The organism is Streptomyces sp. NPDC037126 (assembly GCF_055605965.1).
In genome coordinates, this window is record NZ_JBVJTD010000026.1 from 1 (window position 1) to 57,671 (window position 57,671).

Here is a 57,671-nt window from a genome sequence, read left to right on the forward strand (position 1 = left end):
CACCCGATACGAAAAGACCGCCACCTCCTACGAAGCAGCGGTCACTCTCGCGTCGTTCCTGCTCTGGGCAAGATCCGTTTGAAGACGGACCCTAGTACGAGGCCCAGGGGCTGCTGGCCAGTGGTCGCACCCCCGGCGGGCACCGGGACTTCCCGGAGACGGCCGTCGACCGGGTCATCCGGATCCAGGAGCTGTACGCGGCGGGGCTGCACAGCGAGAGGATCCGCCGGTTGCTGCCCTGCATGCGCGACCAGGACGGCGGGCCCTCCACGATCGCCACTCCGCGTCTGGTGCGGGACCTCACCGCCGAACGCGACCGGATCGACCGGATGATCGCCGATCTGGTGCGCTCCCGGGAGACCTTGGACGAGGTGATCCGCACGGCCCGGGGCACCTGACGGCCGAACGCCACCCCCGTTGAGAAGGCGCCTGGCCCCGTGCTCAGGGAGAGCCGGGTGCGGACAGCGTGCTCAGGGCGGCGGCGTGGCCGAAGGCGAGCTGCGGTATGACCTCGTGGCCGGCGGCGGAGGGGGGTTCGATGCCGTCGGGGCCGCCGAGGTAGCCGGTGGTGGCGGTGGCGGTGGAGTTGTTGTCGGAGAAGAGCACGATCGTCCAGTTGCGGGGGCCGTCCTCCCACTGCTCGGCCCAGTCGCCGGTCGGCGTCACGACCCTGGAGCCGACGCGTCCGCCGGATTCGAGCAGCTTGCGGAAGCCCGGTTCGGCCTCGGTCGGGGGGTCGGGAAGCCAGCCGCCGATGGTGGTCACCGAGTGGTAGAAGCGCAGCCGCCTGCGGCCGCCGCCGTCGGCGAGCCAGGCCGCCTCGGTGCCGCGGCGCTTGTCGAACGCTCCTTTCGGGAGGCCGGTGAGGGAGGTGTCCAGGTCCCAGAACTCGGCGAAACGGGCGTGGAAGTCCGTGTCGGCCCCGGGACCGGCGCCCCAGGTGGGCGCGGGGTACTTGTCGGGCAGTTTCGTCCCGTGGGTCAGGAGCGTGGTGGCGACGATGCCGCCGCTGCTGAAGGCGGCGATCACGATACGGCCGACGCGGGGCGGCCGGGGCGGCTTGACGGGCATGTCCTGGGGGAAGACCTGCGTGGTCGAGAGGTGCGTGGACAGCTCCAGCAGGAAGCGCCGCCAGCCGCTGGTGGATGCGAACGGGCCGAGGTCGCCGCCGGCCGCGATCGGCATGACCAGGACGGCCTGCCTGCCCGCGGCCAGGAGCTGGGCTGCCAGGTAGTGCTGGCGGAAGAGATGACGGTAGGCCAGGTCGGCGTACGGCTGAAACGGGAGGTCGGTGGCGTCGATCAACACGCCGTAGGGGTAGTCGGCGTCGGTGAAGGGCGCTTTGGCCGTGGTCGGCGCGAACCAGAGGACGAAGTCGGTCTCGTCCGGCAGGCCCTTCCCCGCGAGCCGGGGAAAGGGTGCCCAGACGGCGGCCAGGAAGCGGCGGCGCTCGGCGAAGGCGCGGGCATCGGGATCTCCCCACTCCACCCACAGGAAGCGCCCCGAGGTCCCCGGGTCGACGTCTTTGAGGACTGCGCGGAACCGGTCGAAGGCCCGGCCCCGGGGGCCCCCGAGCAGGTGTGGCTCCGGGAGGCGGATGTGCTGGACGCCGGTGAGCGCCCGTCGTCGCGGCTGGGGTTCGCCACGGGGTGGCAGGTCGCCCAGCCAGCCGCGTGGGCGGACACCTGTGACGGCGCGGGTCCTGCGGTTCCGGGCGGCGTTGAGCAGTTCGCCGTCTGAGACGGTGGCGGGCGGAGCGCCGCTGATCCGGATGAAGGTGGCGGTCAGGTCGACGATGCTCAGGCCGGAGACGGCCGTGCACGCGCCGTTGTTCCACTGCCACGGGTCGGGGTAGGTCTGCGGTGCCAGGCTCACCGACACCGGGGCGAAGCCGGTGGCGGTGAGCGTCAGTTCGATCCGGCCGAAGCCGCCCCCGTCGGTCGGGATGCCGTCCCGAGGTGTCGTGACGTCCGCGTCGACGACCCACCCCCTGAGCATCTCGAAGTGCGGCGGCGGCAGTTGCGGCGCCTTCTCGTCCGGGGTGAAGGCGGCTTTCACCGAGGTGACGTTCACCGGAGCGCCGAGCACGTCCCGGCCCTTGACGACGATCTGCCAGCCCATGCGCCGGGCCGCCCTACGCCTGCGCGGGAAGTTGCCGGCCGGTCCGGGGGTCGTACTGGACCTGTACGGCGACGATCTGGTCGGTGGGCAGGACCTCGGTCCACTGGTCGAAGATCTGGTAGGGCAGCAGGGCGGGCCGGAAGCCGCCGTCGAGCGGGTCGAAGCCGTGCTCGAAGACCGTCTCGGTCGCGAGGGTGTTGGCGATGTCGCTGTTGCTCGCCTGCAGTTCCTCGGCCAGCAGGGTCAGGACCTGGCCGAGCGTCCTGCCCTGGTACTCGGGTGGGTCTCCCGGCTGGAAGGGGTACGGCTGGTCCAGTCCCGTCTCGCCCTCGACCTGGGCCTGGGCGAGCCAGGCCAGGGCGTCGAGTTCATGGCCCGGCCGGACCGGCAGCACCGCCTTGGCCCAGGCGGCGTTGAGGAACTCGTTGCGGCGTTCGTCGCCGTCCAGCTGGATCAGCCAGCCCAGCGAACTGCCCATCGGCGCGGGCCGGGTGTCCTCGGTGATCAGGTAGTCGACCCGCCACTCGGGCGTGGAGTGGTGCCGGGCGTCCCAGGCGTTGTCGGTGTCGGTGTTGCTGTACCAGCTCGCGACGGTCTGGCCCGCGAGCGGGTGCGCCGGGTCGGTGGCCGCCGAGGGATCGGGCGCCGGAGGTACGGGATAGCGCCCCAGGGAGGACTCGCCGGGGGTGGTCGCGGTGTCGGGGTCGGTGCCCGTGGGCAGCGGGCGCCAGTACTCCGGCACGGCGAAGTAGAGCATCTCGTCCACGTCGAAGATCTGCCGGATCAGCTCGGAGTCCAGGTGGGCGTCACTGGTCAGCTCCAGCCGGCGCACCAGCTTGCCGTACACCGTCTGCCGCTCCTCGGCGCGCAGGTCGTCCGAAGGGCGCGGTCCGATTCCGGCGGCCAGCTTGAGCCGCTCACGTACGGCGTCGCCGTAGGCCTGCCGGCGCAGCGCGGTCAGCTGGTTCTGGTAGGCGGCCTGGGCCTGGGCGTTGACCTGGTCGATGGCGGCCTTGGCCTCAGCGGTCGGCTCGTAGACCATGACCGCGTCGAAGGGCATGGAGTGCTGGCCGCCCCAGTTCGCGTACGTCAGGCGCAGGGCGAGCTTGTTGGCCACGGGGTCGGGGTTGGTGCCCAGGTCGGGCGAGTCGGTGAGGTAGCGGACCTGCGCGCCGTGGAAGTCCAGGGCGCCGATGCGGCTCAGCCGGAAGCCGTCGGGGGGCGGCGGCAGCGGGTAGTCGAATCTGAACTGGACGATGTCGTTGGCGCCGACGTCCGGCCGGAAGATGCCGTGGTCCTGGTTCTCGTCGGAGGTCTGGTAGGTGTCGTTCGCGTCGTGGTCGGCGCCTTGGTAGAGGACGAAGGGAACCGACAGGTGGTACGTCTCCTGCCGCGCCGCCGGGTAGGGGACGACGTCCGGCTTCTGGACCGAGGTCAGGTCCGGCGGCGGGATGACGTGGACGAGATCGCCCAGCCCCAGCTCACGACCCGGGTCCTCCAGGAACACCTGCCAGCTCAGCCGGGTGCCGATGTGCTGAAGCTGGACCCCGACCTTGCGCATCTTGCGGCGCAGTTCGTAGTTGACCAGCTGGCTGGTGGTGTTCTGCACGACGTAGCGACGGCTGGTGGTGTCGGTGGTCTCGGTCACCGTCTTGAAGGTGGTCTTGAAGTTCCGCTTGATCTCGCTGGTGACCTTGGAGGTCTGGGTGCGGGAGCGCTTGTGCGTGGTCTCCGCCGAGGTCTTGCGCGTGCTCTGCGTACTGAAGCTGGCGCTGGCCTCGGCGTGGTACACCCCCAGGCTGCCGCCGCCGCTTGCGGTGACACCGAGTTTGGTGTCGTTGGCGTTCTCCTCCTTGACGGCGTCGGCCACGTCGTCCTGCTGGGTGAGGCTCTCCTCCACCTTGCGGGACTCCTCCTGCGACTGCTCGGCGGTCCGCTCCACCAGGGTCCGCCGGGTGCTGCTCTCGACGACCTCGACCGTGCCGCCGGGGCTGATCCAGATGTGCCCGGCCGGAGCGCCCAGGAAGGTGTCGAACTCGAAGAAGTACTCCCGGAACAGATTCACCAGCCCGACCGGTGAGAGCAACCCGGCGGCGGACGGGAGCAGTTCCCCGGGCGCGGCGTCCAGCACCGGCCGGACCTGGGCGCTGCTACGGCCGAGCCAGCCGGCCAGCGGCTGGTACACCCCGAACAGCTCGGTGGCGTACGGCAGTGTGCCGGCGAAGTCCGTCACGGGGCGGCCGTTGGTCACCGGCGGGCCGGTGCCGGGCGGAGGTGCGGTGATGGTCTGGACGATGTTGGCCGGGACGGCCGGCGACGGGCCGACGGCGAAGGTCAGGGCTGTCCAGGAGCTGGCGGCGGCCGAGCGCCGGACGAGCATCGCCTCGCAGGTGCCCCGTACGTCGGGGCCGACGAACGCCACGTTCTGCGGGCCGGGTTGGGCGATGACGCGACCCGCGTACTGGCGGCTGGCGTCCGCGTCCGCCTGCAGGAACATGTCCGCCAGCTCCGGGACGCCGGGGAACAGCCGGGGGTCCTTGAGGTCGAGTTCCGAGGGCAGGGCCAGCGCGAGGCGTTCGCCCAGAGGCAGTTCCAGCGGGGTGCCCGGCTGGACGGTGTACGACCAGACGGCGTACCCCTGTCCCAGGCCGGGTGCGGTGATGGGCTTCGTCCCTGTGAAGACAACCGTGAGTGTCATGTCGGCCCCCGAACCGGAGAGAAATCCCGTTGCTCCAAGGGTGACAGCCAAAGCCGCACTAAACCACGGGCATATGCCGAAACCACCTGAACAGGTTGATTTCTCGGCACGGGCGGTTCAGGACGGGAAGGCCGCGAGTCTGGCAGATGCCTGCGGCACGGTGGCCGGGCCCGCGCGGCCCGGCCACCGGTGTGGTGCGCAGGGCCGTGTCTACGGAGCCATCTCGTACGCTCCGGACAACGCCTCGACCCGCTGCCAGACCCGCTCCGTTCGCGCCTCGTCGACGACCGGCCGCCGGATCGAATCCAGCGCCCAGTCCTGCTGCTGCTCCGTCGCCGAGTCCTTGCCGTGCAGTTCGACGGCGTGCGCGGAGAAGTCCCGTACGAGGACGGCGAAGAGTTCGTCGAGCACGTCCTGGTCGAGTCCGGTCAGGGCGGCCTGCTCCAGGACGAGCTGACCGTGCACGACGAGGGCGAAGAGCTGACCGACCGCGAGGACGAGGTCGAGGTCGCGGCTCTGCTCCGCGTCGGGGGCGGCCGTGGCGACGAACGCGCAGAGCGCGTCGGCCTGTTCGCGCAGGCGGGCCACGTTGGGCAGGTGCGCGAACGCGTCGAAGGCGGGTCGCCAGTCGTGGAAGCGCACCGAGCCGAGGCCGCGGGCCGGTCCCTGCCGGAACAGGAAGTCGTCGTCGGCCGCGTCGAGTCGGGTCGGCACGGCGGGATACTCGGCCGGGTCGAGGAGGTGGCTGCGCATGAACTTCAGGATCAGCGCCAGGTTGACGTGGACCGTGCCCTCCAGCTTCGGCAGACCGCGGATCTCCACGGCCGCCTGGCCGAAGTAGTTGTCCTTCTCGAAGCCCTTGGCGGCGATCACGTCCCACATCAGGTCGATGACCTTCTCGCCCTCGGTGGTCACCTTCATCTTCGTCATCGGGTTGAAGAGCAGGTAACGGCGGTCGTCCGGCCCGGCGGAGCGGAAGTAGTCGACGGCGCGGTCGCTGAACAGCTTCATGCCGACGAGCCTGACGTACGCGTCGGTCAGCTCCCGCCGCACGTGCGGGAAGGCGGTGACGGGGCGGCCGTAGAGGAGGCGGTTGTGGGCGTGGGTGACGGCCTCGTACATCGCGTGTTCGCAGATGCCGATCGAGGCGGTGCACAGGTTGAACTTGCCGACGTTGACGGTGTTGAGGGCGGCGTCGAAAGCGGCACGGCCGGTGTGCAGAACGTCGTCGGCCGTTACGGGATAGTCCTCCAGGCGGAACTCGCTGACGAACTTCGAGGAGTCGACGACGTTCTTGACCAGGTGGTACGACGGGTGACGGCTGTCGGCGGCGAAGAACACATAGCCGTCGGGGCCCTCGACGTCGGTACGGCGGCCGAAGACGGAGACGAGGCCGGCGGCGTTGCCGTTGCCTATGTAGTACTTGGAGCCGGTGGCGCGGAAGCCTCCGTCACCGTCGGGCTCCAGGAGCATGTCGGTGGAGTAGATGTCGGCGCCGTGGGCCTTCTCGGACAGGCCGAAGGCGAACACCTCTCCCTGGGCGAGGAGTTCCGCGGCGCGGGAGCGGGCGGCGGAGTTGTCGCTCTGCCAGACCGGGCCGAGGCCGAGGATCGTGACCTGCCAGGCGTACCAGTAGTCCAGGCCGTAGAAACCGAGGATCTCGTTGAGCGCGGCGATCCGGGCGGTGTCCCACCGCTTGTCCGCCTCCCCCTCCCCCGCCGCGGAAGACGGCGTGAGGAAGGTGGCGAACAGGCTCTCCTTCGCCGCGAAGGCGAGGAAGTCGCCGAGCCACGCGCGCGTCCGGTAGTCCTCGGTCAGGCGCCGCTTCCCGCGCTCCTCGAACCAGTCGACGGTGGCACGCAGCAAGCGGCGCGTCTCGGGATCGAAGTGCGCGGGATCGTAGGTGCGCGGGTTGAACAAGAGCTGGTCAGCCATGGTGAGGACGCCTTTCGGCTGGTGGACGGGTGGGAATGGGGACTCTGACGGCTGGACCGCAGGGTCGGGGGACCTGCTGAGGGTGCGGCGGCGATCAGCGGCCCGGACCGAACCGGGCCAGCGTGGCGAGGACGTCGTCGAGCCAGTCGATCATCATCCGCTCGTATGCGATGCCGCCGCGCAGTACGACGTGCTGGAGCTCCCGCTCCGCGTCGAGCGGTGTCGCCGGACGGGCCGCGGACGCCTCCGGTCCCGTGAAGTCCCGTGCCTCTCCGGCCAGATAGTGCGCCAGCCGGTCCCGGTGCGCCTGCCGGTGCCGCTCCACCTCGCGGATCAGAGCGGCCGGGTCGTCGAAGGCGGCGCCCCGGATCTTGACGGCCAGGTCGTGGCGGACACTCTCCGGTTCGATCGGATCGTGCAGCCAGGACGACAGCGCGGCCCGGCCGAGGTCGGCGACGCTGTACTCCCTCTTGTCCGGCCGGCCCTGCTGCGGGACGTCCCGGGCGTCGATCCAGCCGTCGGTCTCCATGCGCTTGAGCACGCGATAGATCTGCTGGTGGGTCGCGGTCCAGAAGTAGCCGATGGACCGCTCGAAGCGCCGGGCCAGCTCATAGCCGGACCCCGGCTTCTCCAGAAGCGACACCAGGATCGCGTGTTCGAGCGCCATGACGTCGATCTTTATATGCAACTCGTTGCATAGCAAGCCTCGCCCGCCCAGATGCGACGCGGCTCACCCCGACCCGGACAGCCTCGGCCATCGGGCCCCGGGACGCGGCCGGCACGAGTTCCCTGCCGGCCCATGACTCCCCTGGCGGCTCAACGTTCCGTCGTGCAGCAGCCGTCTCCGCCGGCGGTGTCCGAGAGCGTGCCGAGCCGGCAGAAGCAGGAGGCCTCGACCGGCACGTCCGCCATCGCGACGGCGATCTTCAGCTGCCCCCGCCTTGCCCAGCCGGACCAGACACTCGTGCAGCCCGTGCAGCGGATAGCGGGCCCGCAACGCGCCGACCAGTGCGCGTTCGACGGCCGTGGCGCCGGCTCCCGCCTTCTCGTGGGCGAGTTCCACGGCGGCGTGGGCGCGTTCGACGGTGCGTCCGAGGTCCTGCTCGTCGAAGAACTCCCACGGCTTGTTGTAGTGGGGGCCGAGTGCGTACGCGATGCCCCAGTACGCCATGGCGCAGCCGGGATCGGCCGCCGCGGCGGCTTCGAAGCAGGATACGGCTTCCTCGTGGTTGAAGGCGTACGTCCATACGAGTCCGCGGTCGAACCAGAGTTGTGCCTCGGACGAGGAGGTCGTCACGGGGCGGCTGTACGTGCCGAGGTCGTAATAGTCCGTCCTTCGCCCCTCACCGCCCGACCGCCTGGGCGACGGGAACCGTTCGCGCCCATTGCGCAAAGCACGCACAGCAGCGTAGTGGGTCGAGTCATGACTTGGGTGGTTGGCGACGATCTCGGAACGGCGGGTGTTCGGGGGTCTGCGGCACAGAGGTAGGCGCTACGACGTCGGTGTCTGCGCAGCGCCCGTAGCGCCGAGGACAATGCCCTCGGCGCCTTCGAGTCGGTTCCGCACGCCCGTGGGGGTGGGCCCGATCGTTTTCGAGACCCACCCCGGTGACGTCTCAGACGCCGACGGGTCTGCCCGGCCCGGGAACGTTGCGGAAGCGGAACGGCTCCGGTTCGCGGCCGGCCTGGACGAACCAGCACTCGCCGGTGCCGTCACCGGTGAGGATCCGCAGCACGGTGTCGGCGACGGTCGCGGCCGGGATGACCGGCAGACCCTGCTCGGAGAGCATGTCGCGCAGCGGGTCGATGATCCGCGATTCGGCGAACCCCGGGCAGACCGCGTTGAAGCGCACGTTCTCCGACGCCAGAGCCGGCCCCAGGGAGCGTGCGAGCCCCACGACCGCGTGCTTGTTGGCCCCGTACAGCGGATCGAGCGGCACGGCCGCCAGGCCCGCGAGGGACGCGGTCGCCACGATCGATCCTCCGCCGCGGGCCCGCAGCGCGGGCAGCACCGCGTGGGTGCCGAAGACCACGCCGTCGAGGTTGGCCCCCATCGCCCGGCGGTAGCGCGCGGGGTCGAAGTCCTCGCCGACGCCGCATCCCGTCGCCACGCCCGCGTTGAGCAGCGCGATGTCGACTCCGCCGTACGTTTCCTGGGTGAACTCCACCAACGCTCGGTTGGCGTCGAGGTCGGAGACGTCGCAGGCACGGAAGTGACCGCCGACCATGTCGGCCACTTCCCGGCCGCCCCGCGCGTCGAGGTCCGCGACGACCACACGCGCCCCCGCCGCCGCGAGTGCCACAGCCGTGGCCCGGCCCAGCCCCCCGGCGCCACCGGTGACGATCGCCACCTTTCCCCGGAGTGCGGCCGTGTCTGTCCGTTCCTCGCGCGGCAAGGCGGTGGTCACGCCAGCTCCAGCACGAGCTTGCCGACGTTCTCGCCGCGGAAGAGCATCTGCAAGGTCTCGGGGAAGTCGTCCACCGTGCCCCTCACCACATGTTCCTTCACCTTGATGCGGCCGGCGCCGATCCAGGCGCCGATCTCCTGCGCCGCCTCCGCGTAGCGCTTGGCGTAGTCGAAGACGACGAAGCCCTCCATCCGGGCACGGCGCACCAGCAGCGAGAGGTAGTTCGAGGGGCCCTTGACCGGCGTGGCGTTGTTGTACTGACTGATCGCACCGCAGACCACGACGCGCGCGTGCATCGCCAGCCGGGTCAGCGCGGCGTCGAGGATGTCCCCGCCGACGTTGTCGAAGTAGACGTCGATACCGTCGGGGGCGTGCTCGCGCAGTGCCTTCCTCACGTCGTCGGCCCGGTAGTCGATCGCCGCGTCGAACCCGAGTTCACCGGTGAGCAGCGCGCACTTCTCCGGCCCTCCGGCGATGCCGACGACCCGGCAGCCCTTGGCCTTCGCGATCTGGCCCGCGATGCTGCCGACCGCGCCGGCGGCCCCGGACACCACGACCGTCTCGCCGTCCTTCAGCGCCCCGACGTCCAGCAGACCGAAGTACGCGGTCATACCGGGCATGCCCAGCGCTCCCAGGTACGTCGAGGGCGGCGCCAGCGAAGTGTCGATCTTCATCGCGCCCCGGCCGTCGGAGACCACATATTCCTGAACGCCGAACGTGCCGACCACGTGATCACCCGGCTGGAAGCCGGGGTGGTCGGATGCGGTGACCTCGACGACCGATCCGGCTCGCATCACTTCCCCGATGCCCACCGGCGGCAGGTAGGAGGGCCGGTCGTCCAGCCAGCCGCGCATGGCGGGGTCGAGGGAGATGACGCGTGTCCGGCCCACGAACCGGCCCGGGCCCGGTTCCTCGAGGGGCTCGCAACTGTGCTGCCAGTCTTCGGGTTTCACTTCGCCCACGGGGCGGGCGGCCAGACGGATCTGCCGGTTGGTCGCGGACATCGCGCCTCCTGTCGTTCGCGGCTCCCGCGACCATACCGACCAGTAGGTACGTCCGCGGGTGTGACGTTCCACACAGGCCGGTCACGCGGGTGTTCGGATGCGCCATCCGGCAGGCCGTCAAGAGTGGGCAGAAGGCCTCCGTCGACGGGGACGGTGATCCGGGTGAGGTACGAGGCCATGCCCTACCGGTTCTGCGCCCGGGATCCGGAAGAGCTGCTGGTCAAGGCCACCACCGACGGCTGCGACCGCCGCTGGTACCTCGAACTCGACCGGTCCTCGGAAGGACGCACCGGCACCATGCGCATCGACGCCCACGGGCAGCCCTTCCGCACCACCGCGATCAAAGGCCTGCCGCACTACTGCGTGGTCTGTCCGCACTCCGCATTGATGCTCAAGGGCGCGGCGGCGGGCCTGCTCAGCGGGTTCGCAGCCCCGCCAGAGCACGCCTACCGGCAGGCTCTCGATATCGTTCGACACGTTCAAGAGGCTGGTGCCCAGGTTGAATTGACGAAGCAGGAGCACGCCCACGTGTGTAGCGGCCGGCATCAGTCCGTCGTCGTGCCGAGTGCTCCGATCCAGTCGCGTACCGCCGCGGCCGTCGTGTGCGCGTCTTCTTCGAGCATGCTCAGGTGGCTGCCGGGGACGTCCGCCGAGTCGTGGGCGCCCGGCCAGACCGACCGCCACCGCTCCGGCATGCCAGGCACCGGTTGTGTGGCCCGTACGAACAGGGTGGGCACGCCCGTCGGTTGTGGCTGCCAGGAACGGAACATCCGGGTGTACGCGCCCACCGACAGCATCGTCAGGTCGTCCACCGCGCCGTCGAACCGCTCGCCCATGGCCAGAGGCATCCGCGCGGGCAGCGACAGCAGCCAGGGTTCGGCCTCCCGGTCCGGTGTGATGTGGTACGTGTCCACCAGAACGAGTCCGGCCGGTGGATCGCCGTCGGCCGCCAGCCGTTCGGTGACCGCGTGTGCCGCCGTACCGCCCATGGAGTGACCCACGACGACGTACGGGCGGTCGCCGACGTGACGCCGGATCGTGGCCGCGTGCAGCCCGGCCAGCGTCGCCAGGTCACTCGCCACGGCGTCCCCGTCGTCGACGCCGGGGTGCCGCAGTTCGAAGACGTCCCGTTCGCCGTCGAAACAGGCGGCGAGCCCCTCGTGCCAGGACCGGCCCAGACCAGGTGCGAAGCCTGGAACGCAGACGAGCGCCGGACCGCCCGCGCCGGTCGCCGGGCGCAGCGGCGGCAGCTCGTGCCGGCCGGCGTCGTCGCTGCCGAAGGAGGGCGCGCCGAGGGACGCGGTCACCAGCAGGTGCATGGCCGAGACCACGTCGCCGGTCTCGCAGACCTTGCGGTAGAGGGCCGGCAGGGTGTGGACGGCGCGCCGGTCGGGCGAGGAGGACGGGCTCGGGAGCCGGGGGGAGGCCGGCCTTGCCGTGGTCGCTGTCGAAGAGGCGCTGAGCGGTGAGGAGGCCGACCCTTCGGCGGCCTGCTTTGCGGCGGGCACGTCCGTGTCCCGTCCGTCCGGCGCCCCTTCGGGCATGGAATCGCTCAACTCCGCGTACACATGTGCGGCGAGCTCCTCCACGCTCGGCCTGTCGTACACGACGGTGGCCGCCAGCGGCACCCCGGTCAGCAGGCTCAGCCGGTTGCGCAGCAGCACGCTCATCAGCGAGTCGAAGCCCAGTTCGGGAAAACCGCGGCCGACGGCGCTCGCGTCGGTGTGTCCGAGCACCGCGGCGACCTCGGCGCGGATCAAATCCTGAAGCGCCGTCACCCGTTCGGTGACGGGAAGGGCGGCCAGCCGGTCACGCCAGGCGCCTTCGGTGCCGTCCGGGGTGTCGTCCCCGGACGGACCGGACGAGGCGCTCGGCCGGGCCGGACGCAGCAGCCCGCGCAGCGGCGGGGGCAGGGGTGTTCCGGCGGCCAGTGCTCCGGGCGTGCGGTCCAGGGGCAGCGGCGCCAGCACCGGCTCGGTGCCGGCCAACGCGGCGTCGAAGAGCGCCAGGGCCTGTTCAGGCGAGACCGGGCGCACCGCGCCCCCGTGGATCCGGCCCGTACGGGCCGCCATGCCGTCCGTGTCGGCCCACGGCCCCCAGAGCAGCGACAGGGCGGGCAGGCCGAGCGCGGCGCGGTGCCCGGCGAGCGCGTCCAGGAAGGAGTTCGCCGCGGCGTAGTTGGCCTGGCCGGGGTTGCCCAGCAGACCGGCGGCCGAGGAGAACAGGACGAAGTGTGTCAGGGGCAGGTCCTTCGTCAGCTCGTGGAGATGCCAGGCTGCGTCGGCCTTCGGCCTCAGAACGGTGGCCATGCGTTCGGGGGTCAGCGACTCCAGTACGCCGTCGTCCAGGACTCCGGCCGTGTGCACCACGGCGGTGAGATCTGGACCGAACTTCGCCACCAGTGCTTCGAGTTGGGATCGGTCCGCGACGTCGCACGCCACCAGGTCCGCCTGTGCGCCCGCCCGCTCCAGTTCGGTCCGCAGGGCCCGGGCACCGGGTGCCTGCGGCCCGCGCCTGCTGACCAGCAGCAGACGCCGCACCCCGTGCCGGTCGACCAGGTGCCGGGCGAGCAGCGCGCCCAGGGACCCGGTGCCACCGGTGACCAGGACGGTGCCTCCGCCGAAGGAAGCCCCGGCCGTGGCCGGGTTCCCTGCACGGTCGGCCGCCGTCAGCCGTGGGACGCCGAAACGGCCTTCCCTGATGGCCAGTTGCGGCTCGCCCGTGGCCACGGCAGCAGGCACGAGCCGCAGGGATTCGGGCGTGCCGTCCACGTCCACGAGCGTGAGGCGCCCGGGATACTCCGCCTGTGCGGCCCGCAGCAGCCCCCAGGCCGTGGCCGCGGGCAGCTCCGGCGCCTCGGCGGCGGCGGCCCCGCGTGTCACCACGACCAGCCGTCCGGAACCGGCGAGTCGTGTCCGCGCCAGCTGCAGGGCCCGCAGCGCGAGCGCGTGCGAGGCGGCGGCGGGGTCGGCGCCCGTCGTGGTGACCGAGAGGGAGGCCACGACGGCTTCCGGTTCGCCCTCTGCCCGGGCCACGGCCCCCGCGTCCGCCACGCCCCGCGATGAGAGCACAGCGGCCAGGCCCAGGTCGTCCGGGTCCGCGACCGACAGATGGCTTGCCTGCGCCGGGACCGCCAGGTCCGTCCAGCGCAGCCGGTACAGGTCCCTGACCGGCGCGGCTGCCACCTGCGGGGCCGGGCGCGTGGTCAGCGACTCCAGAACGGCAACCGGCGCGCCGGAGGGGGTCGTGAGGTCCATGCCGACCGTGTCGGGGCCTGTCGTCCTGATCCGCGCCCGCAGCTGCGTGGCCCCGCTCGCGTACAACGTCATCCCCCGCCATGCGAACGGCATTCGGGCCTGGCCGGCGGGCGGATCGGCGAGCAGCCTGGCGTGCAGGGCCGCGTCGAGCAGCGCCGGATGGACGGCGTGGCACCGGGCCTCCGCGGCCGCCACCGGGCCGATCTCGGCGAACAGTTCCTCGCCGCGCCGCCACAGGGCCCTGACGCCCCGGAAGGCCGGCCCGTATGCGTGACCGGCGGCTGCCAGTTCCTCGTAGGTGCCGGTGATGTCCACGGGCGCGGCGTCCGACGGCGGCCATGTGCCCGGCGTGGGCGTCGCCCGGTCCGGGGTGTCGGTGGCGGGGCCGAGCCGCCCGGTCGCGTGGTGGGTCCAGGCGCCCAGCACGCCGGCGTCCTCGGGCCGGCTGTACACGTCGGCGGTGCGGCGACCGGTGCCGTTCGGTTCACCCACGACCACCTGGACCTGGATCCGGTCCTGGTCGGCTGCGGTCAACGGTAGCGGCGCCAGGTGGACGAGCTCTTCCAGTACGTCGAGGCCGCACGCTTCGCCCGCCTGCAGCACCAGGTCCGCGAACGCGGCGCCGGGCAGGAGGGTGTGTCCGGCGACGACGTGGTCACGCAGCCAGGGCTGGCCCGAGGTGGACAGCAGCCCACCGCACAGCAGGCGATCGGTGCCCGGCACGGTTGCCGCCTGGGTGAGCACCGGGTGGCCGGGAGCTGCGGCGGCGCCGGTGGTGGGACCGGGCAGCCAGTAGCGCTGCCGCTGGAAGGGGTATGTCGGCAGGGGGACGTGGCGGGCGCCGCTGTCCGCGTACACCCGTCGCCAGTCCACCGGAAGACCGTGGACGTGCAGCCGGCCCAGCGCGGCGAACAGCGTCTGCGCCTCGGTTCCGGTGGCGGCGCGCCGGGCGACGGCCGTGCACAGGGGGCCACCGCCCGAGTCGGCGAGGTTCGTCAGCGTCTGGGCAGTGAGCTGTGCGTCCGGGCCGATCTCGGCGAAAGCCGTCACCCGGCCCTGGTCCGCCAGCCACCGCACGCTGTCCCCGAAGCGCACGGCTTCCCGAGCGTGCCGTACCCAGTAGTGGGCGGAGCACAGTTCGTCGGTGGTCGCGGGTCGTCCGGTCAGGCCGGAGAGCACCGGGACACGAGGTGTGTGATACGTCAACTGGCCCGCGACACGCCCGAATTCGGCGAGCATCGGTTCCATCAGCGCCGAGTGGAAGGCGTGGCTGACCCGCAGTCGGGTGGTACGGCGCCCGCAGGCGGCGAACCCGGCCGCGAGCGTGAGGGCCGGCTCCTCGAAGCCGGAGACGACGACCGCGCGCGGTCCGTTCACGGCCGCGATCGCGACCCCGTCGGCCAGGCGCCCCGCCACCTCCGCCTCGGTGGCCTCCAGCGCCACCATCGCCCCGCCCTCGGGCAACTCCCGCATCAGCCGTCCCCGGGCGGCGACCAGACGCACGGCGTCCTCTTCGGAGAGGATCCCTGCGGCATGGGCCGCGGCCAGTTCGCCCACGGAGTGTCCGGACAGGAAGTCCGGTCGCACGCCCCAGGACTCCAGCAACCGGAACATGGCCACTTCGTAGACGAACAGAGCGGCCTGGGCGAAGTCCGTACGATCCAGCAGCCGGCCCGCGTCCGGTTCCCAGAGGACCGGGCGCAGCGGACGCTCCAGTTGGGCGTCGAAGCGCTCGCACACGGCGTCGAAGGCGGCGGCGAAGACCGGAAAGGCCTCGTACAACTCGCGTCCCATGCCTGTGTGTTGGGCGCCCTGGCCGGTGAACAGCACGGCGAGCCGGCCGGTGGGGGCCGTGGCGTGGGGTTCGGCCGACTCGGCCAGGGTGTCCAGGGCGCTCAGCAGGCTCGCGCGGTCGTCGGCGGCGAGCGCGGCCCGGTGGGCGAGCGTGGCCCGGGCGGTGGCGTGGGTGAACGCCACGTGCAGCGGGTCGAGTTCCGGGCGCTCACGCAGGGCGGCCGCGGTCCGTGCGGCCTGGGCCCGCAGGGCGGCCGGACTCGCGCCGGAGAGCAGCAGCGGGGGTGTGGCGGTCCGGCCACGGGTCGTCGGGAGGTCGGCGCGCGCCGTTCCCGGCTCCTCCAGGATCACGTGCGCGTTGGTGCCGCCGATCCCGAACGCCGACACGGCGGCCCGGCGGGGACGCCCGTCCGGTGGCCGCCACTCCTCCGGCCCGGTCAGCAGGCGTACGGTGCCCGACGACCAGTCCACGCGGGGCGACGGCTCGTCTGCGTGCAGGGTGCGCGGGAGGATGCCGTGCCGCATCGCCAGGACCGTCTTGATGACGCCGCCGACTCCGGCCGCGGCCTGGGTGTGGCCAAGGTTGGACTTCAACGAGCCCAACCACAGCGGGTGTTCGGCGGTCCGGTCCGCACCGTATGCGGCCAGCAGCGCCTGCGCCTCGATCGGGTCGCCCAGCGCGGTTCCGGTGCCGTGCGCCTCGACGGCGTCGACATCGGCCGGCGACAGCCCCGCGTCGGCGAGTGCCGCTCGGATCACCCGTTGCTGCGCCGGGCCGTTGGGCGCGGTCAGACCGTTGGAGGCGCCGTCGGAGTTGACGGCCGAGCCGCGCAGCACGGCCAGCACGGGATGTCCGTGGCGTCGTGCGTCGGACAGCCGTTCCAACAGCACCAGGCCGACGCCCTCGCCCCAGGCGGTGCCGTCCGCAGCCGCGGAGAACGCCTTGCACCGGCCGTCCGGGGCTAGCCCGCGCAGCCGGCTGAACGCCAGGAACGGCGCGGGAGTGGCCATGACGGTCACCCCGCCGGCAAGGGCCAGCGAACACTCGCCGTTGCGCAGGGCCCGCGCGGCCGAATGGATCGCCACCAAGGACGACGAGCATGCTGTGTCCACGGTCACGGCCGGTCCGCGCAGACCCAGGGTGTACGCGATGCGGCCGGAGGCCACGCTGCCCGCCGATCCGAGGGCGAGGCGGGCCTCCAGTTCGTGTCCCGCCTGGTGCAGCAGACGGCCCGCGTAGTCGCTGTGCATGACACCGACGAACACGCCGGTGTCGCTGTCGCGCAGCCCCGACGGGTCCATGTCCGCCCGCTCCACGAGCTCCCAGCCGGTCTCCAGCAGCAGCCGCTGCTGCGGATCGGTGGCCAGTGCCTCACGGGGCGACATGCCGAAGAACGCGGCGTCGAATTCGGCGGCCCGGTGCAGGAAGCCGCCCCGGCGGGTGACCGAGGTGCCGGGACGGTCGGGATCGGGGTCGTACAGCGCGGCCTCGTCCCAGCCGCGGTCCGCGGGGAAGTCGGAGGTCGCGTCGATGCCGTCCGCGAGCAACCGCCACAGATCCTCCGGGGACTCCACGCCGCCCGGATATCTGCAGGCCATGGAGACGACGGCGATCGGCTCCCCGGACTCCGGGCCCGCTTCGGCGCTCGACGTGCCCCTGATCCGCGTCCGGTGTCCGCCGCGCAGCGAGTCGTGCACGAGCCGCGCGACGGCGGCGGGTGTGGGGTGGTCGAACACGAGCGTCGCGGGGAGATCGAGTCCTGCCGCGGTGCCCAGCCGGTCGCGCAGCAGCACTCCGCCGAGCGAGCTGAGCCCGAGGGCTGCGAACGGTTCGTCGGGATCGAGGTCCTGCACGGGCAGGCCGGCCGTCCGTGCCGTCTGCTCGAGCACCAGGTCGAGGACGGCGTCGGGCACCGCCGACAGCCGCGCGCGGAGCCCGGCCGAGGCGGTATGCCGGTCCGCCGCGAGTCGCTGCGCCAGCTGTTCCGCGAGCACCGCCCGGATGATCTTTCCGGAAGGGGTGCGGGGTAGGGACCCGGTCTCGTAGATCTCGTCCGGCACCTTGAACCCGGACAGCCGCTCCCGGCAGATTTCGAGGGCCCGCGCAGTGTCGACGCCGTCGGGTCCGGGGACGACCAGGGCGACCGGCACCTCGCCCAGGACGTCGTGCGCCCTGCCGACCACGGCCGCGTCCGTGATGCCGGGGCAGACGAGCAACGCCTGCTCCACCTCGGACGGGTTGACGTTCTGACCGCCCCGGATGATCAGCTCCTTGACCCGGCCGGTCACGCGGAGCGAGCCGCGCGGCAGGCGCCGGCCGAGGTCCCCGGTGCGGTACCAGCCGTCGGTGAACACCTCGGCCGTGGCGTCGGGACGGTTGTGGTAGCCGCTCATCAGGCCGGGCCCGCGGACCCAGATCTCCCCCTCGTCCCCGTCGGCGACCTCGGCACCGGTGTGCGGGTCCGACAGCCGGACGGTGAGCCCCTCGATCGGAGGGCCGCTGGAGTCCTCCTCGCGGGGCCCGTCGAGCCGGTCGACGGCGATCTTGCCGCAGGTCTCCGTGGAGCCGTAGCCGTCGAGCAGCGGGGCGGCGAGGACGGCGCCGACCTCGGCCTTCAGCTCGGGAGGACAGGGTGCGCCCGCCGTGACGCACACCCGCAGGGAGGAGGGCACGGCACCCGGCGTACGCCGCAGCGAGTCCAGCAGCAGACGGTAGGTCGCGGGCACACCCGCCACCATGGTGAACGGCTCGACGTTGAGCGCCTCGGCAACGTTGCCGCCCCGCTCCAGCAGATACGCACTGGCACCGACCGAGACCACTCCGAGCAGGCACAGCGAGTGGGCGTAGCAGTGGAACATCGGCAGGGGCCACAGCAGCCGGTCCCGCTCCCCCAGCCCGTACGCCGGCACATAGGCCGCCGCCACCGACCAGAGGGCGGAACGCTGTGTGGAGACGACGCCCTTGCTCTCCCCGGTGGTTCCCGAGGTGTACAGGATCCAGGCGGGATCGTCGAGGCCGAGATCATCGCGCGGGGCAAGACCCGGATCCGTGCCGGCCAGATCCTCGAAGTCGAGCGCGTCGTGCGGCACACCGTCCTGGCCGACGACCACCACCAGGGTCCCGGCCCGGGCGGACGCCAGCGGAAGGACCAGCGGCAACAGCTCCCGCTCCGTGATGACGACCGTCGCGCCGCTGTCATCGAGGAAGTGTCCCAACTCCGCCTCGGAGGCACCGGTGTTGAGCATCACGCCGATGGCCGCGGCCCTGAGCACACCGAGGCATGCCTCCACCACCTCGACCCGATTGCCGAGATGGACGGCCACGCGGTCCCCGCGCCGCACCCCGAGCCGTGCGAGATGCCCGGCCAACCGCCCCGTACGCTGTTCCAGCGCCCGATAAGTGACCGCGCGACCCGCATCACGGTAGGCGATCTTGTCGCCCAGCCTGGCCGAGTGCCGCCGCAGGGTGCCGGGCAACGCACGCACCAACTCGGCCTGGAAATCAGGCATCCCCACCCCTTTGATCACACACCGGTCGCCTACGACAGTACGTCAGGCAACCGCAGGGGCTTCGGCCGGCGCCGTTACTGAGCGCCGGCGCGATCGGCTTCCCCCGGGAGGCCGGTCATGCGGGTATCCCGGGCTGTACGTAGTGGCCCAAGTAGTCGCGCTCTCGGGGCTCGATTCCGGACAGGTCATTGCCGTGCAGGGCACGCCAGAGGCGGTTCTCGATCCAGAACCGATAGCCGAACTCCTCGAACGAGGGTGCGCACCAGAGGATCGCGGCCCGCTGCTCTTCCCGATCGTCGAGATCGGTCTCCGTCTCCTCCCCATCGCGTCGTGCCTCGTACGCGTACTCGTAGTCGAGGTGGGAGTACACGACGGACACCGCACCCGAAGGGCGGAGGTAGAGGTACCACATGACGCAGTCCTGTTGATCTCGCAGGAACCGCACGAGGAAGGCACCGGGCTCGACCGGACTGGGCAGGGGCTCTGAGATGTCGGTCCAGCAGCCGGTCACCGAGACCTCGTCCAGTGAGTAGTGCAGTTCCGCGTCGGCCTGGAAGGTCACGAAGTCCTGAGGCAGTGTCAAGCCCTTGGCCGCGAGGTTCTCCGCCAGGCGATCGAGCGCCGTGACCTGTTCAGGGACAGGTTCGCCGGTACCACCGAGCCAGTGAAAGGCGCCTGTGAACTCGGTGGAGTCGAGGGGCGGCAGGCTCTCGTAGGGGTAGTACTCATACGTATGGCGACAGGGGCCGGTGTCGACCCAGGTCGGTGCCACACCAAGCAGAGTCGAAGCTGACCGCGGACAGGTCGGACCCTGATCGTTCTCCAGGCATCGGCCCCCCATTGATCACCGTGAGCGGAGTTGTTGGCGTCAGCATCGCACTGCCCACTGACACTCCCTACGGCGAGTGGGTCCCCCAGGCGGTGACTCACCGCCGGTGCGGCTGACGCTGGGCTCGGACGGCGGGATCGGCCGGTGGGACATGGCGACCGGAATCCATGAACCGGCGGCGACCACCACGCTCGCCCTGGACAACCAGGGGGACCACGAGGAGACGGTGCCGTTCTCGGTGGCGTTCGCGCGCAGCGGCGGGCGTGACGTCGTGGTTCATCGCACGGCCTGGAACCGGCTGGACGTGTCCGATGCGCGGACCGGGACACGGCTCACGGCCCGATCACATGCCACGCCTGCCGACGAAGGGGCAAGTCCGGAGCACTTTCTCGACTGTTTTCACGGTGCCCTCCACGTGAGCCCGGACGGCAGGCGGATCCTGGATGACGGCTGGCAGTGGCGTCCTGTCGGGTTCCCCATCGTGTGGGATCTCGCCCGGTGGCTGGGCGGCTCGGTGTGGGAGTCGGAGGACGGCCCGAGCCGGGTCGAGGTCTGTGGCCGGGAGTACTACTGGGACCGCCCCATGACGTGGATCGACTCGACGAGGGTCGCCGTCGAGGGCCTCGGCGACGACGAGGGGGTCATGCGTCCAGGCGCGCGGATCTTCGACACGACCCGGACCGCCCAAGGCGACCTGTGGCGCCTGTCGACTGCCGTTGAACTCATCGCGTTCGAGGGCCCGTCGGGATGTTTCCTCAGCGACGGCACCCTCCTGTGCAGCGGCGGGGACGCCGAGGGCACCGGGGACGTCGGCACCACGAGCCCGTCCGCGTGGGATCCCTCCAGGGGAAAACTCGTGGGCGTGGTTCCGGACTTCTTCCCCGCGCATCACCACCCGGGCGCCGGGCAGTTCGTGGAGATCGCCGGCGACGCGGTCCGGGTGTGGACGGCGTGAGCGGGCACCGCGACTCGTCGACGGCGAAAGCGCCGACGGCTCCGGTGCCCGTGCTGCTCTCGTCTGCCTGGCTCCTCAGTGGCGCTGCATCACCACGAGCAGCACCACCAGGGCGATCAGCAGCGCGCCGCCCACCGATGCCAGGGTGATCTTCAGCGCGCTGTACGGCCGCTCGCCGATGACCTCGCCGGTGCGGGCGTTGACCATCACCGGCCACGCCTTGCCGGCGTGGAGGTAGGTCAGGAACCAGACGGGCAGCAGCACCAACTTGTAGGTGAGGTCGCTGTAGGAGGTGGACAGCGAGTGCACCCGCTGCTCGTCGCCGCCGATGTCCCGCTGGCAGTCGGCGCGGATCACGGGTGCCATCCGCGCCTTCGCCGACTCCAGGCCGGCCTCCGGCTCGACGTCGTACCGGACGGTACGGAAGCCCGCCAGGTACTCCTCCTGGTAGGGAACCGTCTCCTCCAACGGCCAGGGAGTCAGCTTGTCCAGTTCCTCCACCGGCACCTGGCTGCTGCCGGGCACCAGGACGTCGTCGAAGAACCGGTCGACCGTCCCGGAGGCGTGGTACCAACGGGTGTGCTGCACCCGCCGGGTGTTGCCCTCGGAGTCCGTCTCCTCCACCCAGTAGTGCTCGCCGCGTTCGCCGGTGTAGTCGGTGGTGGTCTGCGCGTCGTACGTCCAGTGCGGCAGGTAGCTGCCCCGGAAGGTCTCCGCCTCGGTGACCTTCTTCAGTTCGTTGGGCGCGAACCAGCGGGACTTGGTCCACTTCGCCAGCGCGTCACGGGCCTGCTCGCGGCCCACCCCGAAGGACAGCACCGCCTCGGGTACCACGCGCTCGGTGCCGGAGGCGTCCGAGACCAACGGGGTTGCGCAGAACTGGCACTTCTCGCTGAGCGTGTCACTCTCGGTGACCGCGTGGCAGCCGGGGCAGGTGTACACCTTCACCCGGTCCGGCGCGGACGCCCGGCGGGGCAGCGAGGCCAGCTCCTCGATCGGGTGCTCGGTCACCTGCCGCGGTACCGGCGTGATGCCCTGCTCGTGTTTGCAGTACGGGCAGCGCAGCGCGTACGTCCCAGGCGCGTACTCGCTGACCCCGCCGCACGCCTCGCACTGGAACGCCCGGTCGGGCGCCGACGCGACGTCCTGATCCGTCAACTCACTTCTCCTTGTGACCTGTTGCCGGAAGGCTCCGGATGGCGGACATCAGCCCTGCGGGGGCAGCGGCGGCGGGACGTCGGCGAGCAGCCGCGCCAGCTCCGGAACCTGGTCCGCGGGCAGCCACGCGGCCTGCCCGCTGCGCCAGACCAGCGTGGTACGGCCCAGATTGCCGGCCGCCACCTGTCCGGCCAGCGCGCTCTCGTCGTACGGGCCCTGCTGCTGTCCGCCGACGGCGATGAACCAGCGCGGCGCGGTGGGCAGCGGCGGCGGAACGTCCGCGGCTGCGGGAGCCGGCTGCGCCGGGGCCTGCGCCGCCGGGGCCGCGCCGGACGTGCTCTGCACGATGCGCTGGCCCAGCGCCATGCCCACGCCCAGTCCGAGCGCCTCCCCGCCGGTGCCCGTGTTGGCGGCGGCGATCGGGATGGCGTCGGCGGCCTGGAGCTTGGCGTAGTCGTCCAGGTTGCCGGTGATCGCCATCCGGGAGCGGGTGTCGATCGCCGCCTCGACCTCCGGCGGGACGCTGATGTTCTCGATGTAGAAGCGGGGGATGGCGATGCCGGTGGAGGCGAGCTCCAGCGTCAGTGCCTTCGCCAGCTGCTGCCCGATGCCGTCCTGCTGGGCGGCGAGGTCCAGCAGGGGGACGCCCGAGGAGCCCAGCGCGGAGCCCAGCTTGGAGACGATCAGCTGCCGCAGATGCTCGGCGACCTCCTCGGTGCGGAACTGCGGGTCGGTGCCGACCAGTTCACGCAGCAGCGCGGCCGCGTCCACCACCTTGGCGGCGAAGGTGCCGAAGCCGCGGACGCGGACCATGCCGAAGTCGGCGTCCCGCAGGATCACCGGGTTCTGGGTGCCCCACTTGAAGTCCGTGAACTGCCGGGTCGTGACGAAGTAGACCTCGGCCTTGAACGGCGACTCGAAGCCGTACTTCCAGCCCTTCAGCGTCGACAGGATCGGCATGTTCTGCGTCGAGAGGGTGTACGTGCCCGGCTGGTAGACGTCGGCCAGCCGGCCCTCGTTGACGAAGACCGCCACCTGTGACTCGCGCACCACGAGCTGGGCGCCCATCTTGATCTCGTTCTCGTAGCGCGGAAAGCGCCACACGATGGTGTCCCGGCCGTCGTCGGTCCACTCGATGATGTCGATGAACTCACCGCGGATGCGGTCCATCAGCCCCACGACAATCCCCCCACTTCCCGCGCTTCCGGAGAGCGCCGCTCCCCGGCCGGTTCCGGGACGGTGACTGCGTGGCGCTCAAGCGATCGGTCGACAGTATGCCCATCGCGGTCCGCGCGGCTACGGGCGGGGGCGGTTCCCCAGCTCGCCGGGTCCTGCAGCCCAGGATCCCCACTCTCCGTGAAGTACGCCGACGGCGACAGTCAGCGGACTCGCGGCTCGGCCATCGGTACCACCTGGTCGGACTCGGCGTCGCACCCGAGCACCGGACGGCTCCGCTCCCAGCCGCCCCCGGGCGTCATCACCACCGGCTTGCCCACCCGACGGCTTTCAGGAGACACGGCCAATTCAGTCGTCGGCCGCGACGAGGAGCGTGATCCGTCCGGCCGAGCGGTCGATGAGCACGAATTCGTGAAAGCACTCGTGCACACGTCCCCAGTCATGGATGGCCTCGTCCCCGAGCCCGTTCAGGTAGTAGATGTGGTCGGCCGCGGACAGGCGGTCGAACACGTCCTGCCGCAGATCCGCCTCCAACTCGGCAGGCACGTTCCCGAACTGGTTCGCCCACCCCCACAGGACGTGCGCGCTCTTCTCCCGGCTGACGGTTTCGTAGACGTCGGGAGTGACCAGCTTCAGCCAGTACGGCCCGTGCCTGGGCCCCTCCCGCAGGACTCCGCCTCCCGCATAGTCGTCCCGGAACTGTTCGTGCCCGATGAGCGCCGCGAGCAGCTCCCGAGCCCCGACGGCCTCCGCGGGGATCCGCAGATGCTTGATGTCGACCCACCTGTAACCATGCGCCCCCGAGTCCTGGAACTTGTAGTCCCGGAAATTGATGAAGACGCCGGCCTCGTGGGTGAACAGGTTCTCCATGGGCCGCAGCTTAGGAGCCGAGCAAGGTCCGTCCTGAACCCGCTCGGTGGGGGCTTCCGGGGACAGCAGCGCCGCCACATCACCTGTCCAACTGGAGCGCGGTGCACAACTCACGGACGGAGACCGTCTGGAATCCGGCGGACTGATCCACCGTGAGCGGCGCGCCGACGACGAACCCTCCGTCGCCATCAGCCTCACCCAGGCCGGTGCGGATCTCCGTGAGAGGGCCCGTAGCGTCCCCCTGGCCGTCGGCGAGGCCGTGGGTACGACCCCGGAACAGGACGCCGCCGCCGAACACCTGCTGCGCCTGCTCATCGCGAACGTCACCCGCAACCGACCCCGCTGGGCGAGCCGGCGCCGACTGATCAGCGCAACCGTACCTACCCCAGGGGGAAGGAGGCCCGCTGCCGCCACCGTCTCCCGTCGTGGACCAGCAAGTCGACCGACGAGATCTGCGCGACGATGGGAAGAACAGCCAGCAAGTCGGCTTCGATTTTGCCCACGTCAGCCTCATTCTGGCCCTGGGCGACGGTCAGATGCGGCACGACGTCGTCGAACTGCCCGCCGAACGGCGGGTTCTCCGGCCACCGCTCCACGATCGCCTCCGTGAGGCGCCTGAAGTGAGTGTCCGGCTCGGGAGCCAGATACAGCACTCCGGGGAACCGGCCGCAGTGGTCGAACCGGGCCTCGAAGCACTGGTGCCGGCCCAGCACCTCGCCCAGCTCGGCGCGGACACCCCGGTCGATCCGGCTCGCGTCGAGAAACGGGAAGAGCACGGTGACATGGGCCGGAACACCGGCACGGGCCGAGGGATCAAGCCGCTCACGCCACGCCCGCACAGCAGGCTCCGCCTCCGGGACCCTCACGATCAGCCCCGACTGCCTCTCCTGGAACCCATGCGCGTCGTCATCCGCCATCGCATCTGTCTACCAGCGGGCCCGACCCGCGGCGACCCGAATATCACCGCCGTGCCGCCCCACACCGGCTGCGTGAGAAGGGTGTGCGGATGTGGTCGCGAGGGCGTTGTCAGTGGTGGCAGGCAGTATGGCGGACATGACGATGCCCATTGCGCAGATCATGGATGCCGCCGCCTACGCGCGGGCGGTCGAGGAAGCGGTGGAGGCTGCGGCCGCCTACTACGCGGGCGGCAGCTCGCCCCTGGATGACGACGCCTACGACAGGCTCGTGCGGAGCATCGCCGCGTGGGAGGCCGATCATCCCGATCAGGTGCTGTCCGACTCGCCGACCGGGAAGGTCGCCGGTGGCGCAGCCGAGGGCGACGTGCCGCACACGGTGGCGATGCTGAGCCTGGACAACGTGTTCTCGCCGGAGCAGTTCGTCGCCTGGGCGGCCTCGCTGTCCAGACGGATCGGCCGTGAGGCGGAACGCTTCAGTGTCGAACCGAAGCTCGACGGGCTGGCCGTCGCCGCCCGCTACACCCACGGGCGGCTGGCCCGGCTGATCACCCGTGGCGACGGGACGGCGGGCGAGGACGTGTCGCACGCGATAGGCACCATCGTAGGTCTGCCGCAAGAGCTGGCCGAGCCGGTCACGGTGGAAGTCCGCGGCGAAGTACTCATGACCACCGCACAGTTCGAGCACGCCAACGAGGCGCGCGTCGCACACGGCGGGCAGCCGTTCGCGAACGCGCGCAACGCCGCGGCGGGCACGCTGCGTGCCAAGGACCGTGCCTACAAAGTGGAGATGACTTTCTTCGGCTACGGCCTGCTGCCGCTGCCCGACACCGACGGTGTCCTGGCCGCACGGCTCACGGCCCTCGCGCACGGTGAGCTGATGGCACTGGCTGTTGAGCTGGGCGTGAACACGACCGCCACCACCCTGGTGCCCGGCGTCACGGCCGCCACCACCGACGAGGCGCTCGCCCGTATCAAGGAGATCGCCGCGCTGCGTGCCGAGCTGCCGTTCGGTATCGACGGCGTCGTCGTCAAGGCCGATCTCGCCGCCGATCAGCAGGCCGCGGGATCCGGCTCCCGGGCCCCGCGGTGGGCGATCGCCTACAAGCTGCCCGCCGTCGAGAAGATCACCCGGCTTCTCGAGGTGGAGTGGAACGTGGGCCGCACCGGCATCATCGCCCCGCGCGGCGTCCTGGAACCGGTCGAGATAGACGGCTCCACCATCAGCTATGCCACGCTGCACAACCCGGCCGACATCACCCGCCGTGATCTGCGCCTGGGCGACCACGTCATGGTCCATCGCGCCGGCGACGTCATCCCCCGCATCGAAGCCCCGGTCGCGCACCTGCGCACCGGAGCCGAGCAGCCGATCGTGTTCCCCGAGGTGTGCCCGCGATGCGGCTCCGGCATCGACACCAGCCAGGAACGCTGGCGCTGCGAGCAGGGCCGTAACTGCCATCTGGTCGCCTCCCTGTCCTACGCGGCGGGCCGCGACCAGCTCGACATCGAGGGCCTGGGCGCCACCCGCGTCGTGCAACTCGTCGAGGCCGGCCTGGTCAGCGACCTCGCCGACCTGTTCACCCTCACCCGCGTCCAGCTCCTCGCGCTGGAGCGGATGGGCGAAACCAGCACGGACAACCTGCTCGCCGCCCTGGCCGCGGCCAGGGCGCAGCCGCTGTCACGGGTGCTGTGCGCACTCGGCGTCCGCGGCACGGGCCGCTCCATGTCCCGGCGTATCGCACGGCACTTCGCCACCATGGACGCCATACGGGCCGCCGACGCCGAAGCACTCCAGCAGGTCGAAGGCATCGGCCCCGAGAAGGCGCCGTCCATCGTCGCCGAGCTCGCCGAGCTCGGCCCGCTGATCGACAAACTCGCCGCGGCCGGAGTGAACGTGACCGAACCCGGCGCCACTCCCCCGTCGGCGGCCTCCGCAGACGCGGGCGCCAGCGGTGCCGTGATAGCCGCCCCGGGCACCGGCCCGCTCGCCGGGATGACGGTCGTGGTCACCGGCGCCATGAGCGGGCCGTTGGAGAAGCTCAGCCGCAACCAGATGAACGAGCTCATCGAGCGGGCCGGGGGCCGCTCCTCCTCCAGCGTGTCCAAGAAGACCACCCTCGTCGTCGCCGGGGACAACGCCGGGTCCAAGCGCGCCAAAGCGGAGGACCTCGGCATCCGCCTCGCCACCCCTGACGAGTTCGCCGCACTCGTCGCCGATCACCTCGACTGACACCGCCGCGCGGCCGACACGAGGCAGGCTGCGGGGCGAGGACGCCCGGACGGTCATGCTCTCAGGCGTGTTTCTCCGGACCGCTGAACGGGCGCTCGTCACCCTCGACCTCCAGCCGGGGAGTGGTGGCGGATCGGCCCAGGGGAAGGAGGTACTGGACCGGTTCGGCGAGGTCGTCGAGGCCGAGAAGCTCGTGGGTCAGGTCGTCGTGCAGGCCGCCGAGCGGAAGGGTCGCCAGGCCGAACGCCGCCGAGGTGAGCAGCAGCGTCTGTGCGAGGTGACCCGCCTCCAACAGGCCCAGGCGTAGCGCCCGGAGCCCGTAGCGGCGGCGCAGCAGGCCGAGGTCGAGATGGACCGCGAGCACCGCCGGGGCCTCGTCTATGCCCACCGCGTCCGGGTCGTCCGCGGGGCGGGAGAGGTAGGAGGACAACGTCTTGAGGTCGGCGACGGTCGGCGCCGGGCCCATCGGGAGCAGCGCGCGGCGCTCCGGCACACAGTGGTACGTTCCCGCGGTCAGCCCCGCGACGTCCAGCGCCAGCAGACGTACGCGCACGCTGTACAGGGCACCGGCGCTGGGGTACGGGCGGTGGCGGAGGGTGTGCACGGAGCCGTTGTCGAGGTTCCGGTGCGTCGTGTGGCTCTCGGCGTAGGCGGACCACAGCACCCCGCCCAGGGTCTCCGCGTCAAGCGGCCCGTGCAGCGCCCCGCGCACGGAGGTGCGCTGGCGCAGCGCCTCGCCGAGCGGCACGTCCGGCAAGGGCGCGGCGAGCAGCGGGAGTTCGGCCGCGAGCTGGGCCGGTGAAGGGGCCGGCCGCGGGGGCAGGTCGCGCAGGGTGGTGTCCTCGGGCCGTCCGACCTGGAACTTGCTGCGCTCCAGGTACTGGTAGTCCGCTGCGCGGTGCCCGGCGGGGAAGAACCCGGGTTCGTCCTCGGTCTCCAGCAGCGTGCGGGCGGCGAGGCGGCAGACGGCCCGCTCCTCGTCGGGGGTCACGCCGAGCCGGTTGAACAGCATGTGGAGCTGGGAGGCCCAGACCCAGGGCACACGGCGGGCGGCCTGCTCCGCAGGGATGCTGTCGCGCAACCGGGCGTTCGTGGCCCCGACCCTGTGCGCCCATTCGGTCAGCCAGGGCGCGGCGGTGCCTGAGTCGAGGGCGGCGCGCAGGGCCTGGGCGCGTCGGACGAGGCCGGGCCGCTGGCGGGCGAACACCGAGTTCACACGGGAATGGACGGCGGCCGCGGGCAGTGGTTCCACCTCGGTGGTCCAGCGCCAGGAGGCGGCGTGCCGGCGCAGCCAGCCCGCCGCCTGGAGTGCGTCGAGGCCGAGCGCGTGGGCGGTGGCGTGGGCGAGGTCGAGGGCGAGTGGGAGCCGGGCGGAGTGGTCCGGGTACGCGCGCAGGGCCTCGACGGCCGTCCGGGTGGAGTGGGCGAACACGTCCTCGGCGAGGGGCAGCGCGGCAGGGCCGCCGTACCGCTCGGTCTCGGGTGCGTACGGCACCTGGCGCACCTCGCCGTGCCGGGACGGCCAGGGGCCGGTGAACACTGCGGGGCGGGCGGCCGCCAACTGCGCCAATTCGGTGGAGAGTTCGGCCATCGCTCCGGTGGGCAGCGGGCCCCGGAAGCGGATCCGCAGGTGGGGGCCGCCCTCGCCGTAGCGGATGAAAAACCAGGCGGCCCGCGGGTCGGCGGTCAGGCCGTCCATCAGCGGGGCGAGGTCGTCGGTGACGAATGCGTCCGTCTCGGCGCCGTCGCAGTGGAGGGCGAGGTGCAGGCTGTGCCAGGGGTGCGCGGGTTCCTCGGGCGCGGCCGGATTGGGGCGTGGGCGGGCGGTCGTCATCGCGTCCTCACGGGAAGGGGTGGGGGTCGAGGGGCAGTTCGTCGCGGCGCGGCGGCCGTGCGGTACGGCCCAGTCGGTGGGGCACGCGCAGCAGCCGGTCCAGTCCCACGGTGCGGCGGTTGACGTGCCCGAAGGTCATCGGAAGCGTGCCGGGGACGATCACCTTGGCGCAGTGCAGCCCCAGCCGGTCACGTACACCGGGCTCGTCCTGTGTGACGGCGATGACTTCAAGGCCCTCGGCGGCCAGCCGCCGAACGGTCCGCTCCAGCAGCAGGGTCAGGTCGGTCACCGGTTCGGGCGTCCCCGGCCATCGCGCGTACCACGGTTCCTCGGCCGGACCGGCGAACAGGAAGTCCATCCGGGGCTGCGCCTGCGGCAGCGTGTTGAGGCCGACGTGGTCGTCGAGGTCCAGCACCAGCTCGGGGCGGTCCAGCATCGGGCGCAGCCGCTCCGGGTCCCGGGGTCCGCCCGGGCCCGAACGGCGCGCGGCCTCCTGGACGTTGGTGACCACCTCGGCCACCGCCGAGCGGATCGCCACCAAGGGGTCGTGGTGGGCCCCGGCGGCCAGGAACGCGCGGGGCGCGTCGGGATGCGTGCCCTCGTAGCGGCAGAGTGAGACCACCGCGGGGATGCCAAGGTCGTTGGTGGCGTCCAGCAGGGTCAGGCGGTAGCGCAGCAGCGTGGCGCGGTCGGACAGGGCGGTGATCTCCGGGTCGTCGAGGGGGACGGTGACCCGGGGCAGCGGAGTGCGCGCGTACCAGGCCATCAGGAAGGCGTCTCGTTCGGCGACCTCGAACAGCCCGTACAGCGCGGCCTCTTGGGGGCTGTTGCCCAGTCCGCAGCCGTTCGACGACTCGTACACCACCCGCGGCCGGTCCGGTCCGGGTACGTCCCAGTACGCCACGTGCTCGGGGACCGCCAGGACGCGGCGCTCGGTGAGCGACCAGCCGTACACCCAGTCGAGTGCGAGGTCCGGGGAGTACGGGACGGTCCGGCGGGCGCGGTGGCCTTCGAACTCGGGGTCCGGCAGGCCGAGCCGGACGGGGTCGAGCACGGCGTGGTCTCCGACGGTGACGAGGTCGGCGTACGAGGCGCGGAGCACGGTGCGGCGGCCGGTGGGCCGCATCCCGGCGAGTCGCTCCACGCTCTCGAAGAGGGCGACCCGTTCGCTGGACCGGAAGTCGCCGGACCTGCCGTAGCCACCGTCGTCGAGCGAACGGCCGTCCGTCACCCAGGCCGTGGTCAGCGCGAACGCGGAGTCCTCGGTCCTGAAGAGCCGGCGCACCGGCCCGAACCGCTCGTCGTGCAGCTCCACCCGCAGCCGGGCGGGCGTGGTGAGGGCGTTGGGTCCGCGCAGCACCGCGGGGTCGGGCACCGGCCTGGGTTCGGTCGGCGACACGGCGTCGGCGGGCGAGTCGTCCGGCAGCGGCCGACACACCGGGCAGCCGCCGATCGGCCGGATGCGGTGGGTGGACCAGGTGTGGCGGTCGCCGTGCAGGATGTGGACGACGGCCCGGTCGTCGGCCTCGGCCGGGCCGGTGCCCGATGCGGACGGCGTGTGGCGGTCGGCGGTGGGCGGCTCCGGTGGGAGCGGGCCGGACGTCAGCAGGTCCACCGCGAGCCGGAGCGCCGCCTCGGACAGCGTCGGGGTCCCCGTGCCGCCGAGCGTCAGCCGCGGGCTCTGCCATGGCACGCGGCCGCCCGCGGTGGCCAGCCGCTGGTGCTCCGCGCAGCCGAGGCAGGCGTGCGCCCCAGGGTGGAGTACGGGCCCGATCACGGTCAGCGCCCCGTCCTCGCGCACCGGTACGAACCGCACCGGGTGGCCCAGGGCGTGCCGGCTGAGCCGTTCGGCCAGTCCGAGGTCCCAGGTGGTCAGCCGCACGACGGCGGTGCCCTCGGTGGTCGCGAGCGCCGTCGCGGGATCGAGTACGGGGATGGGGACGGGAGTGGCGACGGCGTACGGGTCGGCGGTGCTCATCGGGTGCCTCCCGGACCGGTCAGGATCGTGAATCCGGATGCGCGCAGGGCGTCGGCGAGGGGGTGGTGACCGGTCCCCGGCCAGAGTGCGGGTCGCAGACCGGTCACTCGGCGCAGGGCGGCGCGTAGGGCCGCTTCGCGGGCGGCGATCCCGGCCAGCCAGGCGTCGGTCCAGCCCTCGTCCGCCCAGCCGGCCGGTTCGACGCCGGCCACGGCGAGCGGAGCCACGGCGCCGTCGAGCGTCGTGTGCCGAGCCGGGTCCGGCACGTGCTCCGCAGCCATCGCGCGGGTGACCGCGTCGAGCGCGGCGAAGGCCACGGCGTCGGCTGCGGTGGCTTCGACGGCGCGGCTCACCGTGCCGGGGGCAGCGACGTTCGAGCTCGGCCGGACCTGGATGACGGCCAAGTAGGCCTTCTCTCGGACGAGTTGCCGCACCGAAAGGTCAACGGGCAGGCCCATGCGTTCGGTGAGCACGGTCCACCAGTGGCGGGCTTGAGGGTGCGTGCGCCATGCGTCGGCCCCGATGTCGTCGTCGCGGACGCGCGGGGCAGCCGGTTCCGCCGCCGACGCGGTGGAGGAGGCTTGCGGTCCGATGCGGTCGAGGACGGCGCGGCGCAGTGCCCGGCCGTGGGCGTGGTCGGGGCTCGTGCCGACGACCGGAGTCAACGAGTCTTCGGCCAGGGCGAGTTCAGCCGCCCTGCAGGCCGCCTCCAGCCGGGCCAGGTCCGCCCGTACGCCGCCGGCGACCAGCAGACCCGCTCGGGTCCGGCAGGATGCGAGCGACGCGGGAAGCTGCGGGAGGTCCCCGGGCAACGGCGTGTCGAGCACTCCGAGACGCGGATCGCCCAGCGCTGCTACCCGACGCAGGGCCTGCGCAAGGTCCGGTGGGGGCGAGGCGTCCGCGCCCCGGCGGGAGGCGCGAGGAGCGGCCGCCCACGGGTGGTACGCCGCCCCCGGCGGCTCGGCACGGGCGATCAGCACCGCCGGATGTCCGGCCGTCGCCGTGCTGGACGCGTCCTCGTGGGCGGCGGGGTCGGGCAGGCCGGCGACGGCAGCGAGCAGCCGCCCGGCCGCGGCACCGGCGAGCAGTGCGACAAGCGTGGAGGACGGCCCTGCGGCCGAGGCTCCCGTCCGCGTCGACGCCGAGTCACCCGAAGGCGCCGTGACGGGACCGTCCGCCGCCCACAGTGGTGTGTCGATGCGGGTGGCGATGGCGGCGGCGTCGGCGCGGGCGCGCTGCGGGGGCCCCGGCTCGGTGACGAAGCCGCCGTCCGCGTCGCAGGACACGGCCAGCGCCACGGGCCCGGACGAGGCGTCGGCCGTGACCACTGCCCGGCCGGCGGGCAGTCCGCCGTCGACGATTACTCGCGGACTCGCCCCCGCACGGCGCAGCGCCCGTACGAGGCTCATCGCGAGGGGGCTCCCGGGCTCCGGTGCGGCTACGACCGGGAGCGCGGCCCGTATCGCTTCGGCCGCGTCGGCGGGGTTGGCCGCCGACGCACCTATCCAGGGCGGGAGTTCGGCGCCGTCAGGGTGCTCCACGAGCAGGTCGTGCTCGCGCAGTCGGGCAGTGAGCGTGGCGAGCACGGCTTCCAACCGGGGGGCGGCCTCGTGGCGCGCGGCGGCCGTTGCCAGGGGGTGGGCCCGGTGGCGCGCGCCGTCCGTTGCCAGGGGGGCGGTCTGATGGCGCGTTGCGGCCGCTGCCTGGGGGTCGGTCTGATGGCGGGCGGCGGGCATTGCCAGGGGGTCGGCCCGGTGGCGTGCGGCACCCGTTGCCGGCGGGGCGGACTGATGGCGCGTTGCGGCCGGCGCCAGGGGGGCGGTCTGATGGCAGGCGGCAGCCGCTGCCCGAGAGTCGGCCTGACGGCGGGCGGCAGCCGCTGCCCGAGCGTCGGCCTGCACTTCGGACCCGGCCCGGGTTCCGGCGTCCGCCAGGGCGTCGACCTGGGCGTCATCGTCCACCCTCGCCCCCGAACCGGCCAGTGCGTCGCCGTCCACCCCCGCACCGCTACCCCGTCGCGCGGCGCCGTCGTCCCGCACCATGTCGTCCTCAGCGAGCTGTTCCGAGAGCAGTCGCCACAGGCCCGGCAGTGCGCGGCTGCCTTCTAGCGTGACGGCGGCGCCCCGGCCGCGCAGGTGCAGACCCGTGAGGAGCGGGGTGACGGCGACGCCGGGCCGCAGACGCCACCGCAGCCGCGGCGCGGTGGGAGCTTCGGGGTCCGGGGGCTCTGGCGGCGTACCCGCCGCGGCCGTGGGGGCGGTGGTCATGACGTACCTTCCACGGCCGCGATCACCTCGTCGACGTGGCTCTGCCAGGTGTGCCCGGTGAGCTCCGGCACCGTGCGCACGACCAGGTGCGCGGCGAGGTAACGCTCCAACGGCCGTACGTCGCAGATCTGGAACAGCCGGTAGAGCGCGTTCGTACAGGCCCGGTAGATCAGGTAGTCGGGGCGGCTCCACATCGTCCCGCGCGGGTCCGAGCGGCGCAGCCGGTGGTGGAACTCGCTGTAGCGGGTGCGTACGTCCCTGTCCCAGCGGTCGGCCACCGTCTCGTCGCCGACCGCTGCCGCCCGGTTGCGATATTCGCGCGGGTCGCCCGCGAAGTCCGCGCCTGCCGCCAGCCGTTCCGCGGCGATGCGCCACGCCTGCGCGGACCAGTCGGCCCAGGCGAGTTCCCAGTCGGCCGCCCCGCCGCCCGCGATCCGCCCGACCAGGGCCGTGACCGCCGGTCCTGTCGCCTCCCACCGGCGTTCGAAAGCCGCCCTCAGCCGCCCGTCCGCGTCGTCGTGGACCAGGAAGTCCTCGAGGTGCGAGACAAACGAGTAGTGGCCGCCGATCAGCCCCTGCGGGTGCGCGGTGGCGTGCGCGGCCAGAGCCGCGACCGCGAGTTGCACGCGGGCGGCGGGCGTGTCGCCGTGCCTGCCCAGGAACGCGCACCCGCTGTCGAGCGCCAGCAGGCCCAGCGCCAGCAGATCGTCACGGAGCCGGACCCCGTCGTCCCCGATCAGGGATCGCAGGGACGCCTGGTCCACCGGCTCGACGCGCACGTGGCCGTCCGGTACGAGCGGGCCGTAGGGCGGGGCGATCAGCTCGGCGCGGCCCGCCATCGCGGCTCGGGCGAGGAGTTCCTCCTCGGTGATGTGCGCGGCCGAGGGGTGGTCGGCGGCCCAGGTGTGCAGCGCGGCCGCGGTGCGCTCGGCCGCGGCGGTCACCTGGTGGGGCTCGCCGTACAGGCGGAGCCGTATGTGCGGGCCGTACAGCCAGTGGCGCTCGACGTGTGTGGTCAGGCCCTCGGCGGTGGCCCGGCGGGCCAGCGGCAGCACGGCCTCGCGCAGGAGCGGGGCCTTGTCCTCGCGGTAGTCGTACAGGACGACGTCGAGGGCCCCGGCGGAGCCTGGCGCGGTCGGGTGGTGCGGGGCGGGAGCGGGGGCGGGTCCTGCCGGGGCGTTCATCGGGTGCCTCCTCGGCGGGGTACGGGCGGGCCTGCGGGCCGGGGCGCGGCCCGCCCGGCCGTGCGGTGGCGCGCCGGGCGGTACGTCTCGACGACGGACTCGACCGCGTGGACGGGCTCGCTCCGGCCGCCGAAGGCCGGCAGGGCCTCTTCCAGGACGACGCCCTGGCGATGGCGTGCCAGCCAACTGCGCAGGCAGCGCAGGTGCAGGGCGTTGCCCAGGTCGAGCGGCTGCGGCTTGGGCGCCCGCAGCCCCGCGACGAAGTCGTCGACCACACGCCCGGCCGGCAGCGGCAGCGCCGGGTGCAGGAAGAGCTGTTCCGGCAGGTCGAGCAGGGCCCGCCAGCGGGCCACCGCGGCGGTCGGCACCTCCCGCTCCTCCCCTGCGAGGTCGGCGCGCAGCGCGTCGAGCACGCCCGCGTCGAGGTGCCAGCGGCGCCGGACCAGCACCAGATGGCGATGGCGCAGCCGGGGCGTACGGACCACCTGGCCGCCCGGAGCGGCCACGGCGTGCCGGGGCAGCAGCGGACGGAAGTCCACCATGCCTTCCGGGTGGTCCGAGAGGAACGGACCCAGCCGGGCCGGCAGCATGATCGGGGCGAGGAAGCCGAGGTAGAGCACGTCGAGCGGGTCGCCCGTCGCCCGTACCCGGAAGCGCAGCCGGTCGGTGGCCGGGTCGTGGACGAGATCGATGTCGGCCTCGGCGAGCGCGGTGCGGCCGCGGTCGGGCCCGATCTCCTCGGCGAGCAGCAGCGGGTGGAGGTTGGCGTTGAACCCCCCGACGGGCCGTACCTGGGCCGCCCGTGCGCCCGTGCCGAGGCCGCGCCGGACACGCTCGCCGACGGCGGCCGCGGCACCCGCGGGCATGGCGTCGAGGAAGCGGCTGGTGAACCGGCCCCATCCGCCGTAGACATGGTTGACGCACAACAGCGCCTCGTCGTGGACGCGTTGGACGAAGCAGGAGTAGCTGAGCGGCCGGGCGGCCGTCCAGTCGGGCAGGCGGCCGACGAGGGCGCGAACGCGGTCGGCCGGCAGGACGATCTCGGGTGCCGTGTCCCCGGCCGACCCTGCCGCCTCTCGTGCCAGGGCGGTGAACTCCTCGCGCAGTCGGGCGAGTTCCGCCATCCCGGTGGGGAGTTCGGGGTCGTCGGGCGGTCTGCGTACGAGGCGGCCGGATTCCTCCCAGGCGGCGGCGGTGTCGGCGCCGAAGTCCCATGGGTCGCGGCAGGTGCCGCCTTCCCCGTAGCGGGCGACGAAGCGGTCCCGGGCGACGCGGCTCATCATGTGCCCGAGGTCGAACAGCTCGGCCAGAGAGGTGAGTTCGGTGAGCGCGGCGCGATCGGCGGGGGCGAGCGGGTCGTACCCGGCAGGCGGGTCCTCGTACGGCAGTCCCGTGGTCCGCCGGTCGTGACTCGGTGAGACCGGCGGGCGGCGCGGGGACACGGGAGCGGGGGCGACGACGTCCTCGGTGAGGACCGTCAGCGGGGCCGCCTCGGACGGGACGGCTCGGCCGGTGTCGGCGAGCAGCTCGCGCCAGCAGCGGGCCAGGACGGCGAGCAGAGCCGGGCGCTCGGTGGCGGCGGTCTCCGCGAACTGCCGTGTCTCGTGGGCGAGTCGGGTGATCCGGTCCGCCAGCACGGCGTCCGCGGGCCACTGGCGCAGCCAGTCGGCGAGCGCGAGGAGCGGGGCGGGGTGCTGCGGGTCCACGGGTTCCGCGGGCACGAGCAGCCCGGAGCCGGTGAGCCGTTCCACGAACCCGGCGACGGCGGGGTCGTCCGCCGAGCGGCCCAGGCGGGCGGCGAGTCGGGCGGTCAGCGGGCCGAGGACGAGCGGCCCGTCGGCGAGGAGGGACGCCAGCGTGTCCAGGCCCGGGCGGGCCGCCACCTCCACCTCGTCCTCGCGGGTGACCAGGTACCCGCCACCCGCGAAGACCGCCTCCGCGCGGGCGAAGTGGGCGCGGCCGTCGGCCACTCGTGCGGTACTCGTCATGCGGTGGGGAAGCGTCCGGCGGCGGCGCGGCTCGTCGAGCAGGGCCGCGGTGAGCGCGGCGACAAGGGTGCGGTTCTCCTTGACGACGGAGGTGAGCGGGGAAGCTTCTGGCCCGCCATCCGGCGCACAGACGGCGGCGGCAGCCGCGTCGTCGGTCGGCTCGGCCGCCCACCCGACGGCGGTGAACCACGACCGCGGGCTGGTCTTCGTACTGGCCCGCAGGGCGTGCCGCAGGACCGAGGCCTCTTCCTTGCGTGCCCGCCTGCCGGTCTCGCCCCGGCCGGCCCTGCCGACCGCCCGCAGCAGGTCGGCACTGGTCAGGGCGACGGCCCTGGAGAGGGAGGGGGAACGGCAGAGTTCGGCGAGTGCGGCGCGCTCGGCGGCCAGGGCGGTCGGGACAGCGGCGTCGAGCTCGTCGTGCAACCTGGTGCGCAGCTCCCGCAGGGCGAGCCAGTCGGCGAGCCGCGGCACCCGGTCGGAAAGGGTGCCGAGCCGGCCGAGGAGGGCGGGGCGGGGCTCACGGCCGTTGTGCAGGGCGCGGCGGAGCGGGAGGACCACCTGGCGGTGGAAGTCCTCGTCGTGGCCGGCGCGGGATGCGAAGAGGTCGTCGGACAGGGCGGCCCGCAGGACGGCCTCCCGGGCGGCCAGCGCGGTGAGCCGGGCGAGCAGAACCCGAACCGTGGACGCGGGGGCGGACTCGGCGGGGTACGGGAGCGCGGTCGTCCGGACGAGTGCGTACGGCGCGGTCCGGTCGCACGGCTCCGCCGAGTCGGCGTGATCGGGTGGCGGCACGCGCACCGGGGCCGCGGTCCGGTCGCACGGCTCCGCCGAGTCGGCGCGATCAGGCGGCAGCACCCGCACCGGGGCCGCGGTCCGGTCGCACGGCTCCGCCGAGTCGGCGTGATCGGGTGGCGGCACGGGCACCGGGGCTGTCGGCGGGGCGGAGTACGGCATGACGGGCTCCCGGCGTACGGCTCGGAGGACGGGCGGGATCGGTGCGGCGGGCGGGTATACGCGGATCGCTCCGGCAGGCCGGGCGGGGACTCGCGTAGGGGTCGGCAGGCTGGGCTCGAGGTCGTGCGGTGAGCCGGCTGGACCCGGGCGGAGGAGCGGGCCGACCGCACGGGAGTCGTGGCCCACCGGCCTCGTGGCGAACGAGGCCGGTGGGCGCACTGGTGACGCAGGGCGGGCAGTGTGGGCTGCGCGCGGGATAAGGAGCCGCACGACGCGCTCCGGCGGAGTCGCCCGTCTCAGTGCAACGCCAGGTGTCCCGCAGGGCGGTGCCCGTCAGCTCACCCAGGCGGAGGTCCCAGGTGCGAGGAAGTCCTCGCGGTCGTGGGGCATCTGGGCCCTCTCAGGTTCGAAGGTCGGTGTGCGGGGCGGAACCGGTCAGAGGTCCACGGGCGTGCCCACGGGCTGCGCACACGACGACGAGCCCTGGCACGAGCAGGAGCCCCACGAGGCGCCGTTCTCGGGCAGCGCGGCGGTGTCGCGCAGCGAGGTCACGGTCAGGTCGCTGAGGTCCAGGTCCGTGTCCAGGTCGACGTCCTGCAGTTCCAGGGCGGCCTGCTGGTTCGGGGTGAGGGACATGACGAACTCCCATCGCAGAAAAGGTGAGAACCGGAACGCGCCGATGAGATGGCGGCGCGAGACATGCCGAGTGAGAGGCATGTGCGGAGATTTCGCTCGAAGCTGGAGAAAGCTCCCGAACGGTCATTCGTCGTACAGCAGCGAGTTTGGGTCCCGGGGCAGGCCGGCAGCAAGGCCAATCCGGGCATTGGCCTGTTGTGTTCATCCCGGTTCGCCGTGTCTTGGTACGTGGCGCCACGACGGCACGACCACGTTTGGACTGGAGCAAAGTGAAGACTCCGTGGACATGTGTGTCCCTTGCGAGGGGGATCTTCCCTGCTTGTCCACGACAGGGGTCAGAGCCGTGCCAGGTGGAGGTCACGCCTCCGTCAGCCGTCCGTCAGCCCCTCCGAGCCCGCCCGTGCGGCGCGCCGCGCGGAGGTGACGTACATCCGGCACGACAGGGGTGCACAATCGGTCAACTTCCACCGCGAATCACGTCCCCGCAGAGCCGATCACGGGCTTCAGCGCGCGAAGGGAAGAGGTCAGCACCCCCGCTCGCCGCATTCGCGACCCGGTGTGGACAGGAGAGTGATCGAGGAGTTTCTTCACACCTCGCCATCGTCGGCGCCGTCCCTCGTGTCGCGCTTGACCCAGGTCGCGAACCAGTGTGGGTGGTCCACGAGCGCGTTCATCGACGTCTTCCGCCGGGCGTTCGGATGTACGCCGGGTACGTACTCCAGGTGACTCGCGGCTGGGCCCGGTTGGTGGCCTCGCCGGACCACGGGCCTACTCCCGTGTGAACCCGTGGCTCCGCTCGACCTTGGCCACGTGCAGCGTGTAGCCGGCGTACCACTCGGCTCGCCCGCGTTTCTGCGCCGCGCGATGCTCGGCGTCGGTCCGCCACTGGGTGAGGGCGTCGGCGTCGCGGAAGTACCCGACGGTGATGCCGAGTCCGCCAGGTGTCTGCGCGTGATCCATCCCCAGATACCCCGGGATTTCCTTCACCAGGTCCTCCATGCGCGCGTTGGTCTCGGTGTAGCCGCTCTGATCCCGGGTTCGCACCGTCGTGAAGACAGCCACGTAGTAGGGGGGTTCAAAAGCCTCCACGGGCGCGACAGCCGCCTCCGAGTGATCACTCATGGCGCCACCGTAAGGCGGGACGCCTCGGCCATCCAGGGTCTTTCCTCAACGGCGTGCACAAGGGACCACCAAGAGTGTCCAAGTTCTCACCAGTTCCCTGAATCGGCCGCGAACCCGTCGGCTCACAGAGCGCGCAGGGGACGGGGAACGCCCTGCTCGGCTCGGTGTTCGACCAATTCGCCGTGCAGATAAGGGGGTTGGGAACCAACCACAGGCACGACACAGTCCCGCGGTGCTGTGGCCCCGGCCCCGGGGCCGGAGTCGACGAAGCCAAGTTGAGGACAACGGTTCGATTTCTGTCCCCGTCAGGGGCTGACATCGGGGTCCTGGTGCGCGATAACGTGCGCGCTCGGCCCGATCATCGTACCGTCCGAGGACTGTCATGCCTGATCCCTCCACGCCGCCGGGCGACCGGCCGACGTCGCCCATGCCCTCCCGTGCGACGGCCGAGTCGCGTGCCGGGTCCTTGAGGCGGCGTCTGGTGCTGTCGTCCGTGCTGCCGCCGGGGGTGGTCGCTGTGTCCGGCGCCGTGGCCACCGCGCTGGCGCTCGACGGCCACCTGGACCGGGCGGACCAGGGCGCGGTGTTCGGCGGCGCGGTCCTGATCGGCGCCGTGGCGGCCGGGATCGCGGGCGTACGGGCTGCGGCGGAGGCACGAGCGGTCACCGAGCACTGGGCGGAATTGTCCCGCGCGGCCGACCGGAACCGTGCCGAACTGGCGGAGCTGACCCGTAGCGCAGCCGAGGGCAGGGCCGAACTGGAGTCGCTGTACCGCCGGTTGCGGGCCGGGGAGCGGCCTGTGCGGCGCCGGCCGGAACTGCCCCCGCAGACCGGCCCCGACGACCTCTCCCGTCTCGGATTCGAGATCACCGCGGCCCGGCACGAGGCGGAGGCGGCCCTGCTGGAGACCGCCGCAGGCGCGGTCGGTGCGGAACACAACTCCCGCCTGGAGCAGTTCGAGGTGTTCGCCAACCTGGCGCGCCGCCTGGAGTCCCTGGTGCACCGCGAGATCGCCCTGCTGGACAGTCTCGAGAACGAGGTCGAGGACCCCGACCTGCTCAAGGGGTTGTTCCGGGTCGACCACCTGTCCACCCGGATCCGCCGTTACGCCGAGAACCTGGCCGTGCTCGGTGGCGCGAACACCCACCGCCAGTGGACCCGCCCCGTCGCCCTGACCGACGTGCTGCGTTCCGCCGTCGCCGAGATCGACCAGTACGCCAGGGTCAAGCTGGTCCCGCCCGTCGACGGGACGGTCAGCGGGCACGCCGTGGTCGACGTCGTCCATCTGCTGGCCGAACTGGTGGAGAACGCGACGGTCTTCTCACCGCCCCAGACCACCGTGCACGTGCGGGTGGAGCCCGTCGCCGCGGGCGTGGCGATCGAGGTCGAGGACCGGGGCCTGGGCATGTCCCCGGCCGAACGCAACCAGATGAACACCATCTTGAGCGCACCCGACAAGGTCGCCCTCGGCGAGCTGCTGCAGGACGGCCGGATCGGTCTGTACGTGGTCTCCGTCCTGGCGCAGCGGCACGATGTCGCGGTGCAGTTGCTGAGCAACGTCTACGGCGGCACTCAGGCCGTCATGGTGCTGCCCAACGCTCTGCTCGGCCCGCAGCCGGCAGCTCCGGCGCCCGCGCACCACACCGCTCCGGCCCCTGGCGCGGCGCCGGGGGAATCGGCGGAGCCCGAGGCGGTGGACCCCGGGACGTCGGTGACCCCCGTCGGTGCCGATGCCCGCGTGTCGGATTCCGAATCCCAGCCCGAGCCGGTGCCCTCCGACGCGGAGGGCGACCGACCGCTGTTGCCTCAGCGCCGCCGTCAGGAGCACGCCGAGGCACAGCCCCGACCGGTCCGCAGCGCCGGTGCCTCCGAGGACATCGCACACGACCCGGGTCTGATGGCCGCGTTCCAGACCGGTCTGCGCAGGGCCGAGGAAGCGGAGACGCCCTGACAGCCGAGTCCGCCCTGAAGGCCGGGGCCCCGTCCTGCAAGCCGTTTCCTTCCGTCGAAGAGGAGTACACGATCGTGGCGAGCGAAGACCTTTCCTGGCTGTTGACGGGCCTGGTGAACCGGGTGCCGCACACCCGGAGCGCCTTGTTGCTGTCCTCGGACGGGCTGGTGAAGGCAGCGGAGGGGCTCGACGAGGACGAGGCGGACCGGCTGGCCGCGCTCGCCAGTGGGCTGTACTCCCTGGCGCGTAGCGCGGGCCGGCACTTCGACGACGGCGGTGACGTGCGGCAGATCGTGACGGAGCTCAGCAACTCGCTGCTGTTCGTCTCGGCCGCCGGGCGCGGCGCGGTGCTGGCGGTGCTGGCCGGGCGCGACGCGGACGCGGCGGTGCTGGGCTACGAGATGGGGATGCTGGTGAAGAGCGTGCGCCCGCACCTGGCTACAGCGCCCCGGCACCCGGTGGCGTAGCCGATGGCGCCGGTCCTCCCGGACGGACCGCTGGTCGACGAGGCGGCCGGACGGTTGGTCCGTCCCTACACGGTGAGCGACGGCCGGACCAGGGCCACGTTCCACTTCACGCTGGTGACCATGGTGCGGGCCACGGGCGCCCAGACACAGGGCACCTTCGGCCTGGAGCACGCGCGGGTGCTGGCCCTGTGTGAACAGCCGGTGAGCGTCGCCGAGGTCGCGGCCCGGATGCAGGTGCCCTCCGCCGTGGTCAAGGTGCTGCTGTCCGATCTGGCCGAGGGTGGCGCGGTGGTCGCGGGTGACGCGCCGCCGACGACCTCGGACCACTACGCACGACCTGACCGAGATCTCCTGGAAGCGGTACGCGATGGCCTCCTCAAACGACTGTGACCAGCTGCCCGCCGAAGTCCTGCCGGTGGGAATCAAGGTGCTGGTCGCGGGCGGGTTCGGCGTGGGAAAGACCACCTTCGTCAACGCGCTCAGCGAGATAGAGCCGCTGAGCACCGAGGAGATGCTGACCGTCGTCAGCGCGGCCACGGACCGGCTGGACGGGGTGCAGGACAAGGCCACGACCACGGTGGCCCTGGACTTCGGGCGGATCACGCTCGGCCCGGCCCACATCCTGTACCTGTTCGGCACGCCCGGGCAGGAGCGGTTCTGCTTCATGTGGGACGAACTCTCCGAGGGCGCGCTCGGGGCGGTGGTTCTCGCCGACACCCGCAGGCTGGAGCACTCCTTCGCGGCGGTGGACTTCTTCGAGCGGCGCGGCATGCCCTTCGTGGTCGCCGTCAACGAGTTCGACGGGGCCCACCGCTACCGCGGGGAGGAGGTGCGGAGCGCGCTCGACCTCGGTCAGGAGGTGCCGGTGCTGCTGTGCGACGCCCGCGTCCAGAGCTCGGGCATCCACGTGCTGCTCGGACTGATTCAGCATCTGCTCACGACAAGGAGTTCTCATGGCAGCGACACCGACCACTCCCTCCTCCGGGCCTGAGTCCGGGATCGCCCTGCGCCACCTGCTCCTCCCACCGGAGGACCCGCAGGTGCGTGCCCGATCCGAGCGGCTGCGCGAGCTGGGCATCGACGCCCGTCCGGATGCGGACCTCGACGCCTTCGCACGGGAACTGGCACAGCGCACCGGCGGCTGCTACGCGGGGGTCAACTTCTTCCTCGACGCCGACCGCCAGTACTTCGCGGGCCTGTACAGCGCAGCGCAGGACACCACGGCCCACGTGGGGCCGCCGTTGCTGGAGGAACCGGTGCCTGGCCGCGTCATGCCCCGCGACATCGACATGGGCATCTGCCCCCATGTGGTCAAGCGCCGCCGGGCGCTGGTGCTCGAGGACATCCGAGACTTCCCGCGGTTCGCCGGTAACCCGGTGGTCGACGCGATCGGCGTCCACTCGTACCTGGGCGCACCGCTGATAGACAGCACGGGCGTGGTGCTCGGCACGATCTGTGTGGTCGACCAGGACCCGCAGCCGTGGGGGCGCGAGGGGCTGGAGACCATCAAGACCATGGCCGCGCAACTGGTCGAGCGGCTGGAGGAGTCGGCGCGCCGTCGCGGCTGACCGACGCCGCCGGACCACGGCGAGCAGGCCTTCGCCCCCCATCTCGGACACCGGCGGGGACGGCGACTTTGCCGTCCACCGGCCCACTACGACCACGAGACGGCCCCGCGCCCTGGGCTGCCGCACGGGGTTCCGGCATGGGTCCCTGTACGGCCTGGGCCGCTCCGGCGTGCTGGTCATCGGCACCCTCGACCCGCTGGACGGCTCCCTCGCCGTCACCATCACCGCGTCGACGGTCCGCCCGTTCCGGCTGTGGTTCCCGCTGCCGCCGACCGCCGACGCGCTGCGGGTCGCGATCGGTTCGGCCGTGGCCGACGAGGAGTGGTTCGACGACATCCACGGGCTGCCCGAGTGGCGGCGCCACATGACGTACCGGTACGCGGAGGAGATCCGCAGGGAACTGGCACAGGAGGACGGCGGAAGTTCCTCGACGCACCGGGATTCCAGTGCGGCTTCTGCACGGCCGGGTACCTGATGACCACGGCCGCCCTGGACGAGGAGAAACTGGACGACCTGCCCCGGGCGTTCAAGGGCAACCTGTGCCGCTGCACGGGATACCGGGCCATCGAGGACGCCGTACGCGGTGTGAAGAACACCGAGGAACCGGCCCCGGTGAATCCGTCGGGCGCAGCCTGCCCGCCCCGGCCGGCCCCCAGGTCGTCACGGGCACCGCCCGCTACACCTTCGACATCGACGTGCCCGGTCTGCTGCACATGAAGCTGCTGCGCTCCCCGCACGCGTACGTCGGTCAGCGTGTGGCGGCGGTCGTCGCCGACAGCGAAGGGGCCGCCGAGGAGGGGCTGCCGGCGCATCGAGGTGACGTACGAGGTGCTGCCCGCCGTGGTGGATCCCGAGGAGGCGATGCGGCCGGGCGCACCCGTGGTCCACGACAAGGACGCCAAGACCCATCGGATATCCCGCCCCGAGAACAACGTGGTGGGTGAGGCGCACGGCGAGATCGGCGACATCGAGGCCGGATTCGCCGAGGCCGACGCCGTGTACGAGGACACCTACCGCACCCAGCGGGGGCAGCACGCCAGCCTGGGGACGCACGGGGCCGTCGCCTGGTTCGACGAGGACGACCGGCTCACCGTGCGCACCAGCTCGCAGACCCCGTTCCTCACCCGTCGAGCGCTGTACGCCCTGTACGACCTGCCGCCGGTGCGGGTGCGGGTGATGGCGGGCCGGGTCGGCGGCGGGTTCGGCGGCAAGCAGGAGATGCTGGTCGAGGACGTCGTGGCCCTGGCCGTGCTGAGCTGCGCCGCCCGGTGAAACTGGAGTACACGCGCGCGGAGCAGTTCTACGGCGCCACCACCCGCCATCCCTTCACGATCCAGGTGAAGGCGGGCGCCCGCCGCGACGGCGTCCTCACCGCCCTCCAGCTGCGGGTCGTGGCGAACACGGGCACGTACGGCAACCACGGGCCGGCCGTGAAGTTCCACAGCGTCGGCGAGTCCATGGCGATCTACCGTGCCCTGAACAAGAAGGTCGACGCCTACTCGGTCTGTACGCACACCGTCCCGGCCGGCGCCTTCCGCGGCTACGGCCTCGGCCAGGTGATGTTCGCCGTCGAGTCCGCCTTCGACGAACTGGCCCGGCGTCTCGGCCTCGATCCCCTGGAGTTCACGGCCCGCAACGTCATCGGCGCCGACGAGCCGATGATCACCCCGGGTGGGCACGAGGAGGACCTGCACATCGCCAGCTACGGACTCGACCAGTGCATCGGGATCGTGCGCCGGGCACAGGCGGAGACCGGCGCCGGCCTTCCCGCCCCGGAGGGCTGGCTGGTCGGCGAGGGCGCGGCCCTGGCGATGATCGCGACCGGCTCGCCCGGCGGCCACATCGCCGACGCCAGGGCCACCCTGCTGCCCGACGGCACCTACGATCTCGCCGTCGGCACGGCCGAGTTCGGCAACGGCACGACGACCGTGCACCAGCAGATCGCGGCCGGCGAACTCGCCACCACCGTCGACCGGATCAGCATCCGCCAGTCCGACACCGACGTCGTACGGCACGACACCGGCGCCTTCGCCTCCACCGGCACCGTGGTCGCGGGAAAGGCCACTCTCCGCGCCTCCCGTGCCCTCGCCGACATGCTCCTCGACTTCGCCGCCGCCCACCTGCGCGTCCCGCGCGCCGACTGCCGGCTCGCGGAGGAGGCCGTCCTGCATCCCGGCGGGCGCCTGCTGCTGAAGGAGCTGTACGCCGCCGCGCGCGCCGTCGGTGTCGTAGTCGCCGCCGACGGGAACTTCGGGGGCACCCCGCGCTCGGTCGCCTTCAACGCCCAGTGGTTCAAGCTCGCCGTCGACCCCGGCACCGGCGAGATCCGCATCCTGCGCAGTGTGCACGCGGCCGACGCGGGCAAGGTCATGAACCCGACGCAGTGCCGCGGCCAGGTCGAGGGCGGGGTCGCCCAGGCGCTCGGCTCGACGCTCTTCGAGAACGTCCGCATCGATGCCGACGGCAGGCTCGAGACGTTCACCTTCCAGCAGTACCGGCTCCCGCAGTACGCCGACGTCCCCCGCACCGAGGTCCACTTCATGGAGACCGCGGACGCCATCGGCCCGCTGGGCGCCAAGTCGATGAGCGAGAGCCCCTTCAACCCGGTCGCCCCCGCCTTCGCCCTGCGCGACGCGACGGGCATCCGCTTCACCGAACTGCCCTTCACACGCGACCGGGTGTGGCGGGCACTGCACGAGGCGGGCAGGAGGGGTGAGACGTGAGCGGCTCGTCGTAGGACGGCGGTCGCCTCGCCGGCCACCCGTGCGCAAAGAGACGGCCGCCGTGTGGGCCGCCTCGCGCGCGGGAGGCCGACGCCTGCCGACCGCCACCGGCGGTGAGCCCTCACATTCCGCGGTTGCGGTGTGTGCGTGGGGTGTAACCCCAGACCCTCCCGGTGTGTGACGGGCCCGAAATTCGATCTTCCTACGGTGCTGGTCGTGGAGCTGCCCGCCGCCGGCGGGACGGCCCGGGACGGTACACGTGCGGCGGGTTGGAGTATCGGTGGCAGCTGGCTCGAAGGGCGGCGGCGTCCGCACGGTCTGCTCGTACTGCGGGGTCGGTTGCGGGATCGTGCTGGAGGTCGGGCTAAACCCCGCCGACGGCCGGCGACGTGCGTCGAAGGTCTCCGGTGACAAGGAGCACCCCACCAACTTCGGCCGTCTGTGCACCAAAGGGGCCACGAGTGCCGACATGATGGCCGCGCCAGGACGGCCGGCGAAGGCCCTGGTGCGCCCCGAGCGTGGCGCCCAGCCCGTCGAGACCGATGTGGACGAGGCCATCGGGGCGGTCGCCGGGCGGCTGCGGGCGATCCTGGACGAGCACGGGCCGGACGCCCTGTCCTTCTACGTGTCCGGGCAGATGTCCCTGGAGGCGCAGTATCTGGCGAACAAGCTGGCCAAGGGCTTCGTCCGGACCAACCAGATCGAGTCGAACTCCCGGCTGTGCATGGCCAGTGCGGGCTCCGGTTACAAGCTCTCGCTGGGCGCGGACGGCCCACCCGGCTCGTACCAGGACTTCGACCACGCGGACGTGTTCTTCGTCATCGGCGCCAACATGGCCGACTGCCACCCGATCCTCTTCCTGCGCATGATGGACCGCGTGAAGTCGGCCGGCGCCAGGTTGATCGTCGTGGACCCGCGCCGCACCGCCACCGCCGACAAGGCCGACCTCTTCCTGCAGATCAGGCCCGGCACCGACCTCGCCCTGCTCAACGGCCTGCTGCACCTGCTGGTCGCGAACGGCCACACCGACGACGAGTTCATCGCCGAGTTCACCGAGGGCTGGGAGGAGATGCCCGGCTTCCTCGCGGACTACCCGCCGGCCAGGGTCGCGGAGATCACCGGCGTCCCGGAGGCCGACATCCGGCAGGCCGCCTGGTGGATCGGCGAAGCCGGCGAGTGGATGAGCTGCTGGACCATGGGGCTGAACCAGTCCACGCACGGCACGTGGAACACCAACGCGCTGGTCAACCTGCACCTGGCCACCGGCGCCCTCTGCCGCCCGGGCTCCGGCCCCTTCTCGCTGACCGGCCAGCCCAACGCCATGGGCGGCCGGGAGATGGGCTACATGGGTCCCGGACTGCCCGGCCAGCGCTCCGTGCTCGACGAGGCCGAGCGCGCCTTCATCGAGGAGTTGTGGAAGATCCCCGAGGGATCCCTGCGGACGGAGGTCGGACGCGGCACGGTCGAGATGTTCGAGCGGCTGGCCACGGGCGGCATCAAGGCGTGCTGGATCATCTGCACCAACCCCGTCGCCTCGGTCGCCAACCGCAAGACCGTCATCGCCGGTCTGGAGGCCGCCGAACTCGTCGTCACGCAGGACGTGTTCGCCGAGACCGAGACCAACGCCTACGCCGACGTCGTGCTGCCCGCGACGCTGTGGGCGGAGTCCGACGGCGTCATGGTCAACTCCGAGCGGAACCTCACCCTCGTACAAGGTGTCGTCGACCCGCCCGGACAGGCGCTGCCCGACTGGCAGTTGATCGCCCGGGTGGCCTGCGCCATGGGCTTCGCCGACGGCTTCGCGTACGACTCCGCCGAGGAGGTCTTCGAGGAGCTCAAGCAGGCGTGGAACCCCAGGACGGGCTGGGACCTGCGTGGCGTGACCTACGAGCGGCTGCGCACGACACCCGTCCAGTGGCCGGCCCCGGACGCCGGCGGCCCGGATCGCAACCCGATCCGCTACCTCAACGACGGAGTCAGCCAGACCCTCCTGGAACGCGAGGACGGCACCCGCCCCCGCCTCCTCTTCCCCACGGCGAGCGGACGTGCCCGGTTCTTCGCCCGCGAGCACCTGCCCGCCGCCGAACTCCCGGACGACGACTACCCGTTCGTCCTCAACACAGGCCGTCTCCAGCACCAGTGGCACACGATGACCAAGACCGGCAAGGTCGCCCGGCTCAACAGGCTCGACCGCGGTCCGTTCGTGGAGGTCCACCCCGAGGACGCCGGGGCTCTGGGCATCGCCGAGGGCGACCACGTGGAGGTCGCCTCCCGCCGCGGCCACGCCGTCCTGCCCGCCGTGATCACCGACCGGGTACGGCCGGGTACCTGCTTCGCGCCCTTCCACTGGAACGACCTGTACGGCGAGTACCTCAGCGTCAACGCCGTCACCAACGACGCCGTCGACCCGATCTCCTTCCAGCCCGAGTTCAAGGCCTGCGCCGTCGCCCTCGCCAGGACAACGGCCCCCGTTCCCGAGCCCCGCCCGAGCGACCGGCCCGAGGAGAGCGCGCCCGTGTCCCCTGCGCCCGTGCCCGTGGCGGCCGCCACCGTGGCAGGTACCCCGGCGGACTCCCCCGTGCACGCGCTCGCCGCGCTGTTCGGTGCGGCCGGCCTCGTGCCCGTGCCCCTGGCCGAGCCGGAGCGCCGGTACCTCTCCGGTTTCCTCTCCGGCCTCGCCGTGGCCCCGCCCGACGGGCGTGTCCCGGTCCTGCCGCCGGGCGCCCCCTTCGACCCGGACCGGGCACTGTGGGTCGACGGCGTCCTCGCCGGGATGTTCTCCCGCACCGCCACCGCCGGGCCCGCCCAGGTGAGCGCCCGGACATCGGCGCCCGCCGCCGGTACCGCCGTACCGACCCGTCGTCTGGTGATCCTGTGGGCCTCGCAGACCGGCAACGCCGAGGAGTTCGCCGCGGGCGCCGCCGGACGCCTGGCCCAGGGCGGCCGGGCCCCCGAACTGCTGCCGATGGCCGAAGCGACCCCGGCCCGCCTCACCGCCGACGACGACGTCCTCGTCGTCACGAGCACCTTCGGTGACGGCGACGCCCCCGACAACGGCGCCGCCTTCTGGCAGGCCCTCTCCGGCCCCGACGCGCCGCGCCTGGAAGGGCTCCGCTTCGCCGTCCTCGCCTTCGGCGACTCCGCCTACGACGACTTCTGCGGCCACGGCCGCCGGCTCGACGAACGCTTCGGAGCGCTCGGCGCCACCCGTCTCCTCCCCCGCACCGACTGCGAACCCGAGTTCGAGGAGGCCGCCGAGCAGTGGCTCGGCCAGGTGATCGCCGCCCTGACCGCGGCCGACGACCGGCAGCCCGCGCCCGCGGGCACGACCGAGGCGACCGACCCGGAACCCGCCGCGACGTCTGCCGTCGACGCGACCACCCCGGTCGTCGCCTCCCCGCCGCCCGCTCCCGCCGGCTACACCAAGGCGGCACCGTTCGCCACCCTGCTGATCGGCAACAGGTTGCTGAGCCTGCCAGGATCCGAGAAGGAGGTACGGCAGTTCGCCCTCGACACCCGCGACGGCGAACTCGCCTACGACGCAGGTGACGCACTTGGCGTGTGGCCGGTCAACAGCGCCTGTCTCGTCACCGAATGGCTGGCGCTGACAGGGCTGGACGGCGAGGAGGCCGTCGACCTCGGCGACGGTGCGCCCCTGCCGCTCCACGAGGCACTGCGCACGCGCCTGGACATCTCCCGCATCACCACGGACCTGCTCAGGTTCACGGCGGACCGCACCGGCAGCCACGACCTGAAACGACTGCTGCGGCCCGACAACAAGGACGCGCTGGCACAGTGGAGTTGGGGCCGTCAGGCCGCCGACGTCGTCGCCGAGTTCCCCGTCCGCGCCCCCGTCGCGGACTGGACGGGTGTGCTCAGGCGACTCCAGCCGCGCCTGTACTCCATATCGTCCAGCCCTCTCGCCCACCCCAGCGAGGTCCGCCTCACCGTCTCCGTCGTCCGCTACTCCAACGACCTCGGCCGTGAGCGCAGGGGGGTCTGCTCCACCTACCTCGCCGACCATGCCGACGACGGTCCGGTCCAGGTCTTCGTCCAGCGCTCACCGCACTTCCGCCCGCCCACCGACCCCGCCACCCCGATGATCATGGTCGGCCCCGGTACCGGTGTGGCACCCTTCGTCGGCTTCCTGGAGGACCGCCAGGCCCGCGGCCACACCGGACCCAACTGGCTCTTCTTCGGCGAGCAGCGCAGGACCACCGACTTCTACCACCGTCAGGACCTGGAGGCGCACCAGGCATCGGGCCACCTCGACCGTCTCGACCTCGCCTTCTCCCGCGACCAGCGCAACAAGATCTACGTCCAGGACCGGATGCGCGAGCACGGTCCACGCGTGTGGCAGTGGCTGCAGGACGGCGCGCACCTCTATGTGTGCGGCGACGCGGGACGCATGGCCAAGGACGTCGACCGGGCGCTCAGGGACATCGTGGCCGCACACGGCCACATGGACACCGACGAGGCCGCCGCGTACGTCAGGCGCCTGTCCGCGGACAAACGCTACGTCCGCGACGTGTACTGACGGCACCCCTCCCCCCCCCGGGACCGGGGCTAGGTGGCGAAAGGCACCCGCGCGCTTGTCGCTACCTCCAACATCCCATGTTCGGACACCTCCGCACGCGGCCGACGTACGAGGGGTCACTGGTGATCGTGCGCGCGACCCTGTGAGGAGGCGGCCATGTGGTTGAAGACCAAACCAGGCGGCCCATATCGAGAAGTCACCGCACCGCGCGGGTGAAGTCCACGACCGCTGGGAAGCAGCCCAGTTTGCCGTCGCCTCCGAGCGGGGAACTCTGGCCGGAACCCGAAGGCGTCCCGCTGCAGGAGGCATCGATGACGGACGAGCAGGACGACCGCTTCGACGTGGTGGTGCTCGGTGCCGGGCCGGGGGGCTACGTGGCCGCGATCCGCGCCGCCCAGCTGGGCCGGCACGTCGCCGTCGTCGAGCGAAAGTACTGGGGTGGCATCTGCCTGAACGTGGGCTGCATCCCGACCAAGGCCCTGCTGCGCAATGCCGAGCTGGCACACGTCTTCACCCGCGAGGCGAAGACCTTCGGCATCCGCGTCGACGGGCAGGTGTCCTTCGACTACGGCGAGGCGTTCCGCCGCAGCCGGAAGGTCGCCGACGGGCGGGTCAAGGGCGTGCACTACCTGATGAAGAAGAACCGGATCACGGAGATCGACGGTCACGGCGCCTTCCTCGACCCGCACACCCTCCAGGTGTCCGGCTTCGACGGCGACACCCGCACCATCGGATTCGACCACTGCGTCATCGCCACCGGCGCCACACCCAAACTGCTGCCCGGCACCCGTCGTACCTCCCGCGTGGTGACCTTCGAGGAACAGATCCTCGCCGAGGAACTGCCGCAGTCGATCATCGTCGCGGGCGCCGGCGCGATCGGCGTCGAGTTCGCGTACATCCTGCACAACTACGGGGTGAAGGTCACGATCGTCGAGTTCCTGGACCGCCTCGCCCCGCTGGAGGACGCCGAGGTCTCCGCGGAGCTCGCCAAGCAGTACCGAAGGCTGGGCATCGAGGCGCTCACTTCCACCCGTGTCGACTCCATCGACGAATCGGGGCCCCTGGTCCGCGTCACGGTCACCGGAAGTGACGGCTCCCAGCAGGTCCTGGAGGCCGACAAGGTCCTCCAAGCGCTCGGCTTCAGCCCCAATGTGAGCGACTACGGCCTGGAGAACACCGGGGTGCAGGTGTCCGAGCGCGGCGCGATCGACGTCGACGGCCGCTGCCGTACGAACGTCCCGCACATCTACGCCATCGGCGACGTCACCGCGAAGCTGATGCTCGCGCACGCCGCCGAGGCGATGGGCGTGATCGCCGCCGAGACGCTCGCGGGCGCGGAGACCATGGAGCTGGACTACGCGATGATCCCGCGGGCCACCTTCTGTCAGCCGCAGATCGCCAGCTTCGGCCACACCGAGGAGCGGGCACGCGAACTGGGCTACGACGTGCAGGTGGCGAAGTTCCCGTTCACCGCGAACGCCAAGGCGCACGGCCTCGGCGACCCCACCGGCTTCGTGAAGCTGATCAGCGACGCGAAGTACGGTGAGCTCATCGGCGGGCACCTCATCGGCCCGGACGTCACCGAACTGCTGCCGGAACTGACCCTCGCACAGCAATGGGACCTCACCGTCCATGAGATCGCCCGCAACGTCCACGCCCATCCCACGCTCGGCGAGGCTGTCCAGGAGGCGATCCACGGCCTGGCCGGACACATGATCAACCTCTGACACGAGCCGATCGCCGAGCACGGCCGTCTCTGTCACGGGATCCGCCTGCCCACCAGACGTCGGACCTACCGGAGCGACGCGGACAACCGCCCGACACGGGACCGGACGATGGTCTCCATCGACGTCGAAAACGCCCGGTTCACGTGACATCGGTGCCGCCGGCGGCAGGCACCGATGTCACGCCGACGTCACCTGGCAGGGGCGTGTCCGGGCGCAAGAAGCGGTCCGGGCGCCGGAGGTGAGAGCATCCGTCCCATGAAGGTTGCAGACCGCCGGACGGCACGGTGGTGGGCGGCGCTGCGCCGGACACCGGTTGCCGTCTGGGACGACGACGTCACGGACTGGGCCGCCGCGCTGACCTACTACGCGGTGCTAGCCCTGTTCCCGCTCCTGCTGGTACTCCTCTCGATCCTGGGGCTCACCGTGCCCACGGCCAAGCCGGAGGTCATCGACCGCATGGCGCAGGCCGCTCCGGTCGCCTCCCGTGCGCTGCTGCGCAGCACCCTGCGGCAGATGTCCGGCCAGTCGTCAGCGGCCTGGACGCTGGTGTTCCTCGGGGGCTCGGCAGCCCTGTGGTCGGGGTCCAGCTATCTGAGCGTCTTCCGCCGGGCGCTGCACGCCATGCATCGGATCGACTCGCACCGGCCGGTCCTGCGGACCGCGCCACGCATCATCGCCACGGCCCTCGTACTGATCACCCTGCTTCTGACATCCACCCTGGCGCTGTTCCTCACCGGCAGTCTTGCCCGGCGCCTGGACCGGGCGCTGGATCTGGGCACCGGGCCCCAGGTCGTCTGGGACGCGGTTCGGTGGCCGGTCGTGGCGGCGGTCGCCGTCGCCCTGGTGCTCGTGCTGTACCGCTCCGGCCCGGCGGCCTCCCGCCCCGTGGGAAAGATGGCGCCGGGCGGCACGCTGGCGGTGGCGCTGCTGCTGGTCGTCTCGTTCGGATTCGCCGTCTACACCTCCCATGTCGGCACCTATCACCGCCTGTACGGTTCGCTGGCCGGTGTCGTGGTCTTCCTGATCTGGCTGTGGCTGTCCAACCTGGCCCTTCTGGTCGGCGCCCAGTTCAACGCGGAGCTGGCGAAGCCCGCTCGTGGCGAAGGAACCGATCGCCCGTCACCTGCGACGGACCGCCCCTAGCCGACGGCGGGCTCCGTACGGGCCGGTGCCTTTCATGGATGGTCAGAAGGCTGCCGGGGCCTACGACTTCCAGACCACCCGTGCCGGCCCAACCGTGTCCTGCCGACCCATTGTGTTGTGCCTTGTGCCCCCTTACTGTTCGACTTTGCCTGAGTGTGTTTGATGCTGATTGCTCAGGCGGTATGGAGGCCGCAGTGCGGAGAAACCAGATCGGTTCGGAAGCTGCGAGACCCGGTCGCCGGCGGTGGTGGAGGGCGGCCCTCGCGACGGCCGCGACCATCGCCCTGGCCGCGGGCATGACCGCGCCCGCCGCGGCGCACGACGACGGCGGGCAGGCACCCGCCGCACCGTCCGCCGCCGGTCCGCGGGCGCACACGGTGAGTCTCGACGGCTACTCGTTCCTCGTCGACGGCAAGCGCACCTACCTCTGGTCCGGCGAGTTCCACTACTTCCGGCTCCCGAGTCCGGACCTGTGGCGCGACATCTTCCAGAAGATGAAAGCCGCCGGGTTCAACTCCACCTCGCTGTACTTCGACTGGGGTTACCACTCGCCGAAGCCGGGTGTGTACGACTTCAGCGGGGTGCGTGACGTCGACGGGCTTCTCGACATGGCCCAGGAGGCCGGGCTCTATGTGATCGCGCGCCCGGCGCCGTACATCAACGCCGAGGTCGACAGCGGCGGCCTGCCCGGCTGGATGACCACCAAGGCCGGGCACAACCGCAGTGACGACCCGCGGTTCCTGAAGTACGCCGACGAGTGGCTGACCCGGATCGACCGGATCATCGCCCGCCACCAGCTGACCAACGGCACCGGTTCGGTCATCGCCTACCAGGTGGAGAACGAGTACTACAAAGGCTCGGACGCCGGCCGCTCCTACATGAAGCACCTGGAGGACAAGGCGCGCGCCGACGGCATCACGGTACCGCTGACCGGCAACAACAACGGCACCTTCAACTCCGGTACGGCCGCCCTGGACGTCGACGGACCGGACTCCTATCCGCAGGGGTTCAACTGCTCGAACCCCGCGAAGTGGAACGGCGTGCCCGACATCAGCTACGACCACCCCGCCGGCAAGCCGCTGTACTCGCCGGAGTTCCAGGGCGGCGCCTTCGACCCCTGGGGCGGGCCGGGCTACGACAAGTGCGCCCAGCTGATCAACGACCAGTTCGCCAACGTGTTCTACAAGCAGAACATCGCCGTCGGCGCCACCGCGCAGAGCTTCTACATGACCTACGGCGGCACCAACTGGGGCTGGCTGGGCATGCCGGAGAACTACACGTCGTACGACTACGGGGCGGCGATCCGGGAGAACCGCCAGCTCGATCCGAAGTACTACGAGGACAAGCTGATCGGGTACTTCACGCAGGCCGTCGCCCCTCTCACGAAGACCGAGGCGATCAGGGCCACACCGCCGGACGACTCCGCGGTCGTCGACACCGCCCGGATGAACCCCGACACCAGGACGCAGTTCCACGTGCTGCGGCACGGGAACTCCACCTCCACGGCGGTCGACAGGACACACGTCTCGCTGGACTTCAACGCCCAGCCCTCGGCGGACACCACCTACACCTGGGACGACCCCGACTCCGCGCTGCAGTACGCCGGTTCGTGGTCGCACGTCGCCGACCAGAGCTACACCGGGGGCGACTACAAGCACACCGAGTCGTTCTCGAACAAGGCCGGTGACTCGGTCACCGTTCCCTTCGACGGCACCGCGATCCGCTGGATCGGCTCGAAGACCGGCAACCACGGCTACGCCGACGTCTATCTCGACGGCGTCAAGGCGGCCACGGTCGACGACTCCGGCGGCGAGGACCAGGCGGTGATCTTCCAGAAGACCGGCCTGTCGCCCGGAGCGCACACACTGAAGATCGTCGTCAACGGGAACCACAGTTCGGGGTCCACGGACAACTACGTGTCCATCGACGCGGTCGACGTGCCGGCGGCCGACTCCTCGCAGCCGACGTACCCCGTCGTACCGCAGCAGCCCGGCACCGCGATCACCCTCGACGGGCGCGACTCGCACGTGATCGTGGCGAACTACCGGCTCGGGGACTCCCAGTTGCAGTACTCGACGTCGGAGATCATGACCCACGCCGGCATCGGCGACCGGGACGTGGCCGTGCTCTACGGTGACCCCGGCAGCGACGGCGAGACCGTGCTGCGCTACTCCTCCAGGCCCACCGTGACCAGCAGCGGCGGCACGGTCACGACCACCTGGGACGCGGCCACCGGTGACCTGCGGCTGAACTACGCACACAAGGGCCTGATCCGCATCGGCATCAGCGACGGCGGGCGGCGCCCGCTGCTGCTCCTCGTCGGCGACAAGGCCACGGCGGAGACCTTCTGGCGGCAGGACACGGCGACCGGCCCGGTGCTCGTGCGCGGCACCCATCTGCTGCGTACGGCGACCAGCCGGGACGGTGGCCGTACCGTGGCGCTCACCGGCGACAACGCCGATGAAAAGAACATCGAGGTGTTCACCTCGGCCAAGCATGTCACCTGGAACGGCAAGGCATTGGACACCCGGGCCACCGACACGGGGAGCCTCACCGGGAGCATCCCGGTGGCGGCCCCGATCCACCTGCCGTCGCTGACGAACTGGAAGCATGCCGAGGAGTCCCCCGAAGCGGCCGCCGCTTTCGACGACTCAAGCTGGCAGGTGGCCGACGGGACGAGCACCGAAAGCGTCTCCGGTGTCAACTCGCTGCCAGTGCTCTACGCGGACGACTACGGCTTCCACACCGGCAACACCTGGTACCGCGGCCGCTTCCACGCCACGGGCAAGGAGACGGGCGTCCACCTGGTCTCGGACTCCGGCGGCCAGGCGCAGGCATTCTCCGCCTGGCTCAACGGCACCTTCCTGGGCAGCTCCACGACCGGCGGCGCCGACTTCGCCTTCCCGGCCGGCTCGGTCAAGTCGAAGGGCGACAACGTCATCTCCGTGCTCACCGTGAACATGGGGCACGAGGAGGACTACGACTCGACCAACGGCAACAAGACCGCGCGCGGCCTGACGAGCGCCTCCCTCGTCGGGGCGCCGCTGACCGCCGTCACCTGGCGGCTGCAGGGTGTACGGGGCGGCGAGGACCCGCAGGACACCGTGCGCGGCCCGCTCTCCACGGGCGGCCTGTACGGCGAGCGGGCCGGATGGTCCCTGCCGGGCTACCCGGACGGCGGCTGGAACCAGGTGACCCTGCCGACGACCGACACACGGCCCGGGGTCTCCTGGTACCGCACCGACGCCGACCTGGACCTGCCGCACGGCCAGGACACCTCGCTGGGGCTGACGTTCACCGACGACCCGTCACGCGAGTACCGTGCCACGATCTTCGTGAACGGCTGGCAGGTCGGCAACTACGTCAACTACCTGGGCCCGCAGCGCAGTTTCCCGGTGCCCGACGGCATCCTGGATCCGAACGGCCACAACAGCATCGCCGTCGCCGTGTGGAACCTGGACGGCAGCACCGGCGGACTCGGCAAGGTCTCCCTCACCGACTACGGCAGCTACGCGTCGTCCCTACGCGTCGCGCAGAACGACAGCCCCCGCTACGACCACCGCACGTACGTCATGCCGAAGCCTCCGGGAGTGGGTGTCACCCTGGACGTGCCGAACACCGCCCGGTCGGCGCAGGCCTTCACAGCTGAGACGACGGTACGCGTGCCGGAGGACCGGCCGCCCGCCTCCCGTCTGACGGCCTCGCTCTCCGCGCCCGACGGCTGGAGCGTGAGCGCCGCGAGCCCCCCGTCGGTCGAGCGTCTGCGACCTGGCGGTTCAGCGACCTTCACCTGGAAGGTCGAACCGCCGGACGGGAAGCTGCCATCCGCCTCGGCGCTCACCGCCACGGTGCACTACCTGCAGGCCGGGCGAAGCGCCGCAGGCGGTGACGAACGCATCGTCGAAGGGATCCCGCCGGCTCCACCGGCCGGCAAGAGCGCGGTGAGCGACCTGCCGTTCCTGTCCTCCACCAACGGGTGGGGGCCGGTGGAGCGCGACAGCAGCGTCGGCGAACAGGCCGCCGGAGACGGCCGTCCGATCCGTGTCGCCGGCGTCGGTTACGCCAAGGGCCTGGGCACCAACTCCGTCAGCGACGTCGAGCTCTACCTCGCCGGGAACTGCTCTCGGCTGACCGCGGACGTCGGTGTCGACGACGAGACGGGGGGCGCGGGGACGGTGACGTTCTCCGTGATCGCCGACGGCAGGACCCTGGTGACCACGCCGACGATCCGCGGCAGACAGTCCGCGGTGCCGATCGACGTCGACGTCAGCGGCGCCCAGGTGGTCGACCTCGAGGTCGGTGACGCCGGCGACGGCAACGGCAACGACCACGGAGACTGGGCGATGCCGACGCTGACGTGCGGCTGACGGAGCGTCCGTGACAGTGGGCCGGCGCCGAGGCCCACTGTCACGGACCGGCTGGACGACCCGGTATGGCCATGACCAGGCGGGAACGCGGCAGCTCCGTCTCGTACGCCGTGCCCGCGTCGGCGGCCCGTCCGGCGCGTTCACCCGTATGGTCCTCACGCGGAGATGTTCTGGGCCGTCTGGCCGAGTCTGGAGTCCCGGGCGTCGTGCGACGCCCCCGCACCGGAGGAGCGGCATGCGAATATCCGGAGAGTCCAGACACAGGTTCCGCCTCGTCCCCTGGGGCGCAGCGTTCCTGGCGATAACGGGCACCACCTCGGTCCTGGCGGCCGTGACGGCGCAGGCGGGCGGCCCGAGCGGTGGTAC

32 protein-coding genes and 6 pseudogenes (1 of these 38 running past the window's edge) are annotated in these 57,671 nt (G+C 71.9%); 18 read left to right on the top strand and 20 right to left on the bottom strand.

Translation table 11 applies throughout. The features are described 5' to 3' along the window. Nucleotides 1–95 precede the first annotated feature (95 nt). A pseudogene (locus tag ACZ7FF_RS37400) lies at nucleotides 96–398 on the top strand (MerR family transcriptional regulator); the annotation flags it as partial. Between the two features lie 43 nt (nucleotides 399–441). Here ACZ7FF_RS37400 and ACZ7FF_RS37405 read toward each other — a convergent pair. From ACZ7FF_RS37405 to ACZ7FF_RS37435, 7 genes and pseudogenes are all read right to left on the bottom strand, one after another. After that, nucleotides 442–2,121, bottom strand: coding sequence for a hypothetical protein (locus tag ACZ7FF_RS37405; protein ID WP_470818230.1), 1,680 nt, complete (start codon nucleotides 2,119–2,121; stop codon nucleotides 442–444). A 13-nt stretch (nucleotides 2,122–2,134) separates the two neighbouring features. Next, nucleotides 2,135–4,819 carry a hypothetical protein gene (locus tag ACZ7FF_RS37410; RefSeq protein ID WP_470818231.1) on the bottom strand — a complete coding sequence of 895 codons (2,685 nt, stop codon included), beginning with the start codon at nucleotides 4,817–4,819 and terminating at the stop codon, nucleotides 2,135–2,137. A gap of 210 nt (nucleotides 4,820–5,029) precedes the next feature. Next, a complete protein-coding gene (locus ACZ7FF_RS37415) occupies nucleotides 5,030–6,754 on the bottom strand; it encodes an acyl-CoA dehydrogenase family protein (RefSeq protein WP_470818232.1) in 1,725 nt (574 codons plus the stop codon). A 94-nt stretch (nucleotides 6,755–6,848) separates the two neighbouring features. Continuing rightward, entirely contained in the window at nucleotides 6,849–7,421 is a 573-nt protein-coding gene (locus tag ACZ7FF_RS37420) for a PadR family transcriptional regulator (protein WP_470818234.1), read from the bottom strand. Nucleotides 7,422–7,733: 312 nt separating this feature from the next. Continuing rightward, a pseudogene (locus tag ACZ7FF_RS37425) lies at nucleotides 7,734–8,051 on the bottom strand (hypothetical protein); the annotation flags it as partial. A 319-nt stretch (nucleotides 8,052–8,370) separates the two neighbouring features. Further along, nucleotides 8,371–9,162 (bottom strand): SDR family NAD(P)-dependent oxidoreductase, encoded by a 792-nt coding sequence (locus tag ACZ7FF_RS37430; protein ID WP_470818236.1) that lies wholly within the window; start codon nucleotides 9,160–9,162, stop codon nucleotides 8,371–8,373. After that, entirely contained in the window at nucleotides 9,159–10,166 is a 1,008-nt protein-coding gene (locus ACZ7FF_RS37435) for an NADP-dependent oxidoreductase (protein WP_470818238.1), read from the bottom strand. Before ACZ7FF_RS37435 ends, ACZ7FF_RS37430 begins: the two co-directional genes overlap by 4 nt. Nucleotides 10,167–10,343: 177 nt before the next feature. On the opposite strand from ACZ7FF_RS37435, the pseudogene ACZ7FF_RS37440 reads away from it, so the two are divergent. Then, nucleotides 10,344–10,526 (top strand): annotated as a pseudogene (locus ACZ7FF_RS37440) (transcriptional regulator); the annotation flags it as partial. Between the two features lie 185 nt (nucleotides 10,527–10,711). On the opposite strand, the gene ACZ7FF_RS37445 reads toward ACZ7FF_RS37440, so the two are convergent. Beyond that, nucleotides 10,712–18,727, bottom strand: a complete 8,016-nt coding sequence (locus tag ACZ7FF_RS37445; protein WP_470818239.1) for an alpha/beta fold hydrolase — start codon at nucleotides 18,725–18,727, stop codon at nucleotides 10,712–10,714. Between the two features lie 115 nt (nucleotides 18,728–18,842). After that, on the bottom strand, nucleotides 18,843–19,499 hold the full coding sequence (locus tag ACZ7FF_RS37450; RefSeq protein WP_470818241.1) for a hypothetical protein: 657 nt from the start codon (nucleotides 19,497–19,499) through the stop codon (nucleotides 18,843–18,845). A gap of 163 nt (nucleotides 19,500–19,662) precedes the next feature. Between ACZ7FF_RS37450 and ACZ7FF_RS37455 the strand changes: the two genes are divergently transcribed. Next, on the top strand, nucleotides 19,663–20,511 hold the full coding sequence (locus ACZ7FF_RS37455; RefSeq protein WP_470818243.1) for a hypothetical protein: 849 nt from the start codon (nucleotides 19,663–19,665) through the stop codon (nucleotides 20,509–20,511). 75 nt (nucleotides 20,512–20,586) lie between these two features. Here ACZ7FF_RS37455 and ACZ7FF_RS37460 read toward each other — a convergent pair whose 3' ends face one another. From ACZ7FF_RS37460 to ACZ7FF_RS37475, 4 genes are all read right to left on the bottom strand, one after another. Continuing rightward, nucleotides 20,587–21,669, bottom strand: a complete 1,083-nt coding sequence (locus ACZ7FF_RS37460) for a TFIIB-type zinc ribbon-containing protein (RefSeq protein ID WP_470818244.1) — start codon at nucleotides 21,667–21,669, stop codon at nucleotides 20,587–20,589. Between the two features lie 48 nt (nucleotides 21,670–21,717). Continuing rightward, nucleotides 21,718–22,839 carry an SPFH domain-containing protein gene (locus tag ACZ7FF_RS37465; RefSeq protein WP_470818246.1) on the bottom strand — a complete coding sequence of 374 codons (1,122 nt, stop codon included), beginning with the start codon at nucleotides 22,837–22,839 and terminating at the stop codon, nucleotides 21,718–21,720. 354 nt (nucleotides 22,840–23,193) lie between these two features. Further along, nucleotides 23,194–23,715 carry a hypothetical protein gene (locus tag ACZ7FF_RS37470; protein WP_470818248.1) on the bottom strand — a complete coding sequence of 174 codons (522 nt, stop codon included), beginning with the start codon at nucleotides 23,713–23,715 and terminating at the stop codon, nucleotides 23,194–23,196. A 380-nt stretch (nucleotides 23,716–24,095) separates the two neighbouring features. Next, entirely contained in the window at nucleotides 24,096–24,632 is a 537-nt protein-coding gene (locus ACZ7FF_RS37475) for a 2'-5' RNA ligase family protein (protein ID WP_470818250.1), read from the bottom strand. A gap of 136 nt (nucleotides 24,633–24,768) precedes the next feature. Here ACZ7FF_RS37475 and ligA point away from each other — a divergent pair, with 136 nt between their 5' ends. Beyond that, on the top strand, nucleotides 24,769–26,859 hold the full coding sequence (gene ligA / locus ACZ7FF_RS37480) for an NAD-dependent DNA ligase LigA (protein ID WP_470818251.1): 2,091 nt from the start codon (nucleotides 24,769–24,771) through the stop codon (nucleotides 26,857–26,859). Nucleotides 26,860–26,920: 61 nt separating this feature from the next. On the opposite strand, the gene ACZ7FF_RS37485 is transcribed toward ligA, so the two are convergent. Genes ACZ7FF_RS37485 through ACZ7FF_RS37495 form a run of 3 tightly spaced genes read right to left on the bottom strand, consistent with a single transcriptional unit; the run spans nucleotide 26,921 to nucleotide 32,257 of the window. Then, nucleotides 26,921–28,693 (bottom strand): thiopeptide-type bacteriocin biosynthesis protein, encoded by a 1,773-nt coding sequence (locus ACZ7FF_RS37485; protein ID WP_470818253.1) that lies wholly within the window; start codon nucleotides 28,691–28,693, stop codon nucleotides 26,921–26,923. A 7-nt stretch (nucleotides 28,694–28,700) separates the two neighbouring features. Further along, nucleotides 28,701–30,671, bottom strand: coding sequence for a TOMM precursor leader peptide-binding protein (locus ACZ7FF_RS37490; RefSeq protein ID WP_470818254.1), 1,971 nt, complete (start codon nucleotides 30,669–30,671; stop codon nucleotides 28,701–28,703). Continuing rightward, nucleotides 30,668–32,257 carry a hypothetical protein gene (locus ACZ7FF_RS37495; protein WP_470818255.1) on the bottom strand — a complete coding sequence of 530 codons (1,590 nt, stop codon included), beginning with the start codon at nucleotides 32,255–32,257 and terminating at the stop codon, nucleotides 30,668–30,670. The genes ACZ7FF_RS37490 and ACZ7FF_RS37495 overlap by 4 nt, the downstream gene beginning before the upstream one ends. A 240-nt stretch (nucleotides 32,258–32,497) precedes the next feature. Between ACZ7FF_RS37495 and ACZ7FF_RS37500 the strand changes: the two genes are divergently transcribed. Continuing rightward, nucleotides 32,498–32,779, top strand: a complete 282-nt coding sequence (locus ACZ7FF_RS37500; protein WP_470818256.1) for a hypothetical protein — start codon at nucleotides 32,498–32,500, stop codon at nucleotides 32,777–32,779. A 155-nt stretch (nucleotides 32,780–32,934) separates the two neighbouring features. Here ACZ7FF_RS37500 and ACZ7FF_RS37505 read toward each other — a convergent pair whose 3' ends face one another. From ACZ7FF_RS37505 to ACZ7FF_RS37515, 3 genes are all read right to left on the bottom strand, one after another. Next, the gene (locus tag ACZ7FF_RS37505; protein ID WP_470818257.1) at nucleotides 32,935–34,122 is read right to left on the bottom strand and encodes a lantibiotic dehydratase C-terminal domain-containing protein; all 1,188 of its coding nucleotides are present in this window, start codon (nucleotides 34,120–34,122) and stop codon (nucleotides 32,935–32,937) included. After that, nucleotides 34,119–37,064 (bottom strand): lantibiotic dehydratase, encoded by a 2,946-nt coding sequence (locus tag ACZ7FF_RS37510; RefSeq protein ID WP_470818258.1) that lies wholly within the window; start codon nucleotides 37,062–37,064, stop codon nucleotides 34,119–34,121. Before ACZ7FF_RS37510 ends, ACZ7FF_RS37505 begins: the two co-directional genes overlap by 4 nt. Nucleotides 37,065–37,499: 435 nt before the next feature. Then, nucleotides 37,500–37,700, bottom strand: coding sequence for a thiazolylpeptide-type bacteriocin (locus ACZ7FF_RS37515; RefSeq protein WP_470818259.1), 201 nt, complete (start codon nucleotides 37,698–37,700; stop codon nucleotides 37,500–37,502). A gap of 627 nt (nucleotides 37,701–38,327) precedes the next feature. Here ACZ7FF_RS37515 and ACZ7FF_RS37520 point away from each other — a divergent pair. Further along, nucleotides 38,328–38,426, top strand: a pseudogene (locus tag ACZ7FF_RS37520) (AraC family transcriptional regulator); the annotation flags it as partial. A 42-nt stretch (nucleotides 38,427–38,468) separates the two neighbouring features. On the opposite strand, the gene ACZ7FF_RS37525 reads toward ACZ7FF_RS37520, so the two are convergent. Further along, complete coding sequence (locus ACZ7FF_RS37525; RefSeq protein ID WP_470818261.1) at nucleotides 38,469–38,822, bottom strand: antibiotic biosynthesis monooxygenase family protein; 354 nt, start codon at nucleotides 38,820–38,822, stop codon at nucleotides 38,469–38,471. 382 nt (nucleotides 38,823–39,204) lie between these two features. Here ACZ7FF_RS37525 and ACZ7FF_RS37530 point away from each other — a divergent pair, with 382 nt between their 5' ends. From ACZ7FF_RS37530 to ACZ7FF_RS37585, 12 genes and pseudogenes are all read left to right on the top strand, one after another. Further along, nucleotides 39,205–40,773 carry a sensor histidine kinase gene (locus tag ACZ7FF_RS37530; RefSeq protein ID WP_470818262.1) on the top strand — a complete coding sequence of 523 codons (1,569 nt, stop codon included), beginning with the start codon at nucleotides 39,205–39,207 and terminating at the stop codon, nucleotides 40,771–40,773. 74 nt (nucleotides 40,774–40,847) lie between these two features. Then, nucleotides 40,848–41,240: a roadblock/LC7 domain-containing protein gene (locus ACZ7FF_RS37535; RefSeq protein WP_470818264.1), complete on the top strand. Its 393-nt coding sequence runs from the start codon at nucleotides 40,848–40,850 to the stop codon at nucleotides 41,238–41,240. Nucleotides 41,241–41,243: 3 nt separating this feature from the next. After that, the gene (locus ACZ7FF_RS37540; RefSeq protein ID WP_470818265.1) at nucleotides 41,244–41,630 is read left to right on the top strand and encodes a DUF742 domain-containing protein; all 387 of its coding nucleotides are present in this window, start codon (nucleotides 41,244–41,246) and stop codon (nucleotides 41,628–41,630) included. After that, nucleotides 41,608–42,231, top strand: coding sequence for a GTP-binding protein (locus ACZ7FF_RS37545; RefSeq protein WP_470818267.1), 624 nt, complete (start codon nucleotides 41,608–41,610; stop codon nucleotides 42,229–42,231). Before ACZ7FF_RS37540 ends, ACZ7FF_RS37545 begins: the two co-directional genes overlap by 23 nt. Continuing rightward, nucleotides 42,194–42,808: a GAF domain-containing protein gene (locus tag ACZ7FF_RS37550; RefSeq protein ID WP_470818268.1), complete on the top strand. Its 615-nt coding sequence runs from the start codon at nucleotides 42,194–42,196 to the stop codon at nucleotides 42,806–42,808. Before ACZ7FF_RS37545 ends, ACZ7FF_RS37550 begins: the two co-directional genes overlap by 38 nt. A gap of 100 nt (nucleotides 42,809–42,908) precedes the next feature. Continuing rightward, nucleotides 42,909–43,283: pseudogene (locus ACZ7FF_RS37555) on the top strand (hypothetical protein); the annotation flags it as partial. Continuing rightward, a pseudogene (locus tag ACZ7FF_RS37560) lies at nucleotides 43,223–45,531 on the top strand (molybdopterin cofactor-binding domain-containing protein); the annotation flags it as partial. The pseudogenes ACZ7FF_RS37555 and ACZ7FF_RS37560, both read left to right, overlap by 61 nt. A 280-nt stretch (nucleotides 45,532–45,811) precedes the next feature. Next, nucleotides 45,812–50,068, top strand: a complete 4,257-nt coding sequence (locus ACZ7FF_RS37565) for a molybdopterin-dependent oxidoreductase (RefSeq protein WP_470818270.1) — start codon at nucleotides 45,812–45,814, stop codon at nucleotides 50,066–50,068. A gap of 311 nt (nucleotides 50,069–50,379) precedes the next feature. Beyond that, nucleotides 50,380–51,795: a dihydrolipoyl dehydrogenase gene (gene lpdA, locus ACZ7FF_RS37570; protein ID WP_470818272.1), complete on the top strand. Its 1,416-nt coding sequence runs from the start codon at nucleotides 50,380–50,382 to the stop codon at nucleotides 51,793–51,795. 255 nt (nucleotides 51,796–52,050) lie between these two features. Beyond that, nucleotides 52,051–52,938 (top strand): YihY/virulence factor BrkB family protein, encoded by an 888-nt coding sequence (locus tag ACZ7FF_RS37575; RefSeq protein WP_470818273.1) that lies wholly within the window; start codon nucleotides 52,051–52,053, stop codon nucleotides 52,936–52,938. Nucleotides 52,939–53,234: 296 nt separating this feature from the next. Next, nucleotides 53,235–57,305 carry a beta-galactosidase gene (locus ACZ7FF_RS37580; protein WP_470818274.1) on the top strand — a complete coding sequence of 1,357 codons (4,071 nt, stop codon included), beginning with the start codon at nucleotides 53,235–53,237 and terminating at the stop codon, nucleotides 57,303–57,305. 235 nt (nucleotides 57,306–57,540) lie between these two features. Continuing rightward, a protein-coding gene (locus ACZ7FF_RS37585) for an alpha/beta fold hydrolase (RefSeq protein ID WP_470818276.1) crosses the window boundary here: on the top strand, nucleotides 57,541–57,671 show its 5' end (the start). 739 nt of this gene lie beyond the right edge of the window; the window shows 131 of its 870 coding nt (coding positions 1–131); the start codon lies at nucleotides 57,541–57,543; the stop codon falls past the right edge of the window.

Coding starts and splice junctions, on each gene's coding strand:
- ACZ7FF_RS37405 (WP_470818230.1), bottom strand. CDS start 2,121: ATGGGCTGGCAGATCGTCGTCAAGGGCCGGGACGTGCTCGGCGCTCCG.
- ACZ7FF_RS37485 (WP_470818253.1), bottom strand. CDS start 28,693: ATGACGACCGCCCGCCCACGCCCCAATCCGGCCGCGCCCGAGGAACCC.
- ACZ7FF_RS37435 (WP_470818238.1), bottom strand. CDS start 10,166: ATGTCCGCGACCAACCGGCAGATCCGTCTGGCCGCCCGCCCCGTGGGC.
- ACZ7FF_RS37530 (WP_470818262.1), top strand. CDS start 39,205: ATGCCTGATCCCTCCACGCCGCCGGGCGACCGGCCGACGTCGCCCATG.
- ACZ7FF_RS37540 (WP_470818265.1), top strand. CDS start 41,244: ATGGCGCCGGTCCTCCCGGACGGACCGCTGGTCGACGAGGCGGCCGGA.
- ACZ7FF_RS37445 (WP_470818239.1), bottom strand. CDS start 18,727: ATGCCTGATTTCCAGGCCGAGTTGGTGCGTGCGTTGCCCGGCACCCTG.
- ACZ7FF_RS37490 (WP_470818254.1), bottom strand. CDS start 30,671: ATGAGCACCGCCGACCCGTACGCCGTCGCCACTCCCGTCCCCATCCCC.
- ACZ7FF_RS37465 (WP_470818246.1), bottom strand. CDS start 22,839: ATGGACCGCATCCGCGGTGAGTTCATCGACATCATCGAGTGGACCGAC.
- ACZ7FF_RS37415 (WP_470818232.1), bottom strand. CDS start 6,754: ATGGCTGACCAGCTCTTGTTCAACCCGCGCACCTACGATCCCGCGCAC.
- ACZ7FF_RS37575 (WP_470818273.1), top strand. CDS start 52,051: ATGAAGGTTGCAGACCGCCGGACGGCACGGTGGTGGGCGGCGCTGCGC.
- ACZ7FF_RS37580 (WP_470818274.1), top strand. CDS start 53,235: ATGACCGCGCCCGCCGCGGCGCACGACGACGGCGGGCAGGCACCCGCC.
- ACZ7FF_RS37550 (WP_470818268.1), top strand. CDS start 42,194: ATGGCAGCGACACCGACCACTCCCTCCTCCGGGCCTGAGTCCGGGATC.
- ACZ7FF_RS37525 (WP_470818261.1), bottom strand. CDS start 38,822: ATGAGTGATCACTCGGAGGCGGCTGTCGCGCCCGTGGAGGCTTTTGAA.
- ACZ7FF_RS37410 (WP_470818231.1), bottom strand. CDS start 4,819: ATGACACTCACGGTTGTCTTCACAGGGACGAAGCCCATCACCGCACCC.
- lpdA (WP_470818272.1), top strand. CDS start 50,380: ATGACGGACGAGCAGGACGACCGCTTCGACGTGGTGGTGCTCGGTGCC.
- ACZ7FF_RS37505 (WP_470818257.1), bottom strand. CDS start 34,122: ATGAACGCCCCGGCAGGACCCGCCCCCGCTCCCGCCCCGCACCACCCG.
- ACZ7FF_RS37545 (WP_470818267.1), top strand. CDS start 41,608: ATGGCCTCCTCAAACGACTGTGACCAGCTGCCCGCCGAAGTCCTGCCG.
- ACZ7FF_RS37470 (WP_470818248.1), bottom strand. CDS start 23,715: ATGGAGAACCTGTTCACCCACGAGGCCGGCGTCTTCATCAATTTCCGG.
- ACZ7FF_RS37420 (WP_470818234.1), bottom strand. CDS start 7,421: ATGGCGCTCGAACACGCGATCCTGGTGTCGCTTCTGGAGAAGCCGGGG.
- ACZ7FF_RS37510 (WP_470818258.1), bottom strand. CDS start 37,064: ATGCCGTACTCCGCCCCGCCGACAGCCCCGGTGCCCGTGCCGCCACCC.
- ACZ7FF_RS37500 (WP_470818256.1), top strand. CDS start 32,498: ATGGCAGGCGGCAGCCGCTGCCCGAGAGTCGGCCTGACGGCGGGCGGC.
- ACZ7FF_RS37515 (WP_470818259.1), bottom strand. CDS start 37,700: ATGTCCCTCACCCCGAACCAGCAGGCCGCCCTGGAACTGCAGGACGTC.
- ACZ7FF_RS37475 (WP_470818250.1), bottom strand. CDS start 24,632: ATGGCGGATGACGACGCGCATGGGTTCCAGGAGAGGCAGTCGGGGCTG.
- ligA (WP_470818251.1), top strand. CDS start 24,769: ATGACGATGCCCATTGCGCAGATCATGGATGCCGCCGCCTACGCGCGG.